Below are 42,756 nucleotides of genomic sequence, written 5' to 3'. Positions count from 1 at the left end.
AAAACGGAAGTACTTTGGATTTTCTTTGGGATACATACAGCCAATGCGGTATGTATGATAGAAAAGGTCGAAAAGAAAAAAAGAAAAGGCAGCATAATCTAACTAAAATAACAGGAAAAACAGGAGAGGTTTTAACTTCCCCTAAAAAAGACATGTACATAATGCATGGGTGGGAAGGAAAAAATAAGAATATGTAAACAATATTCTACAAAAAAGATAGAAGACTGGGAGAGTTGAACGAAAAAATCAAGAGAAAAGCTCACGTAAAGCAAAGCTTTTCTCTTGATTTTTTAGAAAGAGGAACATTTACTGAATATCCCTATATAGAATTCTAGAATTGACAAAGTAATATCCTTCTCTTGCTTATTTGAGAAGACTACCCCATCCCCTCTCTCACAATATCCACCAAAATCGGTTTCAATCCGCTGACGAAACATTCCACCGCAATCACCATCAGAATCAATCCCATGAGGCGCATCATCACATTGTTTCCCGTCTCGCCCAATACGTTTACCAATTTCGTAGAAGCCCGAAGAATAAAGAAAGTCAGCAGATAAATCAACGCAATAGTGCCTATCAGTATCCCTTTCATTTCATAAGAATGTGCATCCTGCATCAAGACAATAGCATTGGCGATCGCTCCGGGACCGCATAACATAGGAATACCAAGAGGAGTAATAGAAATATCATCCGCATACGTTTTGATTTCTTCATCTTTCAATTTCATCGGTGTATAGCGTGCCTGAAGCATATCAAAACCTATCTTGAAGATAATCACTCCACCGGCAATACGGAAACCATTGGTAGAGATACCAAAGAACTTGAAAAGAAACTGACCGGCAAAGACAAATACCATTAATGTGATAAACGAAACGATAGTGGCGCGACGTACGATAGACTGACGCTCCTTATCCGTCATACCATGAGTCATGGTAAGAAAGACAGGCATCGTTCCCAATGGATTGGTCAACGTGAAGAATGAAGTGAAACAAAGTAAGGCAAAAGGCAGAAGCGTACTATCCATGATTATATCGTATTTTATGCAAAATTAAAACGCAACAAAAATACGACTTAATCCAGAAAACCTATAATAAATCCATTAATTCTTTCAAGGAATGTATGTGATAAGTGGGAAGGAAAGGGAAAGTAGTCCGTTCCGTCACATTGTAAAAAGCCTGATGCATCCCTACTCCGTGCGCTCCGGTTATATCCGCTTCCCAACTGTCACCAATCATCAAGGATTCGCACAATTCGGATTGAGTGGCAGACAAGGCAAAATTGAATATCGCCGGCCAAGGCTTCAACACTCCGAGATCTTCCGAAAGAATCACTTTTTTGAAATACCTGTCCACTCCTGCCGACCGCATCTTGCATGATTGCAATTCACGGAATCCATTGGAAAGGATATAGAGGTTATATTTAGGAGCAAGATATTCCAATACCTCCTTTGCATGAGGCATTAAAGTACCTTTAGTGGGAATAATCGCGAAAAAATCTTTCGAGAACTGTTCGGCAAGCGCTTCATCTTCCACTCCCACAGCCTGTAAAGGATAAAAGAAACGTTGACGGTTCAATTCATCTTTCGTTATTTTTCCTTCGCCGTACTCAATCCAAAGTTCGGTATTTCTTTGTTGATAAAGGGTGTAATAATGATCGAACGAATCAAAATAGCGGTCGAACGAATATTTCTGATATACTTCTCCAAAAGTATCACGGGCATTTTGAGAGAAAGCCCAAATGGTATCATCAAGATCAAAAAAGAGATTTTTATATTTCATCAGTAGTTATACGTATAATAAGAAATAAAAAAGCCAATGTGCTAATTTCTTGAATCCAGGAATCAGCACATTGGCAATTCAAAAAGGGATGTCTACCTTATTTTACCTGGATAACCAAGTATCTGGATACACTCCAAAATTCAGTAGGATTAGTAATCTTCAATGTCAACTGGCCTTTGTCATCTTTTACCAATTCATAAGAACCAGTCGGATGAGTAGTCAATAACTCAGCACGTTTAGAGTACAGCTTGATTTCTTTTGTTGTACGAATATCGATTTGAGTGAAATAATCTTTATTGAAATCAGCGCTCTTCAAAACATCTCCGCTCTGAAGAATCTTTTGAGCTTTCAATTCAGATTTAGTACCGAATACAAACCAGGCAGCATTCAGGCTCTTTTCCTGTTCAGCAACGGTTTTAGCTTTCGCTTCGTTTTCTGCAGCTAGAGTTTCTTTTGCTACAGACAAATCGCTGACAGCAGCATCCAATTCTTGAATACGGATATTCTTGGAAGCCAGTTCTGTTTGCAGTTCCTCGATACGCTGTTGTTTAGCGTTCAATTCAGCAGTCAAAGCGGCTACAGCTTTTTTCATCTGTGCAGAATTGTACTTACTATTTTTCAACTGAGCTTCCAATTTTGCAATCTGAGCCTTGTTTTCTTCCATCTGCTTGGAAATGAATTCGATATCAGAAGCAATCTGTTGCTTGGCACTGGCAGAGTTTTCAGTGATGGTTCCACGTTGCAAGTCAACACGGCTTTCGGCAGCATTGATCTTACGGAAGCCTTCCTGAACTTCATTGAAAGTACCCATCATATCATCCAGTTCAGCATTGCGCTGGTTCAGTTCCATCAAAAGAGAATCATTTTCAGCTTTCAGGTCTTTACTTCCACCTTTAAAGCCATCACACGAAGCCAACATGGCTACGCATACAAATAAAACAGCTAACTTTTTCATACGTTTACGTTTTACGTTTTTTAATGAAATTATTTAATCATCTATTCCTGCTAATACTATCACAATCTCGCCCCGGGGTTCGGTAGCGGTAAAGTGTTCTATCAATTCAGCCAAACTGCCCCGAACTGTTTCTTCGTGGAGCTTGGATATTTCACGCGACACGGTTGCCTGACGTTCAGCACCGAAATATTCGGCAAACTGTGTTAACGTCTTCAACAGACGGTGGGGTGATTCATAAAACACCATCGTACGGTGTTCTTCCGCCAATGTCTTCAGTCGTGTCTGCCGTCCTTTCTTCTGGGGGAGAAACCCCTCGAAGCAGAACTTCTCGTTCGGCAATCCCGATGCAACGAGTGCCGGAACAAAAGCGGTTGCTCCCGGCAAGCACTGCACTTCAATGCCGTTGCGTACACACTCACGAACAACCAGAAATCCGGGATCGGAAATTCCAGGCGTTCCGGCATCCGAAATTAGTGCCACCGTTTCACCTGCCTTTATTCTATTAACAACACTTTCCACCGTTTTATGTTCATTAAATTTGTGGTGAGATTGCATTGCATTCTTTATTTCAAAGTGTTTCAGCAAAATACCGGAAGTACGTGTATCCTCCGCCAAAATCAGATCGACCTCTTTCAGGACTTTGATAGCCCGAAAAGTCATGTCCTCCAGATTCCCTACCGGCGTAGGCACCACATATAGCTTTCCCATCTTGTTTTTGTTTTATGCTGATTGATTAAAAAATTTCTTTAGTAGTTCCAGAAAGTCGTTCACCGCCTCCTTTTCTTCATTCAATTCGACTTTCGAGGACAGAAATGCGACTGCAGTCTTGTAGGAACTCATTACTGATATCTGTTCGATAACCCGATTCATCAAATCAGTGTCGCCTCCGAACAGTTCACGAGAAAAACGGAAAGAATCATTCAAGCTGATAGCATGTCGCAAGCCAGCAGACAGTTTGAGACTTTCTCCCAACACAGCCGATTTAGGTTCTTCCTCTTTCACAACAGTTTCAACGACAGGTTCCGCAACAATTGCCGGTTCCTCTTCTGCTATTACTACAGGGGTCTCTTCCGCAACAATAATCTCTTCTTCCTCATCTTCTTTCACAACAACAGATTCAAGAGATTGTATAATACTAGGTGAATCTACTTCAGACCCGGCAACTTCATCCTCCTCTCCCGCTGTCTCTTCCACAGCTGACGGAGAAATTACCTGAACAGCATCCACCTCCTGTTGCAGTTCGTCCAAACGTCCCTGCATCCGTGTAATGCTCCGCTTCAACAGTTCAGACAAAGTCGGAGTCGGCTCCTTGGTAAATGAATCCATGAGATACTTCAACTCATGAACATCCAACTCAATATCTGTTAATAGCTTCTGTTTCATGTCAGTCCATTGTTTATACGGTGCGAATGTAGGAATAATTTATGCAATAACTTAAAATAATGGATAATTTAACAGTTCTTGCACATTGAATTGCTTACCTTTGTCCACATATTTACTTAATCAAGAAAACACAAAATCTCATGGTATTATTTTCAGAAGACCACATACAGGAGACTAGAAGAAGAGGCCGGATCGAAGTAATCTGCGGTTCCATGTTCTCCGGAAAAACAGAGGAATTGATTCGTAGAATGAAGAGAGCGAAATTTGCGAAACAACGTGTAGAGATATTCAAACCAGCTATCGACACCCGTTATTCAGAAGAAGATGTAGTCTCTCACGACAGCCATTCTATCGCCTCCACTCCCATCGATTCGTCAGCCAGTATCCTACTCTTTACTTCCGAGATAGATGTAGTAGGCATTGACGAAGCACAGTTCTTCGACAGTGGTTTGATTGATGTATGCAACCAGCTCGCCAATAATGGAATCCGTGTTATCATTGCAGGGTTGGATATGGACTTCAAAGGAAATCCATTCGGACCAATGCCGCAATTGTGCGCCATTGCCGATGAAGTCTCCAAAGTTCATGCAATCTGTGTGAAATGTGGCCAGCTGGCTTCTTTCTCACATCGTACTGTCAAGAATGAGAAACAGGTTCTTTTAGGCGAAACAGCCGAATACGAGCCTCTGTGCAGGGAATGTTATCTCCGTGCACGAGGGGAAGATGAGCAGAAAGTATAAACTCTATAAAAGAAAAAGATTATGGAAAGGAAAAAGATAACATTCGACAGTTTTATACGCGGTTCTATCGGATGTGTGTTAGTTGTAGGAATATTAATGCTTGTAGAACGCCTTAGCGGAGTGTTATTACCTTTCTTTATTGCGTGGCTGATAGCTTATATGGTCTATCCATTAGTCAAATTCTTCCAGTATAAGCTACGATTGAAAAGCCGCATTATTTCCATCTTCTGTTCCTTATTCCTTATTACGGTTATCGGAGTCACTTTATTCTACCTATTAGTGCCGCCGATGATTTCGGAAATAGGCAGAATGAACGACTTGCTGGTGACTTACCTCACCAATGGAGCCGGAAACAATGTGCCTAAGAGTCTTTCTGAATTTATCCACGAAAATATCGATCTTCAAGCACTGAACCGTGTATTAAGTGAAGAGAATATCCTGGCGGCAATCAAGGATACCGTCCCCAGAGTGTGGACTTTGCTTGCAGAATCTCTCAACATTCTATTCAGCATTCTTGCCTCCTTCATTATATTATTATATGTAATCTTTATATTATTGGATTACGAAGCGATAGCTGAAGGATGGTTGCATCTGCTACCCAATAAATACCGTACGTTTGCCTCCAATCTGGTTCACGACGTACAGGATGGTATGAACAGATATTTCCGTGGACAGGCTTTGGTTGCTTTCTGCGTAGGTATTCTTTTCAGCATTGGTTTCCTGATTATCGATTTCCCCATGGCTATCGCTTTGGGACTTTTCATCGGAGCATTGAATATGGTTCCCTACTTGCAAATCATCGGTTTCCTGCCCACCATTCTATTGGCAATCCTCAAAGCTGCCGACACCGGACAGAATTTCTGGATTATCATTGCATGCGCATTAGCTGTCTTTGCAATCGTACAAATCATACAGGATACCTTCCTTGTCCCCAAAATCATGGGAAAGATTACCGGACTGAATCCTGCCATCATCCTTTTATCTCTTTCCATCTGGGGTTCATTAATGGGAATGCTCGGTATGATCATCGCCTTACCACTAACAACTTTAATGCTCTCCTACTACCAACGCTTTATTATCAACAAAGAAAAGATAAAATATGATGAAGCCGAAACTACTGATAATCAAGAAACAAGCCATAACGAGGAAAAATAATTGAAACTTTTTTCTACGGAATGCTTGCAAATTAAATAAAAGTAACTACCTTTGCACCCGCAATCAGGAAATAACTGATTCGCAAATAAGGATTGATTCGCTAGCTCAGCAGGTAGAGCACAACACTTTTAATGTTGGGGTCCTGGGTTCGAGCCCCAGGCGGATCACAGAAAACAAAAGAAAAATTAAGCAAATCCCTGATAATCAGACATTATCAGGGATTTCTTTTTTCTGACTGGTAGCAGAAAAATAGCCATTTCAAGCATATTATGGATCAGTTTGAAAATCTGGGGTAGCTATGGGATGCTTATGTTTATGAAATGTATAAGAGGGTAATAGTCTATTTTTTCAACCTTACAAAGTTTATATGTGTCTCCCAATCAGATAGGCATCCAAACCCAGCTAAAAGAACGTATTTCAAAAACATATTATCATATATTTATTTACCTTTGCAAAAAAACATAGTTACATGAAGGAGTATCCTATTAACGCAATAGATAATGAATATATAGAATGGCTAAAAGCCATCAAGCAGCAAATTCGTTCTAGCAAAATACGAATGATAAAAACAGTCAATACAGAGTTGATACACTTTTATTGGCGGTTGGGACAAATGATCTCTCAAAAGCTGAAAGAACAGAATTGGGGTGACAAGGTAATAAACAAACTTTCAGCAGACTTGCGTAATGAGTTCCCTGATATGCAAGGTTTTTCCCGCCAGAACCTATACTACAGTAAGAATTTTTATGAGTTCTACGCAGAGAAAATCCACATTTCATCCAATAATAAAATTGTCCCCCAAGTTGAGGGACAATTACAAGTGGTTGATAACTATAGAATTATCTTCGATATACCTTGGGGACATCAAAAGGTGATAATTAGCAAAGCCCAAAACATAGAAGAAGCATTATTTTATGCGCACCAAACCTTATCTAACAGTTGGAGTAGAAGTGTTTTAGAGAATCAGTTGAAGCAACAATTCTATGAGCATTACAGACAAGGACAAACAAACTTCTCGCAAACCTTGCCAGCCCTAACAGCAGATATGGCGCAGGAAGTAGTTAAAGACCCATATTGGTTTGATTTTGTGTCTGTATCGCAAAAAGCACGGGAACGAGATATAGAAAAGCAGCTTGTCACGCACATTACTCAATTTCTTCTTGAATTAGGTAAAGGATTTGCATTTGTAGGAGAACAATATTGTTTGAATCTGAACAACAAAGAATATTTTTGCGATCTATTGTTCTATCATATTCCTTTAAGAGCTTATGTCGTTATAGAGTTAAAGAATGGCAATTTCAAGCCGGAACATTTAGGACAGCTAAACTTCTATCAGAACCTAATCAATAACACCTTAAGAGGAGAATTTGACAATCCTACTATAGGAATGTTACTTTGTAGGGATAAGGATAGGATTGAAGTAGAATATGCATTGCAGAATATTTCATCACCGATTGGGGTTAGCGAGTTTAATGTTAGGGAATTACTACCTGAAAATCTAAAAAGTAAGCTACCAACAGTTGAGGAAGTTGAAGAGGAACTAAATAAATTTGTAAAATAACAAAGATTATCAATATGAAATACTTGTACATATCAAGAAATCAAAGCATTAGTTTTAATGAAGACTATTGGTACATTAATGGTATCGAACAAAAAAGACCTATTGAAGAGACTAGAACAACTGAAGAGTTAGCAAAAAATTGTACAAAACAATATATGAAAAATGTATTGACCAATTTATTTTCTCACTTTAAACATATAGCGATATTAACAGCAGCAGGTACTTCTATGGACAATGGAGAACATAGAGGAAAAACAAGAGATGGGTTATGGAGAGAATGCCGCGATGACATTAAAGCAATAATACGAGAGTTACACAAAAAACAAGCTTGTTCTAACAAAATGAAAGCTATTGTTAGAGAGAAAAATATTGAAGATTTTCTTTCCTATCTTATTTTGTTTGAGAAAATAAGTGATGTTATAAAAGATAGTACAGGAAACAGTCTAAAGGAAAGTATCGAAAAAAAAATAGCAAATGCGTGCAATCTAGAGCTTGATAAAAGTAATAAACATCATGGGGAATTCTTAAACAAACTTGTTGCTCGAAAACCTAGCGATCCTCGAGTACAGCTTTTCACAACCAACTATGACACTCTTTTTGAACAAGCAGCAAAAAAAAGAGGATTTACAATAATTGATGGATTTTCTTTTTCATTCCCTAGATATTTTGCAGGAAAGAACTTTGATTATGACATTGTTTATAGAGAGAAAACAAGACTAAAACAAGAAGAAAGTTTTGTTCCTAATATTTTTCATTTATATAAATTACATGGAAGCATTGATTGGGAGAAAGACGAGAATGGAATTATACAGCAAACAGAGAAAACACAGAAACCTTGTATCATTTATCCAGCAAGCGAGAAATATGAAAGCTCATATGAACAACCTTATTTTGAAATGATGGCTCGATTCCAGCAAACTTTACGACAAGAAAGTACCCTCTTGATTGTTATAGGTTTCGGATTTCAAGATAAACATATTCAAAACGTTATTAAAGAAGCTGTTTTTCAAAACCCCAATTTCCATTTAGTTATCATAAATTATAACAAAAATAATAATAGCGAAACAGGGATTATGCCTAATTTATTACCTGATTACATAGATCTTAATATGAGTACAGAATCAAATGTAAGTGTCATCTTTTCGACATTTAAAGATTTTGTTGAAGCATTCCCTATCAATCAATCATACTACAAATCAGAAAGACTAGAAGATAATGGAACCATTCAACCATAACAAATTTTTAGGATATGTAAGTGAGGTCACTCCCCAGTTCGTTAAAATACAATTCCCTACCGCCAATTTATTGCAATCGTTTTACCATGATGGGAATATATATGCAGGTGGGAACGTTGGCTGTTTTGTCGTCATTGAAGGAGCTGAATATGGTTTCCTTGGAAGAATCATCGAACTTAATCTTCCTCAAGGGGAACGTACAGAAATAACAGAAAAGACTATACACGAAACAAACACAGACTTTCATCCTATTGGTAAAATAGAACTTCTAGTCGTATTCAACGTATACAATCCTTTAAAAATAGAAAAAACAATATCCAAATATCCAGCAATAGGTTCAAAAATATATTCTTGTTCAGATGAACAAATAAGTAATTACATTGCAACTTTTGGATCTAAAAGTGACAATCAGGGCAGTGAACCTTTTTCTCAAATTGGCAAACTCACATCTAATAATGCGATATGTAACATTTCATTAAATTCACTATTTGGAAGACACTGTGCAGTTGTAGGAACTACTGGTGGCGGAAAAAGCTGGACAGTTGCAAAACTGTTAGAAATGATGAATGAGCATACAAGTAACAACATTATTCTAATTGACGCTACAGGCGAATATGCAAATACAAGCGATGAAGTTACTTCTGTCGAATTAGGGGATGGAGAGTATATATTTGATTATACCCGTTTAACAATAGATGAGCTATATTATTTATTAAAACCATCATCTAAAACACAAGTGCCTAAATTAATGGATGCCATACGGTCACTTAAAATTGCAAAATTATCATCTGGAAATAACTTGGAGGGCATAATCGAAAATGGGATGGTTAGAAAATCTGGAAATAATAAAAGGCCTTATGAGGCTTTCTATTATAGAAATATAACTGCCATTGAAGACAAATACTGTGATTTCAATTTTGAATTATTACCTAGACAAATAACATCTGAATGCATATGGGATACTGATAAAAATGACGTTAATAAATGGGGAGGTAGAAATGAAACAGATGTATCAAATTGTATTAGTTTGATTTCAAGAGTTAATAATCTATTATGTACAGAGGAGTATAACAAAATATTTGGATTTAGAAAAAGTGCTTTAAATGCTCCTAAAGATTTGATCCACGTTATTGATGATTACATTAATAATAAAAAAGGGATTCTACGTTTTGATTTTTCTAATGTAAGTTTCGACTACCAAGTTCGAGAAATATTGGTCAATGCGATTGGAAAATACTTACTAAACAATGCAAGGGAGGGAAAATTCAAGAACGATCCAGTAGTGATATTTATAGATGAAGCCCATCAATTTTTAAATAAATCAATAAAAGATGAATATTTTGATGCTAAACCTTTAGACTCATTTGAACTTATTTCAAAAGAGGCTCGTAAATATGGGCTTTTTTTATGTATTGCAACTCAAATGCCACGAGATATCCCATTAGGGACATTAAGCCAAATGGGGACTTTCATCGTCCATCGTCTCATAAATGACCAAGACAAAAAAGCTATAGAGAGTGCAGCTTCATCTGCAAACAAGAATATATTATCTTTTTTACCTATTTTGGGAGAAGGAGAAGCTTTATTGGTTGGAGTGGATTTCCCAATGCCCTTATTAATAAAAATAGATGCTCCCAATACAAAACCAAATTCACAAACTCCTAGATTTACAATAAAAGACAAGTGAATTTTAGGTCGAGAGGTCTGGGGCTTTTGTACTGTGAACGTTACGTCATAATGCAACAAACTAAAAAAATAGTATCCAAACTTCTTGAACTAAAAAGAGTTTGGATACCTCAATATTTACAGTGAAAAATACTATTTATAAAGTCTCACTTATTTTTGAGTAATTCGATTTTCTCTCTCTCACTTTGCAACAAGCGTTCATACAATTCAATTATTTTATCAACTGGATTAATTTGTTGAGAGGTAACATGAACTGCTGCTATTGCTCCCGGAGAAATAGTAGCATCTTTATAGCTATTGATATTGTATATAGCTCTTTCAACATCAAAATCCTTAATTACCTCCGCAGAAATACCTAACACAGAGGCAATCTTATTCAAAAGTCCTTCCTCTATCTCCGATTCCTTCTCTATCTTTGAAATGACATTTTGACTTACTCCAAGATCAGCCGCCAAAGCTTCTTGCTTCATACCCAAATATACACGAATCTTTTGTATATTGCGTCCGATATGTCTCCGGTTCATTATGTCTTTTACATCATTATCCATATCATTATTTCTTTAAGTGATTACATTGCGACAAAGATAATGAAAATCAATTCAGAACAAATTATAGCTATCTCTATTTTTCGCAACTATAAATCGCAACTTGATATTTATTACAGAAAAAGTAGTAACCTTGGTTATTTATCATCTTTACTGTTCTCTTTATTGTATTTCTCTCTTTCTATTTTTAACAATTCCTCAAATAGTTTGACGGCTTGCTCCATTGAAAAGTGATTAATATTCTCAAGATTCGAGATTGTGCCAATATTGGTAGCAGTTGCATTTGAATTCTCATAAAAGTTATTTGTGTAGTACAGCACAGTTTCTTCAGTAAACTTTTTTAAGCCTTCTTCTGTAACACCCAAAGCATCCGCAACCCGTTTAATTCTTTCATCCTCAATCTTTTCAGACTGTTCCATCTTGGACACGGCTTGTTTTGTAATTCCCAATAAATCACCTAGATCAGTTTGAGTCATCCCACGAAGACGGCGAATCCTCTCTATTTTTCGACCTATGTGTGTAGCATTCGTATTAATTTCATTTTCCATAATGATGAATTCATTTCTAAGTCTGATAAACAGAACAATTAATAATCACTTATTTTTAAGCAACTCTATTTTTTCTCTTTCACTTTGCAACAAACGTTCATACAATTCAATTATTTTATCAACTGGATTAAACTGCTGCGCAATTGATGTAGAGCCTTGTTCAAAAGTATTATCTCTAATATTATTGATGTTATAAATAGCCTTTTCCACATCGAAATCTTTAATCACCTCTGCCGAAATTCCCAGTGCAGAAGCAAGCTGATTCAAAAGTCCCTCTTCTATCTCCGGCTCCTTCTCAATCTTCGAAATGATATTTTGGCTAACGCCAAGATCAGCAGCCAAAGCTTCCTGCTTCATACCCAAATATACACGAATCCTTTGTATATTGCGTCCGATATGTCTTCGATTCGTTATATTTTTTACTTCATTATCCATGTCATTGTTTTTTAGTGAATACGTCGAGACAAAGATAATGAAAATCAACTCAGAACAAATAAAAGTCAACTTTATTTTTTTCAATCCCCAGTTCTATATGCATAATTTTGCCCTGTCAGTTTTTTTACTGACATGAATCGTGGCGCCACATTCAAAACAGTAACAGAATAATGTTCAATTGGCATTGACATTCTGAACAATCATCATTTAACCAATAAAATCTAATAGCCTATGGGGTAAGTAAAGTCATTACAGTCGAAATATAGCTTTAAATCATCCTGAAATTTAGCTATCCAAAAACAAATTAGTAAACATACAATTAAACAAAAAGCATGAAATCATTTTCTGATAAAACAAACATAGGGGAGAATAATCCCCTAAAGACTGTTTATAGAATGTATTTTTACCTATTATTCTTATTAATAGGTTCATTATCGATACTTGGATCAACACGGGCTTATTGCCAACAGAGTAGAACGATATCGGGTATAGTGAAAAGCTCTCAAGGAGAGACGATTATCGGAGCGAATATCGTTGAAAAAGGTACCAGCAACGGGACGATTACGAATGTAGACGGACTGTTCACACTGCACGTATCGCCCAATGCAGTATTAAAGGTATCTTATATGGGATACACGGAGCAGGAAGTCAATACACGCAACAAGAACAAGCTGGAAATCATACTGACGGAAGATGCCAGACTGATTGATGAAGTAGTGGTGGTAGGATATGGATCGGTCAAAAAACGGGATTTGACGGGGGCAGTCACCTCCGTCAAAAGTGCGGAAGTACTGGCCGCCCCTACCAATAATGTAATGGAAGCCCTTCAAGGCAAGATACCCGGAATGGATATCACCAAAACTTCGGGACAGGTAGGAGGTGATGTCACTATCCTGTTACGTGGTACACGATCTATTTATGGCAGCAACGAACCGTTGTTCATTATCGATGGAATCCCCGGCAGTTATAGCCAGGTCAGCCCGTCAGACATCGAGAGTGTAGATGTATTGAAAGATGCTTCTTCCACCGCCATTTATGGTTCCGCAGGAGCAAACGGCGTTGTCATCATCACCACCAAAAGAGGAAAAGAGGGAAAAGTGACCGTAAACTTCGATGCTTATTACGGATTCAGCGGTTCACCCAACTACAGACATGGGATGACGCGGGATGAATGGGTCACCTACCAGCAAGAAGCCTATAAATATAAAAACGGTGACTATCCTACCGATATGTCTGCCCTACTAGGGAAACAGGATTTTATAGATGCATACAACGACGGCAAATGGATAGACTGGATAGATGAAGTGTCGGGTAACACGGCTACCACACAGAAATACAGTCTTTCGGTCAGCAGTGGCACTGAAAAGACAAAATTATTTGCTTCGACTTCCTACAACCGGGAAGAAGGTTTACTTAATAACGAAAATCTGAACAGATATTCGTTACGCCTCAACCTGGATCAACAGATATTTTCATGGGCAAAGGTGGGCTTTACCTCCAATTTAGTCTACCGGGACTTGAACTCCGGTGTGAAAAACACATTCACCAAATCTCTCTCCGCCATCCCGTTGGGTGATGCATCTACCGAAAAAGGGGAGATCAATCACGAATACATCACGGGACAATATTCCCCGATGAGTGATTTTATAGAGAATCAGTATGTAGACAACACACGTTCTACCTACCTGAATATGAGCGGCTATGTCGAACTAACTCCCGTCAAAGACCTGACTTTTACCAGTCGTGTCAATGGTACGTTGAATCACTCACGCCGCGGGCAATACTGGGGAGAGAAGTGCAATGCCAACCGTCCGTCTTATGCAGGTTCACCGCATGCTTCCATCACCAACAACAATGCCTGGAATTACACTTGGGAAAATATTCTCGCATACAACACAACCATCGCCAAAGACCATAATCTGGGAGGTTCACTGATTACTTCCTGGAATAAGAACCAGTCGGAAAGTAGCATGGCTGCCGCCAGCGGTCAGATGGTAGATCAATGGTCTTTCTGGCGACTGACATCGGGCACTTCCCAACATGTAGAATCCGACTTCGCACAGACGCAGAAAATGTCTTTTGCCTTCCGTCTGAACTATTCATACAAAGGCAAATATCTATTTAATTTCTCTACGCGGTGGGACGGTGTTTCACAATTCTCCACCGGACATAAATGGGATGCTTTCCCCGCAGGCGCACTGGCGTGGAGAATATCGGACGAGGCATTTATGGAAAAGACACGTAGTTGGCTGGACAACCTGAAGTTGAGAGTGAGCTACGGCATCACGGGTAACTCGGGAGGAACCACCGCATACAGCACCACAACACAAGCATACGTATATACCGCTTCGGGAATTTCCATTAATGGGAAGATTGTTCCTTTCACGCAATACTCCGGTACCTACGGTAGTTCCGATCTCGGCTGGGAGAAGTCATACAACTGGAATGTGGGGTTGGATTTCGGTATCCTGAACGGTCGCATTGACGGATCGGTAGAATGGTTCAAGACAACCACCAAAGGATTATTATTCAAACGTACATTGCCCATCACCAGCGGTCTGACCGGATGGGGATCGCCTCTGGCCATCTGGCAGAACATCGCCCAGACCAGTAACCAAGGTATGGAAGCAACGATCACTTCGCACAACATACGGCATAAAGATTTCACCTGGAACACCACTTTATCCGTCACCTGGAACAAGGAACAAATAGACGATCTGCCTGACGGTGATCTGATCGCCGAAAACCTGTTTGTCGGTGAACCGATTAAAGCTATTTACGGATATAAATATGCCGGAATCTGGGGAACCGATACTCCGCAGGAGACATTGGATGCCTACGGCGTAAAACCCGGATTCATCAAGATAGAAACCTTAGACCAGAAAGGCGATGGAGGTGTGCATAAATACAGTACGGAAGACCGGCAAATTCTAGGACATTCCAATCCGGACTGGATCATCGGATTCAGCAATTCCTTCACCTACAAGAATTTTGATTTATCCGTCTTTGCCATGGCGCGTTACGGACAGACAATCAACAGTGACCTGCTCGGTTATTATACCGCCGAACAGAGCGTAACCAAGAACCAACTGGCAGGCGTAGACTACTGGACAGAGGATAATCAAGGAGCCTATTTCCCCCGTCCCGGAACGGGAGACGAACAAAAAACCGTATATCCTTCATTAAGAGTGCGCGATGGCTCCTTCATTAAGATTAAAAATATCACGCTGGGATATACACTACCCGTCAATATTTCCCGCAAAGTTTTAATGGAGAAATGCCGTATTTATGCCACAGCCTACAATCCGTTCATCTTCGTAAAAGATAAGCAGTTGAAAGATACTGATCCCGAAACCAACGGTTCGGATGCATTTCCTACCTACCGGCAATTTGTTTTTGGCGTTAATTTGACATTCTAACAAAAGATTATAATCATGAAAAGGATATATATAAAATTCATATTTTGCAGTGTGCTGTTCTCGGCCTTATCTCTACATTCCTGCACCTTGGAGGAATACAACCCGGGCGCATTTACCAAAGAGGCTTTGGCTACTTCCATCGATGGATATGAAACCCTGATTAACCAGTGTTATTTTGCTATGGAAAGGTTTTACTACGGTTCTGCGGACTGGATGTCACTGACTGAAGGCGACACCGATCTTTGGACGTATAAAGCCAACGAATCAACAAGTTACACACAGTGGTTCTGGTTTTTCGCAGGAACATCACCCAATACGACTTACACCAATAATTGGTGGAACGGGACGTACGACGGTGTGGGAGCCTGTAACGAAGCTATCGCATTAGGAGACAAACCTCCCTACACCACGGAAGAGGAGCGGAATGCCAAGATTGCGGAAGCCCGTTTTCTTAGAGCTGTCTATTATTTCAATGCAGTGGAACAATTCGGAGCAGTGACGATGCTCACAGAACCGATAACAGCGGAAACACTGACTTACTCCCCCACCCGCACCGATCCGATGACTATCTATCAGGAAGTAATCCTGCCCGATTTAAGATTCGCATCCGAATGGTTGCCAACAGGTACGCATGCAACTACTACCACCCCGACGAAGAAAGCCGCTCTCGGTTTTCTGGCTAAAGCCTGCTTGCAGACGTACGAATATGGAAGCACCGAATATTTGCAGGAAGCTCTGGATACAGCCAAGAAATTGATTACCGATTGCGAAACCGGCGGTGGGAAATACAATACGTATATGTATCCATCGTATAGCGAAGTGTTTAAAGAGAGCAATAACTGGGAAAACAAGGAAGCTCTCTGGAAACATCGCTGGTATGCAGGAGCAGACGGTCACGGATCAAGCAACGGAAATTACAAGCTAAATCGCAACGATGAGTATTTCTTATGCAATATCAATAAGTTCGGTGCTCGTGAAGATAATCAGGAAACACGTCTTACTTGGGAAGGCTCAATTACCGGTATCTTTATGCCCACACAGCATTTATTGAGTTTATATGTACAGAAAGACGGAACATTGGACCCCAGATTTCATGAATCGTTCACTACAGAGTGGAACGCGAACAAGAATTACACGTGGGATGAAAGTGCCGTCCACATGTATGACAAGGAAGAAACCGTCATTGGCAAAGCTCTGAATAAAGGTGATTTAGCCATTAAATTCATCATGCCGCAGGACATCGATTATGCGACAGAGAAACAAAAAGAACACATTTCTGATTATTTGCTAATTGATTATCATCATGTATATAGTGATGACAATAATAATGTGAACATGAATTATGCTTATACAAACGTCACTGGCAATTACAAAAATGACGGCACAAATGAGAACCAATTCCGCTACTATTATCCATCACTGAATAAGCATAACAGCAGCAATTATTATGTAGCCAATGCTTCCAAACAGAGAAACGGTAATCTGAATGCAACGTTTATCATGCGCATGGCAGAAGTTTATTTGATTGCGGCAGAAGCTGATATTTACCTGAATGGTGGTGCGAATGCAGCCGGTTATATCAACAAGGTTCGTGAACGTGCCGGAGCAAATCCGCTTACAGGGAGTATTACAGTACGAGATATCTTAGACGAAAGAGGCCGTGAACTTTGCGGAGAATATTGCCGCTTCTACGACTTGAAACGGACAGGAATGTTTAAGAACTCGGAGTATCTGGAGAATACTCATCCGGACTTAGCACAATTCTTTCACCCGAATTATGCATTACGTCCCATTTCAACTACATTTACTGCAACAATCACCAATGGCAGCGAGTATCAAAATCCGGGATATTAAGTAGGAATTTCAATATGTACAGGTATTATGGAATCAATCTTGGCACCTGTACATTAATTATATATTAAGAAATGCTCCCTATCTCGTTTTGAGATGGGGAACATACTTTTCAAATATGAGAAAAACAAGATATAGATTAATTATATCGAAAACTGTTTGCTAGTCAGAATAAAGTCTCTACCTTTACAAAGGATAACCATGTCACTTATTAGTGGCTATTTAAAACCGCTTATGCCTGTTGAAAATGAAAACAGCTATCATATATTATTCAAAACATGGAACTACCGAGCGAGTAACACACCTTATCGGAGAAAAGTTGACTAATAAAGTTGACTACATCTCATTAAAAGAGTGTCCGAGACCTGATATTCGAACTTACGATCGAATAATTCTCGGAACAGCCATTTATGCGGGCTCTCCAAACCGAAAAATTACTCAATTCTGTCACAATAATCAACTGTTATTAGAGCAAAAAGTAATAGGGTTATTCATCTGTTGTATGAACGAAGAGCAAGAAGCGGAAGAAATGAATAAGGCTTTCCCGGAGTTCTTGCAGAGATTATCGATTCCCAAAGCCATTTTAGGTGGCGAGTTTCAGTTTGACAAAATGAATTTCATCGAAAGATTTTTGACGAAGAAAATAGCGAAAGTAAATTCTTCCGTTTCGAAGCTGAGATATGATGCTATAAATGAGTTTACAAGTCAGATAAAAGATAATCATTTATGGTAACTTCTTGAGTTATCTATTGAGCAACTTTGTATTCAAATAATAAATAGAATGGCCGTATAAGAAAACTTCTTTCAAAAGAAGTTTTCTTATCTATTTAAGACAATACCTATAATCGCAATCTTTTACTTTTACGAATCCATTACTTAACAATGTTCTTATGGATAAAACATTAGCCTCATCAGGGTCAGCCAATATCTCTTTCCCTCCTATTTCGGCAATTTCCCCGATCAGCTTCTTTACAATAATCTTCCCGATGCCCTTACCCAAATATTCCTCTTCGCCTATGAGATAACCTATTTCAAAGACTGTCTCTTTCTCATCGACAGTTTTTCCGTAATGTTCCGGTATATATTCTTTTTCAAAATAACAATCCAAGTATAAACAAAAGCCAATGGCTTTATCATTATAATAAACAATGAAATGTTTCATATAATGATATTGGGTATTTCTATTATTTACCTCATCCAACCAAGCCATTTTATGTTCTTCTCCGTCAGGGCAGAACCATTTATAAATATATTCTTTAGCCAACCATTTACTGAAAATGTCTACATCCTTATCACGCAAAGGCTTTATTGTGATCTTATCATTCTTAATATCCATACTTTTTTGTGGTGAGACGCCAGCCTCTTTTATAAACTCCATAAATCCAACTATCTGAAATACAAAGATATAATTTTCAATACAATAAAGAAGAACTAAAGGATATTTATAAAGCAACTCATGTCCACAGATATCACAACAAGAAAACGAATGACCAAGTATAAAGAATCTAAAACAAACACAAATGTCGAAATCATACGTTGGGAATCGTACATGATTACTTATATTTGCGTTATCGAGCAACTTATTAAGAACCGGATGATATGTTAAAACGGATTAAATTTCAAATTCTGTAGAAGTGTACATCCCAATAAAATACTAAAAAGGCAAGAACATGAAACTTTGGAAATATAGTGGAACACTTTTAACAGCAACAGGAGTCATTCATACCATTTATGCGTTATTTCTTGGAAAAGAAGCTTTTACGGAAATGCTTAACAATGGATTAATAGACTCTATTGGAGAAAATCATAACCTGGGCTTTGCTTTCTGGTTCCTAATCTGCGGAATAATACTTATTCTTTGGGGAGAGACACTTCAATACTATATCAGAAAAGAACAAAAACCGGCACCTTTATTTTTAGGTTACTTCATTCTACTGTTCACCATAATCGGTTGCATAGTCGAACCAATATCCGGTTTCTGGCTTTTCTTACCGCAAGCACTTATTATTATTTATTCAAACATGAAAAAGCAGTGAGAAGCATCATCCATAGCGAACTCAAAACCGAGTGCAGTGCTTAAATGCAACTTATTAAAATCCCATAGCATCTTTCACTAAAACCATTTCTTTATGAGAGGTCAACTTCTCTAATAAAAGCAATGCAACCCCGTATGATGTTTGAGGACAATAAGAAGTTATGATATTATCATCCACCACGATGGGAGAATTTACGATAGTTGCTCCAAATCCCTGAAGCACTTTCTGTTTATGAGCACCTCTAAGATGATAAGTTGTTGCTTTCCGACCGTTCAACACTCCACTTTTCCCAACAGGCAAAGCTCCCACGCAGACTGTTGCGATCCATTTCTTTTGTGAGTCAAACAGTCGTATCAATTCCAGAAGTTGTTCATTATATGCCTCCTCATAGAATCCGAATTCTTCAAATCCGCCGGGTATCGCAAGCGCGTCATATTCATCTGCAGACACTTCATCCATGACTTTATCCACCAAAACAGGAACATTGAAAGAACTAATCACTTTTTGATTCAAGCCACAGGTCACAACATCTATTTTACAATCAAAATCCGTCTTTGCCCATCCCATAACATCTATAAAAGCACTAAACTCAATCGTTTCAAACCCTTTAGCAAGGAATACCAATAATTTCATAATCAAATTAGTTATATATTAATAATATAAGAAACAGCATTGCACTAAAAAGAATGTGAACTAAAATCACCTTCATTCTTTCCTATAATCCCCTCTTTACCTCACCTTTTGCAGCCTCCCAACCAATCATTGCAGTCTTGCGAATCTCTCCCCAATGGTAATTTCCCAACTCACCGGAAGCACGAATGACCCGATGACACGGAATAAGGAAAGCTACGGGATTCTCACCGACAGCCGTTCCAACAGCCCGGCAAGCTCTCGGATTATTGATTCCTACGGCTATATCTCCGTAAGTAGTCAAGCCACCGACAGGAATTTTCAGTAAGGTTTCCCATACCTTTAGCTGAAAGTCAGTACCTTTCAGATGCAATTTTATTTCTTTGAGTTTACTCCAGTCCTGCGTGAAGATAAATAAAGCATTTTGCTGCACTTCATCCACAATCGAGGTAAACTTTGCATTAGGAAACTTCTTCCGTAAAGAGTTAAAAGCCGCGTCATGTTCGTCTGCAAACTCCATACAACAAATACCTTTATCGGTAGACGCAATGAAGATTTCACCGAAAGGACTTTTGGCAAAACTGTAATTGATAGAAAGACTTTCACCTCCGTTTTTATATTCGCCCGGCGTCATCCCTTCTATATTTACAAACAAGTCATACAATCTGCCCGTACCGGAAAGCCCTGTTTCCTGTGCCGCATCGAATAAAGACGCATGAGTTTCATTCAAGATTCTCTTGGCATATTCAATACTAGTATATTGCAAGAACTTCTTAGGGCTAATTCCCGCCCACTCCGTAAACATACGTTGGAAATGCGCCGTACTCAACGCCACCTCCCCGGCAATCTCATCCAATCCCGGTTGCCTTTTAAAATTCTCCCTTATATACCCGATTGCCTGTGCAATGCGTGCATAGTCAAGCGTTTTTTGCTCATTCATAACAGAGGTTTGCCATTTAATTCCAAATCCAGCAACCGCTTTTTAGCAGGAAGCCCGCCACCATATCCCACAAGAGAGTGGTTGCTGCCGATGACACGATGGCACGGAGCAAAAATAGAAATAGCGTTCGCCCCGTTAGCGGCAGCAACAGCACGGACAGCTTTCGGCAAATCGAGTTGTTTTGCCAGCTCACCGTATGACACAGTCGAACCGTATGGAATCTCCAACAACTTATACCATACACTCTTCTGAAACTCCGTACCAACAAAAAGCAAAGGCACCTCAAACACAGTCCGCTCGCCATTGAAATATTCATCCAACTGGCTCATCGCCTCCAGTATCACATCTGATGTACTTTTCTCATAACCAGCTTTCAGCACTTTCCGCAATCTCCTGTCTACGATATCCCTATGACTTTCAGCCGCCCAGTCACAAAGACAAAGCTTATCCTCAAACGAGCCAAGCATCAAATCACCACAAGGAGAATGATAACGCTGTATCTTAATTACATTCGTTTTATCTTCCATACTTCCAAAGATACGTTTATTATATTTACAGTTGAAATAACAGCTAATAATATTTTCGTTTTTACACTCGCACTCTCATTTCCAATGCCGCAAAATTACTACACGCATCACTGATAAACGACCCGAAAATTGCTGTTTTTACGTAGAAAAGACAATCCCCCTCCCACTCCTCCATACAATCAATCGTTCTCAATATACTTTATCACCCGGCAAGGACTGCCGACCGCCACACAATTCTTTACCATCCGATTCAATATCCAATTATTTTTTATACATGATTTACTCTCACACCCTCACACTTTCCCTGCATCCCCCTATTCATCATCCTTTCAGTGATGAGGGTAAGAGTGAGGGTAGGTGAGGGTAACTTTTTGCCCTCACCCTGTCTCGTCCTGATTGGGTTGACAAAGCCCCCTTTCACACCACCTTTATCAATTACTTCACTTTCATCAAATGATAAAGCGTCCCTTTACGAGACTTACGACAAGGAATATTCAGTTTTTGAAGTGCACGCCCAAACTGTCCTACCTTATTAATAGCCAGTTTATCCCGTGTTTTCGTCTGTAAATAACTCAAAATCTGCATGGCAGTCAGCCATTCGCCTTCCATTTCCTCTTCTACGGGATTAAGATAGCAGTGGAACAGCTGTTCCAGCGGACTCGCCTGTTCAAACTCACGGTTAGTCTGTTTTAATATGTTTTCATCCTCATCATTCAGCCAATAACGTTCACCTTTATAAATAGCCTCCATCGCTTGAGCATAAAGCTGCTTGTAATTAATCGTAACATTCGTATTAATAGGAGCCGTCACCTCAATGCAAATAAAACGGCGGCTACCGCTAGGATCGGTAAGCAAATCTTTCTGATTGCTGGTACCGATAAAAGAAGCATAACGCCTCATTTCCCGAATCGTATTACCGTATGGTTTGCGCAGATTCGCCACAGGCTTCTGCAACAAATGCTTCAAGAACCCCTGCTGACTGACATTAATCTGATCGAACTCATCAATATTTATCAGAAAAAAACGTCCCAAATAGCGTTCCGCCTCCTGTTTACTTTTAAAATCAATACTGTCCGTATAGCCGAAACGCAACTCCGGCGGCAGAATAATGCGACAGAATGTAGACTTACGATACCCCTGCGAACCAACCAGCAAAGGCGAAGTATTATTACCATGTTGCCGATCAACTCCCCTCCAATGCGCCACCATACTAAGAAACCAGCGGTAAAATAATTCCTGCCAATGCGGATTATCACAAGGCACCAGACCAGCCAATGCACGGATACGATCCTTCCCGTCCCAGCGACCTGTCTCATAAAGATATTCCTCCACAGGATTATACAAAGGAACACATTCCGAATTCAGAAAACGATCCACATCACGGTCCCACGCACTGATGCCTTCCTTCAAAGCATTGATCGCAATACTGTTGCGCACCCGTTTATCCACCGGCTTAAAGCAAAAGTGAACAGAATCGCGCTGCCGATATTCCAAATCGTCCTGCACCGTATTGTAACGGAATTCATACCGACGTTTCATAAACTCTTCCAACAGAAAAGCCGTCTCCTGCTCTTTACTGATACTGCTTTTCTTGCCGAATCCCTTACATTCCTGATAAAGATTATGCAATATCGAACGGATCACCTGCTCTTCTTCTTCGCGATAATAATGAATCATCGTCTGCCGTATCGCTTCCTCTTCGGGAAGCCCCGCTTTGAAACAATGCTCGGCAAGGCGAACCAATAAAGGCTGCAAGTCGTCCCCACGTTTCCAATCCTCCATTTCCTGAAGTGCCCTGTTCAAGGCCGCTTCATAAATCTTCGTGAATGTTTGCGCCGACTCATATCCCGGCTGCAACCGCAATAACGGATTTTTCTCTCCCAGTTTCCGCTGACGGAAAGTCTCTTCTCCCGGCATCATAAGCGGTTGTTCCAAGCAGAACGGCACCGCATCCGGATTATAATAAGGAGATTCGTCCAGCGTCATACGGCATCTCTGTGCCAAAACCGGTTCTTTCAAGTCAATATCGAAAGGCAACATCGGCTGATAACATTTCACAGCCAGCCAATAAGCATGAACATGAAATAATTCCGCCTCCGCTTCCTTGGTCGGCAATCCTCCGTCATCCGGCAAAGCGAAGCGCACCCATATCTTCACACTACGCCCGCTCGAACCACCAAAAGTAGCAAAAGTCTGTGGCAAAAGCGCCGCTTGTCGCTTCACAAATTCCACTTCCGAGCCGCTCGCCAGCCTACTCACTTCCAACTGTACCAATCCGTTATACTGCTTCATCTTCCGTTCGCCCTCTTTGGTACGGGTATATTCCACAGCAGAATAGATGTATGGCAATTTATCAATATGTTCGTATCGGGCATGCGTACCTTCCAGCAATGGTATGATTCCCCGCAAAGCCGTGATATGCCCCGCCTTTGTTTCCGTTTTCATTTTGTCGAATAATGTGCCTGCCTCACAAACGCTAAGAGTCTCTTTTCCGCTCCCGTTGTCTTGTCTGATTAAAGTAATTTTCATCCTATTTTTGTCTATTTTTTCTACAATTACATCTACCTATTTAATTCCTGTAAAGATACGCTTTTATCTTCCGGTAAACAAGCATTTTATCCGATAAATACCTGCATATTATTTGCATTTGCCTTATTATTTATGTATCTTTGCTTAGTAGTTGTCAAGGGCTCACCCGTGTGAACAAACAGGCTATCAATTGTAAATAAAAACGTCTACAGACGTAAACAGCCTTATTCACATGGGTGAGCCCTTGCAAATCATTAGAGTTTAACAAAAGAAACATTAAGCATTAATGTATTACTATCTAAGAGAATACATAACAAGAAGAGTTCATTTAAAACAAATATAGAGCTATGGCAATATTATTCGATTGGTATGAAGACCCGAAGCCTTCAAACAAACAGCAGGGAGAAAACGGAAACACCCTGCATCCGCGCATCAAATACAACGGTTCCACAGGGACCGACGTACTGCGCCGACGTATTCAAGAACGTTGTTCACTGACAGAAACAGACGTCACAGCCGTACTTGATGCGCTTTCACACATCATGGGACAGGAATTGGCGGAAGGACGCCAAGTTCATCTGGACGGCATCGGTTATTTCCATCCCTGCCTGACGACCACGGAACCTGTAACGGTAGACACAAAACGGAAAGTGACCAAAGTGAAGCTAAAGGCCATTCAGTTTCGTGCCGACCAGACATTGAAAAACGAATTCGGCGTTCTTAAAGTGAAAAACCTCAAAGGTGGACTGGATTTCACCCAACTGACGAACGAGGAAATTGACCTGCAACTGACTAAGTACTTCCGTACTCATCCATTTATGCGGAGACACGACTTCCAATATCTTTGCGGAATGGCAAGAAGTACAGCCATGCGACATATCCGACGTCTGCGCGACGAGGGTAAATTGAAAAATATGGGTGGAGCCATGCAGCCGATTTATGTGCCGGGAAGTGGATATTATGGTAATAATAAAGAAGTTAGTGTAAAAACGGAATAAGATTGGTCAACTCAAATCAGGACGAGACAGAGTGAGAGTAAAAAGTTACCCTCACCTACTCTCACCTTTACCCTCACGCCTGTAACCCCGATGAATAAATGGATTGAGCACAAAGGGTGAGGGTGTGAGGGTAAAACGTCACCAACATTTATTTGAGAGCATTCTTAATGCGAGCAACTATTATACAAGAGCACCTCCATACCGTTCCATATTTTACCGGGGAATCTTAACCATTTCAACCGGCTGCTCCTGTATCTTATCCAACGGTTGTGATTGATATTTTACCTTTGAGAAATCAATAGCTTTTAAGTCAATGCAACGTATCGAATTGTTATAAGCTGTTTTATAATAAACCTTCCGGTTCGTGAGGTCGATAGCTGAGGTCCATTGCGTAGCACTGGGAATATCCGGAATATCACCCTGTGAATGTTCTATACCAATAGGAATATCAAAATTATTAAGCAAGTGGAAACATTGCTGCACGGTATCAAAGCCTGTGGCACGTTGCGGAGCTGTCCCCCGGTAAAAGGCCGCACGCACAAACCGCGAAGGAGGCGTGGCATCACCCGGAATGCCGAGAAAACCGGAGTTGCCACCAGTAGGTTGCAACGTAATACCGCTCAATTTTTGCACGGAAGCGTCACCCGGATGAAGATTGACGTAATTGTTCAAATTTGTAAGTTGCCATTCAAAACCGGGGGCATTCGTCAATACTCCTACTTCATTCTCATAAAAATGCGGCACACCACCTACAATTTCCAACACAACCTGACGCCCCGACGGTTCACCGATACGCCAATGTACTACCGCTGTCTTTTCCAATCCTACAACACGTACAGAAGAAAGGGCTGCCTTCACCTCGTCGATAGTGGAAAACTGCGACAACAGCCACTCCGTCACTTGAAGGTCTGCCAGTGTCCGCTGGTTCTGTGCAGCATCATACGTTTCATATCCCCCATAATGAGGAAAGAAAAATAGTCCGGCCGAAAGTCCGGCCTCATTGATTCCTTCGGCAATAAATTCTTTTTGTACAACAGCCAGACCAACCACTCCATATTTTGCCGTAAACGTTAGTCCATTGACACCTGTAGGAGTGAATGACGTGAGCTGTTGACCACGTGGAATAATCACATACTCGCTTTGCAACACACCGCGCGCCCATTCAATCGTACGGGCTTGCACATAACTGCCGTCACGGGATGTCAGCGAGATTCCCGTACAAGCTACAGCCTGAAAAGTGCTGCCACATACGGCAACAACCCCTAACAATAAGTTCTTTGTCATCTTCATCATTATTTATATATTTATTTGCTAAAAACTCAATACTGTATAAAGACAACAAAATATGGGTTATTTTAGTTTGCAGATATATCTCTCAAGAAAACTATTGTTTTTTGTTCGTCCCGTACTTTGCGGAACAATATACGTAGTTTGCTTCAATATGCAATCTCTTTTTTTTGGTTAAGCACCGGGAACATACGGATGAGTGAACCAGAAGCACGACCCTTCCCCCTCACGGGATTCGACTCCAATCTTTCCGCCCATCCTTTTGACCAGGCTTTGACAGATGGATAATCCCAATCCGGCACCTTGTACAAATGAGTCCAATTTTACAAAACGATTAAAAATTTCATGTTTTTGTTCGTCGGGAATCCCTTTGCCCGTATCCGTTACACAAAAACGTACCTGACTCTCATCTTCCAATAAATAGGAAAGTGTGATTGAGCCTTTAGTGGTAAACTTCAAGGCATTAGTCAGAAAATTAGAGAGTACTTGCACGATTCGGTTTTTATCAGCATCAATCACAATCTGCGGTGAATTTTCATCAAACCGCAGTTCGACCGCACTGTCACGTTTTTTATGTGAGAAGGTAGCAATCACTTCCCGGCAAAGTTGTGGTACATCCACTCGTCCCATAACAAGATCTATCATACCGGCTTCGATTTTGGAAATGTCCAGAATGTCGGAAATAAGGTTGAGCAACAGCTCATTGTTCTCCTGCACTAAAGACATATATACATGACGTAGCTCCGCCTCATCGGTTTCGGCAAGCAGACTGGAAAAACCGACGATGGCATTCAAAGGAGTACGTATCTCATGGCTCATATTGGCAAGGAATGCTGATTTGAGCCTGTCCGATTCTTCCGCTTTTTCTTTAGCTTGAATCAGCTCCAGTTCCACCTGTTTGCGGGTGGTGATATCGGTAGCCAGTTCCATGATTGCCCAACGTCCGTCGAGCCATTTTATTGCCATGCTCTGGATGGTATACCAACGTTTGGTGACCGGATTGTAGTCTTCCCAAAAATGAACGCCTGTAAACTTACGGTTGGCATCGAGCAACTTCGGCTTCGGGCAGTGTTTACACCCATTTTCCAGACCTGCATTCAACATTCTCCAACATTCCGCATTTTCCGGAACTTCTCCTGCTTCTTCCCTGAAAGGCTTATTGGCAAAAATCACTTTCAACGTATCGTAATCACTCACAAAAATATTGGCATTGATATTGTCCAATACCTTTTGCATGGTTCGCTGCGACTGTTGCAGCGATGTTTCAACTTGCCAGCGTTTAGTAGCAGTAGATACAATTTGCGATATCTGGCTCATCAGTTCCACATCTTTTTCATCCCATTGTTTGTTCCAGCAAAAGTTGAACGAAAGAAAGCCGAAATGTACTCCCAATTGTGACAGGGGAAAAACAGCAATGGCTTTTACGCCTTGCACTTCGAGCATTTGAGTAATAAAGGGATCAAGCGAATAAATATCGGACGTACAAATGATATGGTTTTCTTCCAGCATGTCGAACCAGGGTTTTCCCGCTTCAATGGTCATACTCCGCAAGTAATCGATAGCGGGTTCTATACCGTCGTTGCACCATTCGTTGGTGCAGCCATACGTAACTCCGTCGAGGTGGTTTTCCCATGTCGCCAAACGGTCGACACCAGTATAACGGCCAATTTCGGCCAGTGCCATATTCATAGCAGTAGGTATATCCGGTTCCAATTACAAAATTTGCAGTACCTTGATAAATAATGCCTGCCGTCGGTTGGTTGCTTCGAGATTCTCCTGAATAGCGATCAAGTCTTTAGATTTCTCTTCAACCATCTGTTCGAGGCTGGTACGGTACTGTTCCAGTTCCATACCGCCCCCTTGAGGTTCAGAATCAGTGGATTTCATGTTTAATAGATAACAGTAAATAGAATTTTAGTTTAGTTTCGAATCCGGACGAGATGCGTCCCACATTCTGCAAATATATACATTTATTTTAGAAACCAAACTTTTTCCCATCAAAACGACTTCTTATAAATGCCTAATAATCGCAGAATTACGAAAGCATATATTACATAATCGACCTCGTCAATTCCAAACTTCCCCAATATTATACCGGATGGAATCTTTTCAACAATATATGACTTACACTGAAAAAGTCCTTATCACACTTTTCTATCTATTAAAACTAAATCCTATTCGTCTGGTTATATCAGTTTCAACCCTACGATTGAAATAATCAGAGTCGTCATAAAAAACAAACGACCCAAAGTTGCCGGTTCATGAAAGAACAGGATACCGATCAATACAGTCCCCACCGCTCCTATCCCCGTCCAAACAGGATATGCAGTGCCGATAGGCAATGTTTGCGCAGCCTTTGCCAGTAGGAACATGCTTAAGGTTACAGAGATTACAAATCCCGCTCCCCACAAATAAAAATCGGTGCCTGTCGCTCCTTTAATCTTGCCTAGACAAAAGGTAAAACCAACCTCAAACAGTCCGGCAATAATCAATATAATCCAATTCATATCATTCTATTTTAATATTAGACTGCAAAATTAACAAGATGCCCGGAGCTTTCACTTTACATTTGATAAGAAACGACGGTGTAAGAGTATCATCAAATCTCTTTTCCTAATATAACTTTTTGTATTTTTGCAGAATGAAGTTACGAAAAGAGTGTAATTTATTGGAAATGAGCATTGGGTAATCGCTCATAATAGTAATAGGTTACGAATTAGTTAGTTATCTACTGCATTATTCTTCTGTGCGTTGCGTAACCTTCAAAGAACTCTTCGTATGCAAAAGTAACAATAAAACGGGAGATTTAGAAATGAATCTCCTGATTTTTTCTTCTCACACAAGTTTTTCCGTAAAAGCGATTTTATCCGTCAGCACACCATCGCCCAAAAAGATTTTGAACGAACGTGTGCCGACTGCCGCATAAGCGGAGAAAAGGGCTTTGCCTCACGCCTAAACAATAGTTTAGACTGATGAGACAAGGCCCCTTTCTTTTGTGCTTATGCCAAAGAGGTGCTTTTACGGGGTTTTGACGATTTTTCTTTTTTCGTTGTCCTTTTGAGCCGGAAGCGGAAAGCCGTGTATGACCGCACATTCCATAAATGGAACAAGCCGTCACTCACGGCAGACAAACCGGGAAGAATGATTTTATCCATCCGACCAAACACGTTTGGCCAAACAGATAAAAACATACTTCCTTGCCGATGGTTTGCCCGGTTTCACGCTACCGGCTATGTTCTTTTCTGTTGGGGATGTCTTTTTCACGGATTTCTCTTTTGAAGTTTTCCTGTCTAATCTGCCTCTACTTCCGTTTACCTCCATTTTCGCGCCTTTCAGTGAGCCGCATCAGGCAGTCATTTTCGTGCTGGGTGCAAAGGTAACTCCGGGATTGTACGGGAAAGCAAGGTCAAGCCTCCTGTTTTCTGGAAAAATCTCCAGCCCTTCGGGTAGTATTTTCCCGAAAAACCTTGCATTCCCTAATCCCTACCTTTTTAAGCACCCGAAACGAAAACGACCGATGCGACAGAAAGACGCATTAAAAAAAATGTCGGATAAACGAGAGGCAGATAAGATAGTTTGAAACTCAACTCCCTCAGCTCTTGAATCCGCATTAAAAAACAAAAAATCAAAAACAAAACGGATATGAGAACGGCAATAGCAACAAAATTCGTGGCATGGGAAGTACCAAGTTTGGAGAACCTGCAAGGCAGCAAGGTGTACGGACTTCGCACCAAACTGAACAATGGTGAGAAATTGAGCCGAGAGGAAAAGGATTGGCTTACACGCAATGTGAACAGCAACACCTATTTCAAGAGCGCAGTACCCTTGCAAGGTTGGATGTTTGACTTTTCCGACATTCTCCGAACCTACATTGTAAAGCAGTATGGACATTGGGCGGAATACAAGGCTACCGACAAGACCGCACTCCGCAGTTTCCTATACGGCAGGATAGACAGCATCGTGGAACTTAACAAATGATACGGCTATGACAGCAACGGTAAATTTCAGACAAATGGCGCAATACATAGGGCTTGCGATATGCACCCTAATCATGCGCACCGCCTTTTGGGTGTCCGGCATCCTTTGGTACATCGTCAGAGAGATAATAAACGGAGTGTTCCGAGTGGCAATAGGGTTAATCGTGGCTATTCTTTCCGTTATCCTGTTCTTCGGCTTCATTCTTTGGTTATTCACCCTTTAATCCCTACCGACATGGCAAAGAGAAGAAGCAAGACAGTGGAGCAACAATGCAGATACTACGAGGTGGGCAACATCTTCGAGTACATGGTGGAAACATACCTCAACGGCAATATGTCCGTGTTCCGTGGACTCTACCACGAACTGAACAAGAACGCACGGAAGGACTTTATAGACTTCCTATTGAGCGAGGTTGAGCCGATTTATTGGAGGGAGATTTTGAAACATACTATTTGACAACTCATAAAAACGACAGCGATATGAAAGGAACAGACCATTTCAAGAGAACGATACAGATGTATTTGGAACAACGTGCGGAGGAAGACACGCTCTTTGCGAAGAACTACCGCAATCCAGCCAAGAACATTGACGATTGCGTAACCTACATTCTGAACTATGTGCAGAAAAGCGGTTGTAACGGCTTCACGGACGGAGAGATATACGGACAAGCAGTACACTACTATGACGAGAACGAGATTGAGGTGGGCAAGCCTATCCAATGCCAAGTGGCGGTGAACCACATTGTGGAACTCACGGCAGAGGAAAAAGCAGAAGCACGTCAGCAGGCAGTCCGCAGATACCAAGACGAGGAACTCCGCAAGTTGCAGAACCGCACCAAGCCGACAAAGGCGAAAACAGAAACCCAAGTTCAACCCTCATTATTTGATTTTGGCTTATGAAACCGAGAAACAAATTTGAAAAAGCAGTTCTTGCCCAAAGCAAGAAACTACGCCCGATAACCCCGATACAGATAAATTGGGCATTCCGTAATTGCGTGGAGCATTATGCACACCGCTTGCCGAAAGGTCGTACCACTTGTATGGATTGCGGTCATAGTTGGGTAATGACGGAGCAGACCGAGCATTGTACGTGTCCCGAATGTGGAGCAAGTTTGAAAGTCTGCCTCACCTATCAGCGCAAGGTAAGACAAAAGCAGTATTTCACAACCCTTACCACAAGCGGAGAATACCAAGTGCTACGAATGTTCTTGCTTGTCGTGGGTATGGAGAAAGGGGTTAATGCCAAGTCCTATGCCCTTGAAATCGGGCAGTATTGGTGGAATGAACAAGGGCGTAAGGCTGTTGTTGCCATTCCACGCACATTGGGATGCTACATCGACACGTTCTCATTCGCTTCTCCTTTTGCTATCCGCAATGACAATGAAGCGTACCGCCATATCTCATATTCCCCGATATATCCAAGATATAAGGTGTTGCCGACGCTCCGCAGAAACGGCTTTAACGGCAATTTCCACGACATTGTACCCACCAAACTAATACCGGCATTATTGTCGGACAGCCGTGCGGAAACGCTGTTGAAGGCAGGGCAATATCCCATGTTGCGCTACTATCTGTACCACTCTTTCAATATTGGAGAGTATTGGGCTTCAATCAAGATATGTATCCGCAACGGCTATACTATTGAGGACGGCTCAATGTGGCGTGACACCATAGACCTCCTGCGTCATTTCGGCAAGGACACAAACAGCCCGAAATACGTTTGCCCTGCCGACCTCAAAGTTGAACACGACAAGTTGGTGGCAAAGCGCAACCTGCAAAGGAAACATGAGCGGACTGAACAGCAACGCAGGAAAGCGATTGAGGACGAGAAACAATATCTGAAAGCTAAGGGCATATTCTTCGGACTTGCCTTTACCGACAGCCTTATTTGCGTCAAAGTCATAGAGAGCGTGGAAGAAATGGCAGAGGAAGGAAGGACGATGCACCATTGTGTGGGCGGTTACCACAAACGAAAAGACTCCCTTATCCTATCCGCCACCATTGACGGAAAACGAATTGAAACGATAGAGGTGTCACTAAAAACTTTTGAGGTGGTGCAGTGTCGTGGCGTATGCAACGAGAACTCCGAATACCACGACCGCATCATCGCCCTTGTGAACAAGAACGCCAACCTTATCCGCCAGCGGATGAAAGCGGCATAATATCGACATCTAACAACTAACATTATGGAAGTAAGATTTGAAAGCATGGTTTTCCTATGGGATGATAAAATCCCCACGATGTTCCTTGAATTTATGAACCTCCTCACTCTTTGTCAGAGTGAGGAGCAATTAAGGGCTAGCGTCAAGGACTTTGCCGAGAAACACGAACTTGACAAGTTCTTCCTTTACGGCTTCGGCTCTCATCATTTCTACCTGCACCAACGCTACACGAGCGACCCCGAAATGGTGATGCAACACAGAGTGCTGTCTGTACATTTCTAATCATCTAAATAACAACGACTATGGCAACAAAATGACAATTAACGGAGTAAGCACCTGCCAATCGGCAGGAACGGAGAACTACGAGAAATTCCAAACGGGTATCGACAGACGCAAACGCACCCTTGTGCAATACGACTACCGCCACACGGACGGGGAACTTTTCTCTTGTGTCAAACCCACATTAGACGAATGTCGAGCCGCACGGGACAAGTGGCTAACGGCAAAGGAAAGGAAGGAGGAGAAGCGATGAACGAAGCAGGCTACCAAACGCTGATAGTCAAATTCAGCGAACCCATTACGGCATTGGACGGCATCTTTGACGATGCCGAAGCGTGGGGAGTTGATACCCTAAAGGGGTGGATAGACAGCTATGAAAGCAGCCGTTTCACTGCCATTGACAGCCATACGGCAGTCATCACGAGCGAGTATAGCATGGAATGTCTGAAAGAGTGGCTGGAAAAATGCACACCCATAACCGAGAAAACAGAATTTTGAACATTGGGGCGGTGTCCGCACCGCCCGAACCATAAACCTAAAAGACAACGGATATGATAGCAAAGACAATTTTAGAGCAGATTGGCGGCAGACGCTTTGCCGCCATGACGGGAAGCAAAGACTTCACAGACATGGGCAACGGCTTGCGCATGAGCCTTGCGAGGAACAAGACCAGTGCCAACCGCCTTGACATCATCTATGACGGAGGGGCAGACCTATACAATATGCGTTTCTACCGCAAGACGTTCAGCAAAAAGACATTCGAGAGCAGGACGAAGGACATTGAAACGCACGAGGGGATATATTGCGATATGCTGGAGGAAATGTTCACGATGGTAACGGGACTTTACACCCGCTTTTGAGGGGTGGGCGGCAAAAGCCGCCTACTTTCTTTCATGAGCATGATGGCGGATAAGAAAGTAGGCAAAGAAACCTTTGTACCAATCTACGATAGTATTCACAAAAACAAGTTTTAATCATGGAAACAATCAGACAGAACGGAAAAACCATCTTGTACAGCAACGACGGCATAAGCATAAAGATGGTTTTCAAGAACCTTACGGGCAGGAATTTTCAAGGTCAGGAATATACAGACTATATCCGGCATATCGCAATCGGCAGCATGGGATTTTCACCCGGTATCATAGAGCATTGCAGGGACGGTGAGGTTGCAGGCAAAGGGACAATCCCGAATGTATGAAAACTGAAACTCCGATGAAGTTGGCGGCTTCATCGGAGTTTCTTTCGTCAGACACTTATTCTTTATGGTACATACAGCAGCGCAAACTCAGCCTTCCTTCGTTTGAGCAGCATGGCGTGGCGTTTCCCCTTATAGTTACAGAAAGCGATATACTCCCGGTAGATGTTCCTGTCACCCGCCTCCAGCTTTCGGATTAGCGTGCTTTTGGGTATCTTCCCACTCCCCAAAAGACGGTACGGACCGACATTGTAGGCGAGCGTGGCAAGCAGAAGCGAATCCTTCCCGAACTGCTGGAACATCGCGCAGAACTTCCGCAGGTCTTTTCGCAGAAGCGCGTCCGCCTGCCGCTTCGTCATGGTGCGTGCCGAATACCTTTCCCCCGGCTGCAACCGATGTCCATATCCTACATACGGGTGATGTTTTTCCGAATGCCAGCCCTCAAAATACTTCGTGCATCGCACCGCCCTCTCAAATGGTGGCAGCCGGTAGATAGCCGCCTGCCCGTCCGTTCCCTCATGGCGTCTGTTCCGTGCGGACACGGAACAGACCGCCAGAAGCGAACAGAGGATAGCCATGAATACACGCATCATCGTGTAAGGGGCTTGAAGTTCCCGATGGGGACAACAGTGATAACCCCGTCATCCTTCACGTTTCGGTTGTTGAAGTCAAATTCCAACTCATAGGAGTTGCCGAAATTGTCCTCCACTACCACGATGAAGTTGTGCGCCTCGTCACCTTGCGCCGTGTAGTACAGCCGGAACTTCTCGTTTTCGAGCAGGTAGCGGTCATTGGGCAGGAAAGTGATGCCGTTGTCCATTTTCAGTGTGCCCTCACCCTCGAACTGGAAATACCGGATGGTATAGAGGGTATTGGCGAAATCGCCCGTTTTCTTCAGCTCACAGCGGATTTCCACCGTCTGCCCCTTTGTGACCTTGTTCGGCACGGGCATGGTTTCCACCGTGAAGGGATAGGATTGCTGGATGTCCATATCGTCGTCGCACGATACGAATGTGAATGACACTGCGGCGAACAGGCAGAGTGCCAACGCCTTGAAGATTGATGTTCTCTTGTTCTTGTTGTTCAGTATGTTCATTATTCTTTGATTTTTAGATTGTTGTTCTTTTGTTGTTTTCTTGATACTTGTTGCAGGTACTCGTTCAAGTCCTTGCAGCCTTGATAGATGCCGGAACGGTCTGTCACCTTTCCTCCGTAGCGTGTCCGCAGGGCTTCCATTGCCCTGCGTCCGGCTTCGTCTCGGTCGAGGTAACAGTCGATGCGCTCGTACCCGTCCAGATGTTTCAAAGCCTTTTCCACGTTGGCGACGGAGTTCAGCACAAGGCAGTCACCCGTTGCCAAACCGAGCGTGACGGCGGACAGGAAGTCCATAAAGCCCTCGAACACGCTGCACACGTCCGCCGGGATGTCCCCCGCCTTGACCAGCGACACGTCCTTTGGTGGTACGCAACCCTTGAAACGGCGGCTTCGGGTTTCATAGCCGCCCGACACGTTCGGAAAGCCGACGGCAAAGTACCGCTTACCACGCACGCCGTAGTTCAGGCGGCAGCAGTGGCGGGATGCAACGGCATAAGGGATGCCTCTTTCCTTCAAATACTCCGTCAGCGGAGAGCGGAGCAGCGGGACGGCTTCCACTCCCTCAAAGGCAGGTTCGGACGGTTCCGGCAGGTACAACGGCTTTTCTGCTGCGGCAAGCGGCATACGGGCGGTTTCCGCTATGAATCTCGCCTGCGCCATGAAATCCCCGCTTCGGGTAAACTCCCCGACAAGCGTGAAGATGTCGCCGCCCTTGCCCAAGCCGAAGTCGTACCAGAGCTGTTTCGCCACGTTCACACGGAAGGAGGGCGTGCGTTCACTGCGGTATGGCGCACGATACCACAGCTCGTTTCCGCTCCTTCGGACAGGCTCATGTCCCAGCCGTGCGAGAAAGTCCGCAATGGGTATCTGCCTCATATTCTCAATGTCCGTCCGTTCCATGCGACGTGTCAGTTGATGATTATCTTGACGCCCGCCCCGAACTGCGTATGGAACTTCCGTGTGTCGCCACCCCACAGCAGGCGCTCCCGGAGGTTGGCGAGCAGGGCGATACGGTCAGCCACGTAAAACTCCACATCGAGCGTCAGCGCACCGCCGTAGATGAAGGCGTCCCGGTCATGGAGCGTGGAGCCGTCATGCAGCACTTTCTCGCCCCAATTCACCGACTCATATCCGGCGAGAGCCGAAGCCCCCGCATAGACGAACACTATTTTACGGGCGTCGGAGAGTATCTTGAAATAATAACCGCCCTCCGCCGTGAACTGCGCCACAGGTATGGCGGTATCCTTGTACGGGTTGTTCTTCAAGAGGTATTCGCCACCGAACACCCACTTGTTACCGTTCTTCGTGTAGGTGGAGAGAGCCGCCCCGAAACTGTAACCGCCATTGTTGCCACTTAAACGCATACCGTCCACAAGGTTAGCTCTCAATTCGATGCCCTGCATCTTCGGCAGGCACCGCTGGGCGTGCGCCTGCCCCGTGAAGAGGGCAAGCGACGCGATGATGATTGCGATGTGCTTTCTCATGGTCAGCGCACTTGAAGTTCGTTGATGGTACCCGCACGTACCAAGTCCTCGTTCTCAATCACGAAGGACTGATGACGGCCTCCGTTCTTCTCGTTCAGCTCCACCACGAGGCACTTGCCGTCGGGGATGGTGAACTTCGCCATCGTGAATACCGTGCGCTCGCTCTTTCTGCCCGGCACACAGGTGGCATAGTTCTGCGCACGGAGCGGCAGGATGATCTGCTCCTGCACGGCGGTACGCTTCGCCACCTTCTTGTCCACGATTTTCCACGTGATATAGTCCACATCGAAAGGCACGTTGCTTTGGTTCCTGATTTCCGTGTGGAAATAGAGAAGTCCGTTGTGCGTGTAGATGCCTTTCAGAAGGTACTGGATGCCGAAACGCTTGCAGCCGATGTGTTTCACCTCACGCTTGTTCTGCTTGTAAATGGACTTCATGATAAGGCGCACCAGCATGGGACTTTCGCTACCCAGCTCTTTCAGATAGATTTCCTGCGCGTTGTTCGGACGGTTCACCGCCTCGCCGTCATGGATGAAGTCGCACATCTCCACGTTGAGCAGCAGCGGTTCGGCGGCGTACTTCACGTTGAAGGTGTAGAAACTCCCGTCCTCCGTTATCACGGACATATTGGTTTCGTTCGGGAAGTTCCTCACGGTCGCTTTCACGCGGATGACGTTCTCCGCTCCGTCGGCTTTACCCGCAATCAGGTCGGGCGAGCCTAAATCGACGTAGCGCACCTCCGAGGGGAAAATGACGTGGACGGTCTTGTCGTAGGTCACTTCCAAGCCGTGCGGGGGAACCATGCGGTCGAAGGTCAGCTTCTTTGTCAGCCCGTGATACAGATCGCCGTCCGCCTCCTTCTGCGGATAGACCTCCTTTGTCAAGGTCGGTTGTTCACTTCCGTTGTCCGTTACAACGGTTACGTTCTCCTGCGCGTTGGCAGTTACGATGCCCATAGCGAGGGCAAACATGATGATTACTTTTTTCATTCTACTTTGGATTTTAGTGGTAAATAAAAATTTGGTTGTTGTTTTTTTAGTCGTTGATTGTTATTGTTTTCAATCTCTGTCCTGATATAGCATGACCTTGTATCCGGATTTCAGATGCACCTTGACGGTACGCATCTTCTTGGCGATATACTGGCTCGTGCCTTGTATCAGCCCCTTGCCCAAGTCGGAGGCGAGCTGCGCCCCTGTGTTGGTGGAGATATTAATGCTGCTGCCCAGCGAGCCGCCCATGTTGGCGGCAACCTCCCTGACGGCGTTCATCTCCATCGAGTTTGGAATGAAGATGCCGGGCTGTCCGTCCGTGTCATACACCGCCAGTTCTACCGGTATAATCGTACCTGCGTACTCCAGCGAAGTAATTTCAATATCGAGTCGTTCGCCCTGAATCTTTGCCGTGCCTACCACCACTGCATTGCGGGGTATGATTTTGTCCGCCACTGCCATCGGCTCCAGCAGCCGTAATCTTACCGCCTGCCCGTCAGTCACACTCTGCGCCCCATAGACACACGCCGATATGGTGTTCCTGTCCGATACAGTCGTGACACCCACCGCCGTATTGAAACTGCGGTTGCGCTCCTGCGAGAAGGAGGCGACAAACTCAGCGTTGCTCATCGGCTGTGAGAGCGAAGATACCACCTGATGCGTTACCTGCCTGACAGGTGCAGCCGTGTTCTTTCCGGCTTTCTGCACATGGTAAGGTTCTGCCGCCTGTCCGACAGGTGGCTGTGTACCGTTCTGACCGCCCATGTACTTCGCCGCCAGCTCGTAGGACTTTTCCATGAGTGCCACTTGATCATCCATAGAGGATGCCTTGCCTTTCTCGGTTTCCAGTTCCGATTCCAGCGAGGCGATACGCTCCAACAGTTCGTCCATTTCCGCGTTGTCGTTCTTCGGCTGCTCATAGAAGTTGCCGAGCGTGGTATTGAGGTCGCGGTAGGCAGCTGCGGAGGATTGGATGGTTTTCGGAGCGGATGATTTTGCTGTTGCATCTTCCGCATTTCCGGGATTAGCAAGGTCGAAGTCCCTGCCGCCGTCCGTTTCCGCCACCTCGCGGTCGAACATATCGCCCAGTTCCTGCATGGCGCGGCTGCGGTTCTCCTGCCGTTCCTCCATTGCTCCCTGTTCGTAGGCTTTCGCCTTGTCGCCGATGATCTGGCGGTTCGCCTTGTCAGCGTCGGGCATTTCGATGTTGTAACCACCCGTTCCCGGTTGCTGCTCCTTGTCGGAAGACGGGGCGAATATCAGCCACATAGCACCGATGAATACCAGCACTATAGCGGGCAGCACTATCATTTTCTGACGTTTCAGCCTTTGGGCTTCGGTCAGCGGCTTGCGCTCCTTCTTCGGTTTCCCGTTGTCGGGAGCCGCCTTGTTCTCGTTTTTAGGTTCATTCTTCGTCTGTTCCATATAAATAAGGTATTACATTATGATTGTTGTCCGGCTTTATGGACAGTTCCACCTGTCCGGCATGGTCTGTTACCATCCGGCTGCCGTCATTCCTGCCGATTTCATAGACGGCTTTGCCGAAGGTGTAGAGGGCAAGCACCGCAAAGGCGGCGAGCATCGCCAGCACGATGCGCCTGCGTGTCTTCGGGGGCAAACCGTCCAGATAGCCTTTGAGCCTTGCCACCAGCATTTTCTTTTTGTCGTGGAGCTTCCAGTACGCACGCCAAAATGATTTTTTGATTTTCTTCATGTCCGTTTACCTTTTGATGGTTTGTAAATCCTTGTTCTCGATGATGGTGAATCCCTCGATGGTGAAACCGTTGGGATTGTCGTCCGAACGGGACGAGTTCAAGAGGCGGCACGTAGTCACGAGGCTGCGCTCGGTGACGTTGCTCTGCCGGATGATCTTCTGCGTGGCGTAGGTCACGGCACGGTAGGGATAGCCGTTGAAATCGCACACCACGCTGTCCACCTTCAACACCTGATTGATGTTCCCGGCGATGATGCGGTTGTAGTACCCCTTCTCGGCAAAGTCCGAATAGTAGTTGTACACGCTTTTGTCCGCTAATAGCAGGGCGCGTTTCACGTTATGCTCTATCGCGCTCTTTTCGGGTGAGAGCGTGAAGAACAGCTCGTGGAAACGGCGCACGTGTTCCCTCGCTTCTGCCGGACGGTTCTGCGACAAGTCTTGCGAGAGAGCCAGCATCAGCGACTTGCCGTTGTCCAGCACGTAAATCTTTTCCCGTTGCCGCTCCGCGAAGCGGTAGGAACTCCACACGCTCCATACCGTTATTACGGCACACAACGAGAGGAAGACGATACCGAACAGGCGTATCTGCCTGAACGATGATTCGATGTTTTTAAGTGACTTAAATTCCATTGTTGTTTATTCGTTTTTAATTGTCAGTTGATTATTTCAGCAGCTTCCCGACACGTCCGACCACGTTTCCTGCGGCTGCGCCCGCCACGCTGCCCGCCATACTTCCGGCTCGTCCTGCCGTCTGGTTCACGTTGCGACCGTAGCTTCCCATGCCTCCGGCTTGGATAATCCAGCCTGCTACCGTGGGGATGGTGAAGTAACCAATGATGCCGATTATCATGAAGACGATGTACACCCCGTCGCTCGAATCCAGCGAGAAGTTCGGGTCAGCCTGCATCCGTTCGATGTCGCTTTGCAGCATCAGCACTTGTATCTTCGCCAGTATGGTGCTGAACATATCCGACACGGGCAGCCACAGATAGACCTGTATGTAGCGGCATATCCACTGTGTAAGCGTGCTTTGGAAGCCGTCCCACACCGATATGGCGAAGGCTATCGGACCGAGTATCGCCAGCACCACGAGGAAGAACGTGCGGATGGTGTCTATCACGAGGGCGGCGGCTTGGAACATCAGTTCCAGTATCTCGCGGAAGAAGTCGCGGATGCCCTTCTTCATGTTGTACATCCCGCGCTCGATGTACATCCCCGCCATCGTCACCATGTCGCCGGGCGACCAGCCCAGTTCTTCCAGTTGTTTGTCAAACTCCTCATTTGACACGAGGTAGGCGGTTTCGGGATTGCGCATCATCGCTTCGTACTCCAGTTTGTCCTTCTGCTCACGGTATCGGTTCATGTCCAGCGTTTCCGCCTCCAGCATCTTTGCCGTACCCTGCACGACGGGCGACATGATGCTGTTTATCGTACCCAGTACCACCGTCGGAAAGAACATGATGCACAGACCGATAGCGAACGGGCGGAGCATAGGGAACACGTCTATCGGTTCGGCTCTCGCCAGCGACTGCCATACCCGGTAGGCCACATAAAAGAGTGCGCCCAGCCCGGCGATGCCTTTCGCCACGCCCGCCATGTCCCCGCATAGCGGCATCATCTGTTCGTAGAGCGAGCGCAGAATTTGGTGAAGGTTGTCGAAATTCATAGGCTACCAATATCTTTCGTTCATGTTCCCGTACAGCCCCATGATGCGGTCAAGGTCGTTTTTCTTCTTCGCACGCAGGTAACTCACGCTAATGTTCTTGTTGGTGTAGTAGCTCACGAGGTTGCGGTAACGCTTCATTTTGGAGTAGCAGCGTTCCACCACGTCCATGCGCTCCTTGTCCGTCATGGAGAGCGTGGTGATATTCACCACATTCTTCAGTTCCGTCAGCACATCGTTGGATTCCTCCAATAACTTGGTGTAGCCAAAGGCGATGGCTCCCAGTTCCTCCACCGTGAAGTTGTCGTCACGCATCATCTTCTGGAAACTGGTCACATAGGTGTCGGTGATGTCACCCACCATCAGGATGGTCTGCTGCACCTTCCGGGCATCCTTTACCAGATTGTTCACGGATTTGAGTGCGTCGTAATACTTCTTGCCCTGTTCGTAAATCTTCACGGTCTCTTGAAAATTTTTTATCATATTCTGGGCGGTCGTGGAAGTGTGTACCACGTTCTTCGAGGTGTTCACGATGCTCTGCGCGATGTTGGACGGGTCTATCACCGCCCACTGTGCGCTTGCCCTGCCGACTGCAAACAGGCACAGGCAGATAATAAGTGTTATTCTTGTTCTCATGTTACTTTGGATTTTAGTGGATTTCATTATTTATTGCTCGCCTATCGGATGGTCCGGTTTCGGGTTCACACGCACGTAGTCCCCGTTCGGCGAGAAGGTCAGGATGTCCGTCGCCTCGTTGTAGGACACGTCGATGCGGAATCCGGTGTTCATGAACAGATTGCCGTTCTCCTCCTGCAAGAGATAGGTTTCCGGCTTCAGCTTGCGGCGGATGCCGCTCCGCTTGAATACCGTCACCTTATAGGCTTCGCCCTCCTTGTAGATAAGCACGTCGGGCTTGCCCTCCACACTCTCCCAGTTCCCGCAAAGCAGGTCGCGTCGGTTGTCCGTTATGTCGCAGGATTGCAGCACCATGACCGCCAGCCCGATTAAACACTTGCTGACTTGCAGCATTTTCGTTCTTGATATACTCATACGCATTTTCTTTTTTAGTTGATGAATCTGTTTCTATTTATTCCTTTTTTCTCCGCCTTTCGGCAAGCTGCCGGATGACGGCTTCAATGTCGCCGCCCAACTGTTCCGCCAGACGGTAAACCTCTACTTTTTCCGTTTCTTCGGTGGTGTACGCCAGATACTCTTCAGCACTAACTTCGGTGGCATAGACTGCCGACTGCGTGCCGCCCAGTCCTATCCACACTTCCTTGTAGAGCCTTGACGGGTTGTTCGCCATGTTGATGGAGAGTATCTGCGACTTCTCTTTCTCCGTCAGACCCAACAGGGACTGTATGGCATCAAACTTGTTCATGTACTTCCGCTGGTCAAGGAGTATCTTGCAGTCGGAGTTGTTGATGATGCTCTCCTTGACGACGGGCGAGGAAATGATGTCGTCCACCTCCTGCGTCACCACGATTGCCTCCCCGTAATACTTGCGCACGGTCTTGTACATATAGCGCAGGTACTCAGCCATGTTCGCCGAAGATAGAGCCTTCCAAGCCTCTTCCACTATCAACTGTTTCCTTACGCCTTTCAATCGGCGCATCTTGTTGATGAAGGCTTCCATGATGATGATGGTCACCACAGGGAAAAGCTCGCGATTTTGTAGGCTAAGCACCCAACGCCTTTCCATATTACTATGGTAGGTTTTCAAATGCTCGCCCCCGAACCGGACGTACACATTTCGGCGTATCCGGCTCTCCATTAATTCTATCAGTCTTTCCATCCACCGTCAACTTTTTTATGACAACTTCGGCAAAGTGCTATTGTCTTGCGTTTTCGTGCAATCATGTGGCGTTCCCAATCTTCTTTTTCTTGTAGATTTTTGAGTTTGCGTACATGGTGCATGTCAAGTTTGACGTTCTCTTTTCCACATAATTCACAACGTTTT

General features: G+C 43.8%; 50 protein-coding genes, 1 tRNA gene and 2 pseudogenes. 23 read left to right on the top strand and 30 right to left on the bottom strand.

The window, feature by feature from the left end:
- Positions 1-197 (top strand): hypothetical protein (locus tag BSAG_RS25480; RefSeq protein ID WP_008997395.1); only part of this gene is annotated, 197 nt, incomplete at its 5' end.
- 179 nt (positions 198-376) lie between these two features.
- Here the strand turns inward: BSAG_RS25480 and BSAG_RS16935 are convergent.
- The 5 genes from BSAG_RS16935 to BSAG_RS16955 form a co-directional block, all read right to left on the bottom strand.
- Positions 377-1,024, bottom strand: coding sequence for a MarC family protein (locus BSAG_RS16935; RefSeq protein ID WP_004315217.1), 648 nt, complete (start codon positions 1,022-1,024; stop codon positions 377-379).
- 61 nt (positions 1,025-1,085) lie between these two features.
- Positions 1,086-1,778: a YjjG family noncanonical pyrimidine nucleotidase gene (locus tag BSAG_RS16940; RefSeq protein ID WP_004315218.1), complete on the bottom strand. Its 693-nt coding sequence runs from the start codon at positions 1,776-1,778 to the stop codon at positions 1,086-1,088.
- Positions 1,779-1,875: 97 nt separating this feature from the next.
- The gene (locus BSAG_RS16945) at positions 1,876-2,733 is read right to left on the bottom strand and encodes a hypothetical protein (protein ID WP_004315219.1); all 858 of its coding nucleotides are present in this window, start codon (positions 2,731-2,733) and stop codon (positions 1,876-1,878) included.
- A gap of 33 nt (positions 2,734-2,766) precedes the next feature.
- A complete protein-coding gene (gene rsmI, locus BSAG_RS16950) occupies positions 2,767-3,441 on the bottom strand; it encodes a 16S rRNA (cytidine(1402)-2'-O)-methyltransferase (RefSeq protein ID WP_004299177.1) in 675 nt (224 codons plus the stop codon).
- A gap of 12 nt (positions 3,442-3,453) precedes the next feature.
- On the bottom strand, positions 3,454-4,116 hold the full coding sequence (locus BSAG_RS16955) for a hypothetical protein (protein ID WP_004315220.1): 663 nt from the start codon (positions 4,114-4,116) through the stop codon (positions 3,454-3,456).
- A 140-nt stretch (positions 4,117-4,256) separates the two neighbouring features.
- Between BSAG_RS16955 and BSAG_RS16960 the strand changes: the two genes are divergently transcribed.
- From BSAG_RS16960 to BSAG_RS16985, 6 genes are all read left to right on the top strand, one after another.
- Positions 4,257-4,856 carry a thymidine kinase gene (locus BSAG_RS16960; protein WP_004299175.1) on the top strand — a complete coding sequence of 200 codons (600 nt, stop codon included), beginning with the start codon at positions 4,257-4,259 and terminating at the stop codon, positions 4,854-4,856.
- A gap of 21 nt (positions 4,857-4,877) precedes the next feature.
- Positions 4,878-6,011, top strand: a complete 1,134-nt coding sequence (locus BSAG_RS16965; RefSeq protein WP_004315221.1) for an AI-2E family transporter — start codon at positions 4,878-4,880, stop codon at positions 6,009-6,011.
- Positions 6,012-6,105: 94 nt separating this feature from the next.
- Positions 6,106-6,178: transfer RNA gene (locus BSAG_RS16970), tRNA-Lys, on the top strand.
- A 302-nt stretch (positions 6,179-6,480) separates the two neighbouring features.
- Positions 6,481-7,572, top strand: a complete 1,092-nt coding sequence (locus tag BSAG_RS16975) for a YhcG family protein (RefSeq protein WP_004315222.1) — start codon at positions 6,481-6,483, stop codon at positions 7,570-7,572.
- A gap of 14 nt (positions 7,573-7,586) precedes the next feature.
- Complete coding sequence (locus tag BSAG_RS16980; protein WP_008015896.1) at positions 7,587-8,807, top strand: SIR2 family protein; 1,221 nt, start codon at positions 7,587-7,589, stop codon at positions 8,805-8,807.
- The gene (locus BSAG_RS16985; RefSeq protein WP_004315225.1) at positions 8,788-10,494 is read left to right on the top strand and encodes an ATP-binding protein; all 1,707 of its coding nucleotides are present in this window, start codon (positions 8,788-8,790) and stop codon (positions 10,492-10,494) included. Before BSAG_RS16980 ends, BSAG_RS16985 begins: the two co-directional genes overlap by 20 nt.
- Positions 10,495-10,639: 145 nt before the next feature.
- Here the strand turns inward: BSAG_RS16985 and BSAG_RS16990 are convergent, their stop codons facing one another.
- From BSAG_RS16990 to BSAG_RS17000, 3 genes are all read right to left on the bottom strand, one after another.
- Positions 10,640-11,041 (bottom strand): helix-turn-helix domain-containing protein, encoded by a 402-nt coding sequence (locus BSAG_RS16990; RefSeq protein WP_004315226.1) that lies wholly within the window; start codon positions 11,039-11,041, stop codon positions 10,640-10,642.
- 134 nt (positions 11,042-11,175) lie between these two features.
- Entirely contained in the window at positions 11,176-11,586 is a 411-nt protein-coding gene (locus BSAG_RS16995) for a helix-turn-helix domain-containing protein (protein WP_008770686.1), read from the bottom strand.
- Between the two features lie 45 nt (positions 11,587-11,631).
- Positions 11,632-12,021, bottom strand: coding sequence for a helix-turn-helix domain-containing protein (locus tag BSAG_RS17000; protein WP_004315228.1), 390 nt, complete (start codon positions 12,019-12,021; stop codon positions 11,632-11,634).
- Between the two features lie 332 nt (positions 12,022-12,353).
- Here BSAG_RS17000 and BSAG_RS17005 point away from each other — a divergent pair, with 332 nt between their 5' ends.
- The 3 genes from BSAG_RS17005 to BSAG_RS17015 all read left to right on the top strand — a co-directional run bounded on the left by BSAG_RS17005 (position 12,354) and on the right by BSAG_RS17015 (position 18,024).
- Complete coding sequence (locus tag BSAG_RS17005; protein ID WP_004315229.1) at positions 12,354-15,440, top strand: SusC/RagA family TonB-linked outer membrane protein; 3,087 nt, start codon at positions 12,354-12,356, stop codon at positions 15,438-15,440.
- Positions 15,441-15,455: 15 nt separating this feature from the next.
- Complete coding sequence (locus BSAG_RS17010; RefSeq protein WP_004315230.1) at positions 15,456-17,294, top strand: RagB/SusD family nutrient uptake outer membrane protein; 1,839 nt, start codon at positions 15,456-15,458, stop codon at positions 17,292-17,294.
- A gap of 244 nt (positions 17,295-17,538) precedes the next feature.
- Positions 17,539-18,024 (top strand): flavodoxin domain-containing protein, encoded by a 486-nt coding sequence (locus tag BSAG_RS17015; RefSeq protein ID WP_004306452.1) that lies wholly within the window; start codon positions 17,539-17,541, stop codon positions 18,022-18,024.
- A 90-nt stretch (positions 18,025-18,114) separates the two neighbouring features.
- On the opposite strand, the gene BSAG_RS17020 is transcribed toward BSAG_RS17015, so the two are convergent.
- The gene (locus tag BSAG_RS17020; RefSeq protein WP_004309086.1) at positions 18,115-18,627 is read right to left on the bottom strand and encodes a GNAT family N-acetyltransferase; all 513 of its coding nucleotides are present in this window, start codon (positions 18,625-18,627) and stop codon (positions 18,115-18,117) included.
- Positions 18,628-18,961: 334 nt separating this feature from the next.
- Between BSAG_RS17020 and BSAG_RS17025 the strand changes: the two genes are divergently transcribed.
- A complete protein-coding gene (locus tag BSAG_RS17025; RefSeq protein ID WP_004309084.1) occupies positions 18,962-19,327 on the top strand; it encodes a DUF6463 family protein in 366 nt (121 codons plus the stop codon).
- Positions 19,328-19,381: 54 nt separating this feature from the next.
- On the opposite strand, the gene BSAG_RS17030 is transcribed toward BSAG_RS17025, so the two are convergent.
- The 4 genes from BSAG_RS17030 to BSAG_RS17045 all read right to left on the bottom strand — a co-directional run bounded on the left by BSAG_RS17030 (position 19,382) and on the right by BSAG_RS17045 (position 23,953).
- Complete coding sequence (locus BSAG_RS17030) at positions 19,382-19,960, bottom strand: DJ-1/PfpI family protein (RefSeq protein WP_004306443.1); 579 nt, start codon at positions 19,958-19,960, stop codon at positions 19,382-19,384.
- An 82-nt stretch (positions 19,961-20,042) separates the two neighbouring features.
- Positions 20,043-20,897 (bottom strand): bifunctional helix-turn-helix domain-containing protein/methylated-DNA--[protein]-cysteine S-methyltransferase, encoded by an 855-nt coding sequence (locus tag BSAG_RS17035; protein ID WP_004306442.1) that lies wholly within the window; start codon positions 20,895-20,897, stop codon positions 20,043-20,045.
- Positions 20,894-21,424, bottom strand: a complete 531-nt coding sequence (locus BSAG_RS17040; RefSeq protein ID WP_004306441.1) for a methylated-DNA--[protein]-cysteine S-methyltransferase — start codon at positions 21,422-21,424, stop codon at positions 20,894-20,896. The genes BSAG_RS17035 and BSAG_RS17040 overlap by 4 nt, the downstream gene beginning before the upstream one ends.
- A 435-nt stretch (positions 21,425-21,859) precedes the next feature.
- Positions 21,860-23,953: a BT4734/BF3469 family protein gene (locus tag BSAG_RS17045; protein WP_004315231.1), complete on the bottom strand. Its 2,094-nt coding sequence runs from the start codon at positions 23,951-23,953 to the stop codon at positions 21,860-21,862.
- A gap of 347 nt (positions 23,954-24,300) precedes the next feature.
- Between BSAG_RS17045 and BSAG_RS17050 the strand changes: the two genes are divergently transcribed.
- Positions 24,301-24,951 (top strand): HU family DNA-binding protein, encoded by a 651-nt coding sequence (locus BSAG_RS17050; protein ID WP_004306439.1) that lies wholly within the window; start codon positions 24,301-24,303, stop codon positions 24,949-24,951.
- Positions 24,952-25,164: 213 nt separating this feature from the next.
- Here the strand turns inward: BSAG_RS17050 and BSAG_RS17055 are convergent, their stop codons facing one another.
- From BSAG_RS17055 to BSAG_RS25160, 4 genes and pseudogenes are all read right to left on the bottom strand, one after another.
- On the bottom strand, positions 25,165-26,244 hold the full coding sequence (locus BSAG_RS17055) for a linear amide C-N hydrolase (protein WP_004315232.1): 1,080 nt from the start codon (positions 26,242-26,244) through the stop codon (positions 25,165-25,167).
- 168 nt (positions 26,245-26,412) lie between these two features.
- Positions 26,413-28,125, bottom strand: a pseudogene (locus BSAG_RS0222760) (ATP-binding protein).
- A 299-nt stretch (positions 28,126-28,424) separates the two neighbouring features.
- On the bottom strand, positions 28,425-28,745 hold the full coding sequence (locus BSAG_RS17060; RefSeq protein WP_004306435.1) for a DMT family transporter: 321 nt from the start codon (positions 28,743-28,745) through the stop codon (positions 28,425-28,427).
- 492 nt (positions 28,746-29,237) lie between these two features.
- Positions 29,238-29,393: a hypothetical protein gene (locus tag BSAG_RS25160; RefSeq protein ID WP_004314171.1), complete on the bottom strand. Its 156-nt coding sequence runs from the start codon at positions 29,391-29,393 to the stop codon at positions 29,238-29,240.
- 14 nt (positions 29,394-29,407) lie between these two features.
- Between BSAG_RS25160 and BSAG_RS25155 the strand changes: the two genes are divergently transcribed.
- From BSAG_RS25155 to BSAG_RS17100, 11 genes are all read left to right on the top strand, one after another.
- A complete protein-coding gene (locus BSAG_RS25155) occupies positions 29,408-29,818 on the top strand; it encodes a hypothetical protein (RefSeq protein WP_005827299.1) in 411 nt (136 codons plus the stop codon).
- A gap of 62 nt (positions 29,819-29,880) precedes the next feature.
- Positions 29,881-30,216: a hypothetical protein gene (locus tag BSAG_RS17065; protein WP_004310306.1), complete on the top strand. Its 336-nt coding sequence runs from the start codon at positions 29,881-29,883 to the stop codon at positions 30,214-30,216.
- Between the two features lie 7 nt (positions 30,217-30,223).
- Positions 30,224-30,439 carry a hypothetical protein gene (locus BSAG_RS0222750; RefSeq protein WP_005827303.1) on the top strand — a complete coding sequence of 72 codons (216 nt, stop codon included), beginning with the start codon at positions 30,224-30,226 and terminating at the stop codon, positions 30,437-30,439.
- Between the two features lie 11 nt (positions 30,440-30,450).
- A complete protein-coding gene (locus tag BSAG_RS17070; protein WP_005643956.1) occupies positions 30,451-30,672 on the top strand; it encodes a hypothetical protein in 222 nt (73 codons plus the stop codon).
- A 23-nt stretch (positions 30,673-30,695) separates the two neighbouring features.
- On the top strand, positions 30,696-31,115 hold the full coding sequence (locus BSAG_RS17075) for a PcfK-like family protein (RefSeq protein WP_004310304.1): 420 nt from the start codon (positions 30,696-30,698) through the stop codon (positions 31,113-31,115).
- Positions 31,112-32,377, top strand: coding sequence for a PcfJ domain-containing protein (locus BSAG_RS17080; protein ID WP_004310303.1), 1,266 nt, complete (start codon positions 31,112-31,114; stop codon positions 32,375-32,377). The genes BSAG_RS17075 and BSAG_RS17080 overlap by 4 nt, the downstream gene beginning before the upstream one ends.
- A gap of 24 nt (positions 32,378-32,401) precedes the next feature.
- Positions 32,402-32,659, top strand: coding sequence for a hypothetical protein (locus BSAG_RS17085; protein ID WP_005827305.1), 258 nt, complete (start codon positions 32,402-32,404; stop codon positions 32,657-32,659).
- 31 nt (positions 32,660-32,690) lie between these two features.
- Positions 32,691-32,909, top strand: a complete 219-nt coding sequence (locus tag BSAG_RS0222745) for a DUF3873 domain-containing protein (RefSeq protein WP_008770680.1) — start codon at positions 32,691-32,693, stop codon at positions 32,907-32,909.
- Complete coding sequence (locus BSAG_RS17090) at positions 32,849-33,154, top strand: DUF6956 domain-containing protein (protein WP_004310302.1); 306 nt, start codon at positions 32,849-32,851, stop codon at positions 33,152-33,154. The genes BSAG_RS0222745 and BSAG_RS17090 overlap by 61 nt, the downstream gene beginning before the upstream one ends.
- A gap of 53 nt (positions 33,155-33,207) precedes the next feature.
- Entirely contained in the window at positions 33,208-33,516 is a 309-nt protein-coding gene (locus tag BSAG_RS17095) for a hypothetical protein (RefSeq protein ID WP_004310301.1), read from the top strand.
- Between the two features lie 116 nt (positions 33,517-33,632).
- Positions 33,633-33,854, top strand: coding sequence for a hypothetical protein (locus BSAG_RS17100; protein WP_004310300.1), 222 nt, complete (start codon positions 33,633-33,635; stop codon positions 33,852-33,854).
- Between the two features lie 62 nt (positions 33,855-33,916).
- Here BSAG_RS17100 and BSAG_RS17105 read toward each other — a convergent pair whose 3' ends face one another.
- From BSAG_RS17105 to BSAG_RS26155, 13 genes and pseudogenes are all read right to left on the bottom strand, one after another.
- On the bottom strand, positions 33,917-34,444 hold the full coding sequence (locus tag BSAG_RS17105; RefSeq protein WP_005827312.1) for a glycoside hydrolase family protein: 528 nt from the start codon (positions 34,442-34,444) through the stop codon (positions 33,917-33,919).
- Positions 34,441-34,947 carry a DUF3872 domain-containing protein gene (locus BSAG_RS17110; protein ID WP_005827314.1) on the bottom strand — a complete coding sequence of 169 codons (507 nt, stop codon included), beginning with the start codon at positions 34,945-34,947 and terminating at the stop codon, positions 34,441-34,443. The genes BSAG_RS17105 and BSAG_RS17110 overlap by 4 nt, the downstream gene beginning before the upstream one ends.
- A complete protein-coding gene (locus BSAG_RS17115; protein WP_004310298.1) occupies positions 34,947-35,846 on the bottom strand; it encodes a toprim domain-containing protein in 900 nt (299 codons plus the stop codon). Before BSAG_RS17115 ends, BSAG_RS17110 begins: the two co-directional genes overlap by 1 nt.
- A gap of 8 nt (positions 35,847-35,854) precedes the next feature.
- Positions 35,855-36,430 (bottom strand): conjugal transfer protein TraO, encoded by a 576-nt coding sequence (locus BSAG_RS17120; RefSeq protein WP_005827316.1) that lies wholly within the window; start codon positions 36,428-36,430, stop codon positions 35,855-35,857.
- A 2-nt stretch (positions 36,431-36,432) separates the two neighbouring features.
- Positions 36,433-37,419: a conjugative transposon protein TraN gene (gene traN, locus BSAG_RS17125; protein WP_005827318.1), complete on the bottom strand. Its 987-nt coding sequence runs from the start codon at positions 37,417-37,419 to the stop codon at positions 36,433-36,435.
- Between the two features lie 69 nt (positions 37,420-37,488).
- Positions 37,489-38,844 (bottom strand): conjugative transposon protein TraM, encoded by a 1,356-nt coding sequence (gene traM / locus BSAG_RS17130; RefSeq protein ID WP_008770679.1) that lies wholly within the window; start codon positions 38,842-38,844, stop codon positions 37,489-37,491.
- Entirely contained in the window at positions 38,825-39,133 is a 309-nt protein-coding gene (locus BSAG_RS17135; RefSeq protein ID WP_004308924.1) for a TraL conjugative transposon family protein, read from the bottom strand. The genes traM and BSAG_RS17135 overlap by 20 nt, the downstream gene beginning before the upstream one ends.
- Positions 39,134-39,139: 6 nt before the next feature.
- Entirely contained in the window at positions 39,140-39,763 is a 624-nt protein-coding gene (gene traK, locus BSAG_RS17140; protein ID WP_004308925.1) for a conjugative transposon protein TraK, read from the bottom strand.
- A gap of 31 nt (positions 39,764-39,794) precedes the next feature.
- Positions 39,795-40,799, bottom strand: coding sequence for a conjugative transposon protein TraJ (gene traJ / locus BSAG_RS17145; protein ID WP_004308926.1), 1,005 nt, complete (start codon positions 40,797-40,799; stop codon positions 39,795-39,797).
- Positions 40,800-40,802: 3 nt separating this feature from the next.
- Positions 40,803-41,432, bottom strand: coding sequence for a DUF4141 domain-containing protein (locus BSAG_RS17150; protein ID WP_004308927.1), 630 nt, complete (start codon positions 41,430-41,432; stop codon positions 40,803-40,805).
- A gap of 30 nt (positions 41,433-41,462) precedes the next feature.
- Positions 41,463-41,846 (bottom strand): DUF3876 domain-containing protein, encoded by a 384-nt coding sequence (locus BSAG_RS17155; protein ID WP_004308928.1) that lies wholly within the window; start codon positions 41,844-41,846, stop codon positions 41,463-41,465.
- A 37-nt stretch (positions 41,847-41,883) separates the two neighbouring features.
- Positions 41,884-42,471, bottom strand: a pseudogene (locus BSAG_RS0222740) (TraG family conjugative transposon ATPase); the annotation flags it as partial.
- A 107-nt stretch (positions 42,472-42,578) separates the two neighbouring features.
- Positions 42,579-42,756, bottom strand: a 178-nt coding sequence (locus BSAG_RS26155) for a hypothetical protein (RefSeq protein WP_008997393.1), incomplete at its 5' end; no start/stop codon positions are given.

Source organism: Bacteroides sp. D1 (assembly GCF_000157095.2).
Classification (GTDB): domain Bacteria; phylum Bacteroidota; class Bacteroidia; order Bacteroidales; family Bacteroidaceae; genus Bacteroides; species Bacteroides xylanisolvens.
Note: the sequence above shows the minus strand (reverse complement) of the source record. Positions and strands in the feature narration are given on the sequence as shown.

What these genes read in the sequence shown, in the direction of transcription:
- BSAG_RS17010 (WP_004315230.1), top strand. Translation starts at nt 15,456, where the DNA reads ATGAAAAGGATATATATAAAATTCATATTTTGCAGTGTGCTGTTCTCG.
- BSAG_RS17105 (WP_005827312.1), bottom strand. Translation starts at nt 34,444, where the DNA reads ATGATGCGTGTATTCATGGCTATCCTCTGTTCGCTTCTGGCGGTCTGT.
- BSAG_RS16940 (WP_004315218.1), bottom strand. Translation starts at nt 1,778, where the DNA reads ATGAAATATAAAAATCTCTTTTTTGATCTTGATGATACCATTTGGGCT.
- rsmI (WP_004299177.1), bottom strand. Translation starts at nt 3,441, where the DNA reads ATGGGAAAGCTATATGTGGTGCCTACGCCGGTAGGGAATCTGGAGGAC.
- traN (WP_005827318.1), bottom strand. Translation starts at nt 37,419, where the DNA reads ATGAAAAAAGTAATCATCATGTTTGCCCTCGCTATGGGCATCGTAACT.
- BSAG_RS17045 (WP_004315231.1), bottom strand. Translation starts at nt 23,953, where the DNA reads ATGAAAATTACTTTAATCAGACAAGACAACGGGAGCGGAAAAGAGACT.
- BSAG_RS17030 (WP_004306443.1), bottom strand. Translation starts at nt 19,960, where the DNA reads ATGAAATTATTGGTATTCCTTGCTAAAGGGTTTGAAACGATTGAGTTT.
- BSAG_RS16985 (WP_004315225.1), top strand. Translation starts at nt 8,788, where the DNA reads ATGGAACCATTCAACCATAACAAATTTTTAGGATATGTAAGTGAGGTC.
- BSAG_RS16990 (WP_004315226.1), bottom strand. Translation starts at nt 11,041, where the DNA reads ATGGATAATGATGTAAAAGACATAATGAACCGGAGACATATCGGACGC.
- BSAG_RS16955 (WP_004315220.1), bottom strand. Translation starts at nt 4,116, where the DNA reads ATGAAACAGAAGCTATTAACAGATATTGAGTTGGATGTTCATGAGTTG.
- BSAG_RS0222750 (WP_005827303.1), top strand. Translation starts at nt 30,224, where the DNA reads ATGACAGCAACGGTAAATTTCAGACAAATGGCGCAATACATAGGGCTT.
- traK (WP_004308925.1), bottom strand. Translation starts at nt 39,763, where the DNA reads ATGGAATTTAAGTCACTTAAAAACATCGAATCATCGTTCAGGCAGATA.
- BSAG_RS17110 (WP_005827314.1), bottom strand. Translation starts at nt 34,947, where the DNA reads ATGAACATACTGAACAACAAGAACAAGAGAACATCAATCTTCAAGGCG.
- BSAG_RS17025 (WP_004309084.1), top strand. Translation starts at nt 18,962, where the DNA reads ATGAAACTTTGGAAATATAGTGGAACACTTTTAACAGCAACAGGAGTC.
- BSAG_RS17090 (WP_004310302.1), top strand. Translation starts at nt 32,849, where the DNA reads ATGTCGAGCCGCACGGGACAAGTGGCTAACGGCAAAGGAAAGGAAGGA.
- BSAG_RS17095 (WP_004310301.1), top strand. Translation starts at nt 33,208, where the DNA reads ATGATAGCAAAGACAATTTTAGAGCAGATTGGCGGCAGACGCTTTGCC.
- BSAG_RS16965 (WP_004315221.1), top strand. Translation starts at nt 4,878, where the DNA reads ATGGAAAGGAAAAAGATAACATTCGACAGTTTTATACGCGGTTCTATC.
- BSAG_RS17055 (WP_004315232.1), bottom strand. Translation starts at nt 26,244, where the DNA reads ATGATGAAGATGACAAAGAACTTATTGTTAGGGGTTGTTGCCGTATGT.
- BSAG_RS17040 (WP_004306441.1), bottom strand. Translation starts at nt 21,424, where the DNA reads ATGGAAGATAAAACGAATGTAATTAAGATACAGCGTTATCATTCTCCT.
- BSAG_RS17155 (WP_004308928.1), bottom strand. Translation starts at nt 41,846, where the DNA reads ATGAGTATATCAAGAACGAAAATGCTGCAAGTCAGCAAGTGTTTAATC.
- BSAG_RS16960 (WP_004299175.1), top strand. Translation starts at nt 4,257, where the DNA reads ATGGTATTATTTTCAGAAGACCACATACAGGAGACTAGAAGAAGAGGC.
- BSAG_RS17120 (WP_005827316.1), bottom strand. Translation starts at nt 36,430, where the DNA reads ATGAGAAAGCACATCGCAATCATCATCGCGTCGCTTGCCCTCTTCACG.
- BSAG_RS17065 (WP_004310306.1), top strand. Translation starts at nt 29,881, where the DNA reads ATGAGAACGGCAATAGCAACAAAATTCGTGGCATGGGAAGTACCAAGT.
- BSAG_RS17100 (WP_004310300.1), top strand. Translation starts at nt 33,633, where the DNA reads ATGGAAACAATCAGACAGAACGGAAAAACCATCTTGTACAGCAACGAC.
- BSAG_RS17015 (WP_004306452.1), top strand. Translation starts at nt 17,539, where the DNA reads ATGAAAACAGCTATCATATATTATTCAAAACATGGAACTACCGAGCGA.
- BSAG_RS17150 (WP_004308927.1), bottom strand. Translation starts at nt 41,432, where the DNA reads ATGAGAACAAGAATAACACTTATTATCTGCCTGTGCCTGTTTGCAGTC.
- BSAG_RS25160 (WP_004314171.1), bottom strand. Translation starts at nt 29,393, where the DNA reads ATGGATAAAATCATTCTTCCCGGTTTGTCTGCCGTGAGTGACGGCTTG.
- BSAG_RS17115 (WP_004310298.1), bottom strand. Translation starts at nt 35,846, where the DNA reads ATGGAACGGACGGACATTGAGAATATGAGGCAGATACCCATTGCGGAC.
- BSAG_RS16980 (WP_008015896.1), top strand. Translation starts at nt 7,587, where the DNA reads ATGAAATACTTGTACATATCAAGAAATCAAAGCATTAGTTTTAATGAA.
- BSAG_RS17060 (WP_004306435.1), bottom strand. Translation starts at nt 28,745, where the DNA reads ATGAATTGGATTATATTGATTATTGCCGGACTGTTTGAGGTTGGTTTT.
- BSAG_RS16975 (WP_004315222.1), top strand. Translation starts at nt 6,481, where the DNA reads ATGAAGGAGTATCCTATTAACGCAATAGATAATGAATATATAGAATGG.
- BSAG_RS17020 (WP_004309086.1), bottom strand. Translation starts at nt 18,627, where the DNA reads ATGGATATTAAGAATGATAAGATCACAATAAAGCCTTTGCGTGATAAG.
- BSAG_RS16995 (WP_008770686.1), bottom strand. Translation starts at nt 11,586, where the DNA reads ATGGAAAATGAAATTAATACGAATGCTACACACATAGGTCGAAAAATA.
- BSAG_RS17135 (WP_004308924.1), bottom strand. Translation starts at nt 39,133, where the DNA reads ATGAAGAAAATCAAAAAATCATTTTGGCGTGCGTACTGGAAGCTCCAC.
- BSAG_RS16945 (WP_004315219.1), bottom strand. Translation starts at nt 2,733, where the DNA reads ATGAAAAAGTTAGCTGTTTTATTTGTATGCGTAGCCATGTTGGCTTCG.
- BSAG_RS16935 (WP_004315217.1), bottom strand. Translation starts at nt 1,024, where the DNA reads ATGGATAGTACGCTTCTGCCTTTTGCCTTACTTTGTTTCACTTCATTC.
- traM (WP_008770679.1), bottom strand. Translation starts at nt 38,844, where the DNA reads ATGGAACAGACGAAGAATGAACCTAAAAACGAGAACAAGGCGGCTCCC.
- BSAG_RS17050 (WP_004306439.1), top strand. Translation starts at nt 24,301, where the DNA reads ATGGCAATATTATTCGATTGGTATGAAGACCCGAAGCCTTCAAACAAA.
- BSAG_RS17075 (WP_004310304.1), top strand. Translation starts at nt 30,696, where the DNA reads ATGAAAGGAACAGACCATTTCAAGAGAACGATACAGATGTATTTGGAA.
- BSAG_RS17070 (WP_005643956.1), top strand. Translation starts at nt 30,451, where the DNA reads ATGGCAAAGAGAAGAAGCAAGACAGTGGAGCAACAATGCAGATACTAC.
- BSAG_RS17035 (WP_004306442.1), bottom strand. Translation starts at nt 20,897, where the DNA reads ATGAATGAGCAAAAAACGCTTGACTATGCACGCATTGCACAGGCAATC.
- traJ (WP_004308926.1), bottom strand. Translation starts at nt 40,799, where the DNA reads ATGAATTTCGACAACCTTCACCAAATTCTGCGCTCGCTCTACGAACAG.
- BSAG_RS17080 (WP_004310303.1), top strand. Translation starts at nt 31,112, where the DNA reads ATGAAACCGAGAAACAAATTTGAAAAAGCAGTTCTTGCCCAAAGCAAG.
- BSAG_RS17085 (WP_005827305.1), top strand. Translation starts at nt 32,402, where the DNA reads ATGGAAGTAAGATTTGAAAGCATGGTTTTCCTATGGGATGATAAAATC.
- BSAG_RS17000 (WP_004315228.1), bottom strand. Translation starts at nt 12,021, where the DNA reads ATGGATAATGAAGTAAAAAATATAACGAATCGAAGACATATCGGACGC.
- BSAG_RS0222745 (WP_008770680.1), top strand. Translation starts at nt 32,691, where the DNA reads ATGACAATTAACGGAGTAAGCACCTGCCAATCGGCAGGAACGGAGAAC.
- BSAG_RS17005 (WP_004315229.1), top strand. Translation starts at nt 12,354, where the DNA reads ATGAAATCATTTTCTGATAAAACAAACATAGGGGAGAATAATCCCCTA.